The organism is Pseudomonas sp. GW822-FHT06D10 (assembly GCF_058799535.1).
Genome location: NZ_JBXALN010000002.1, coordinates 626,647 through 682,204, shown reverse-complemented (window position 1 = coordinate 682,204; position 55,558 = coordinate 626,647). Strand labels below are relative to the sequence as shown.

Below are 55,558 nucleotides of genomic sequence, written 5' to 3'. Positions count from 1 at the left end.
CCCGCGCATTTCCCGGGCAGTAAAGTAGGCATCGAACAACTGATTGCTCGCAGTCAGGGTCATAAACAGTCCTTGGCAAACCTGCGCCCGAGCCGGGCGCAGGTACACGGGTCAAAGGTCGTGGTGCAGGTAGGCGGCCTGTTTCGGCAGGCGCAGGCTGAACAGGAAGGCAATCGCCATCATCGCGGTGACATACCAGTAAAAGGTGTTTTCCATGCCCATGTTCTTGAAGTTCAGGGCTACCCATTCCGCCGAGCCACCGAAGATCGCATTGGCCACCGCATAAGCCAAGCCCACCCCGAGTGCGCGCACTTGCGGCGGGAACATCTCGGCCTTCACCAGGCCGCTGATGGAGGTGTAGAAACTGACGATGGCCAGGGCCAGGGTGATCAGCACAAAGGCCAGGAACGGGCTGGTGACGGTCTTCAAGGTCAGCAGGATCGGCACTGTGAATAGCGTACCCAGGGCACCGAACCAGAGCATCGAGTTACGCCGGCCGATCTTGTCCGCCAGCATGCCGAACAGCGGCTGCATGCACATGTAGAGAAACAGCGCGCCGGTCATGATGTAGCTGGCGGTCTTGGCGTGCATGCCCGCGGTGTTCACCAGGTACTTCTGCATGTAGGTGGTGAAGGTGTAGAAAATCAGCGAGCCGCCGGCGGTGTAGCCGAGCACGGTGATAAACGCCGCCGAGTGGTTCTTGAACAGCGCAGCGATGCTGCCGGCGTCCTTGTCCTCACGGATTTCCTTGCTGGTGGTTTCCTTCAGCGAACGGCGCAGCAGCAGCGAGATCACCGCGGCGATGGCACCGATCACGAAGGGAATGCGCCAGCCCCAGGCCTTGAGCTCGGCCTCATCGAGAAACTGCTGGAGAATCACCACCACCAGCACCGCCAGCAGTTGCCCGCCGATCAGGGTCACGTACTGGAAGGAGGCAAAGAAGCCGCGCTGGCCCTTGAGCGCCACCTCACTCATGTAGGTGGCGGTGGTGCCGTACTCGCCGCCCACCGACAGGCCCTGGAACAGGCGCGCCACCAGCAGCAGGAACGGCGCCCAGGCACCGATGCTGGCGTAGGTCGGCAAGAAGGCGATCACCAGGGAGCCGGCGCACATCATCAGCACCGAGATCATCATCGAGTTCTTGCGCCCATGACGGTCGGCGACCCGGCCGAACAGCCAGCCGCCGATGGGCCGCATCAGAAAGCCGGCGGCGAACACCCCGGCGGTGTTGAGCAACTGCACCGTCGGATCGTCGGAGGGAAAGAAGGCCGGGGCGAAATAGATGGCGCAAAAGGCATAGACATAGAAGTCGAACCATTCCACCAGGTTGCCGGAGGAGGCGCCGACAATGGCAAAGATCCTTTTGCTGCGTTCCTCTCCGGTGTAGTGACTTGTCGTTGTTGTCATGGTTTTTTCACTCATGGGGGACAGTGTGAGTCTAGACACACTTGGCAACATTCCCGTTCCCTGCGGATAGCGCCCTGCCCTCTCCCGGGCAGAGGTCAATCGACCCTATCAACCTGTAGCGACTGTAGCCGCTGCCAAGCCACGGCGAGGCTGCGAAAAGGCCCGGTGGGCCTTGCTTGACGGTCTCAAGCCGAACCCCTGCCGGTCTCAAGCCCGCCGCGCCTGCTACGCAACCCGCGGCAGTGGCCACACAAGGCCGGGTCAGTAGTCGAAGAACACGGTTTCGGCGTCAGTACCCTGGAGAATCACGTTCCACTGGTAGTGACCGTCAGCATCGGCCTTGGCCAGCAAGGTGCCTCGGCGCTCCTCGGGCACGCAGGCCAGCAGCGGATCGCTGACGTTGGCCGGCTCCCCCTCGAAGTAGATGCGGGTCAGCAGGTGCTTGACCAGGCCACGGGCGAACACCAGTACCACCAGATGCGGGGCCTGGGTCGTGCCTTTCAGGCCCGGCACCGTGCCCGGCTTGATGGTGGTGAAGCGAAAGCGCCCTTCGGCGTCCACCGGCACCCGGCCAAACCCCTGGAAGTTCGGGTCCAGGGGTTTGTCCTGATCGTCTTCGGGGTGGCGGTACTTGCCGGCGGCGTTGGCTTGCCAGACTTCCAGCATCGCGTCGTTGACGAAGTTGCCGTTGCCGTCCACCACCTGGCCGGTGACCGCCACCCGCTCGCCCAGGGTGCCTTCCTCGGTCAGGTCTTCGCGGTTCAGCCAGGTCAGGCCGATGTGGTAGTAGGGGCCGACGGTGTGGGATGTAGTCGCGGTCAGGGTCACGTTATTTCTCCATCGGCGTGGCGTCGCGGCCGCGCAGGACAATGTCCCAACGGTAACCGAGGGCGTAGGAAGGAATGGTTTTCTCCAGGTCGAAGCTGGCGATCAGGCGTTCCTTGGCGCGGGTGTCCGGCACGCAGTTGTAGATCGGGTCATAAGCCAGCAGCGGGTCGCCAGGGAAATACATCTGGGTCACCAGGCGGGTAAGAATGCTCGGCCCGAACAGCGAAAAATGGATATGCGCCGGGCGCCAGGCATTGTGGTGGTTGCCCCAGGGGTAGGCCCCAGGCTTGATGGTCTGGAACTGGTACCAGCCGTCGGCGTCGGTAACGGTGCGCCCAGTGCCGGTGAAGTTCGGGTCCAGGGGCGCATCGTGCAGGTCGCGGTCGTGGTTGTAGCGACCGGCCGCGTTGGCCTGCCAGATCTCCACCAGGATGCCCGGCACCGGCAGGCCGTTCTCGTCCAGAACCCGGCCGTGGATGATGATGCGCTCGCCCTGGGGCTGCCCTTCGTGCTGGGCCGTCAGGTCGTTGTCCCGCTCCTGGATCGATTCGGCGCCGATGCTCGGGCCGGTGATCTCCGACAGCGAGTGGGGAATGAACACCAGCGGCTTGGACGGCGAGCGGGTGTTGGTCGACTGGTAGGCCGGGTGCAGGTAATCAGGCTGAGTGCCCGCTTGCGGGCGCCGGTAACCGGGCTTGTCACTCATGGTGGTTCCTCGTTCTCTTCTTATATAAGGCAGGCAGTCAAACTCGCTCGATAGCCAGCGCCAGCCCTTGGCCGACGCCGACGCACATGGTCGCCAGGCCTTTTTTACCGCCGCTCTTTTCCAGCTGATGCAAAGCCGTCAGCACCAACCGCGCGCCGCTCATGCCCAGGGGGTGGCCCAGGGCAATCGCGCCGCCGTTGGGATTGACCTGGGGCGCATCGTCCGCCAGGCCCAGCTCGCGCAGCACCGCCAGGCCCTGGCTGGCGAAGGCTTCGTTGAGTTCGATCACGTCGAAGTCGCTGACCGCCACGCCCAGGCGCTCGATCAGCTTGCGCACTGCCGGCACCGGGCCGATGCCCATGACCCGCGGCGCAACCCCGGCGCTGGCCATGCCCAGTACTCGCGCACGTGGGGTCAGGCCGTGTTTCTTGACGGCTTCGGCCGAGGCCAGGATCAGCGCCGCCGCACCGTCGTTGACCCCGGAGGCATTGCCGGCGGTGACGGTCTTGTCCGGGCCGTTGACCGGCTTGAGCTTGGCCAAGGCTTCCAGGGTGGTGTCGGCACGGGGATGCTCGTCCTGCTCCACCACTGTCTCGCCCTTCTTGTGGGCGATGCGCACCGCAACGATTTCCTCAGCGAAGAAACCGGCGGCCTGGGCCGCCGCGGCACGCTGCTGGCTGCGCAGGGCGAAGGCGTCCTGGTCAGCGCGGGACACTTTGTAGTCATCCGCCACGTTGTCGGCGGTCTGCGGCATGGCATCCACACCGTACTGGGCCTTCATCAGCGGGTTGATGAAACGCCAGCCGATGGTGGTGTCTTCCAGCTTCATGTTGCGCGAAAAGGCGGTATCGGCCTTGCCCATGACAAAGGGCGCGCGGGACATGGACTCGACGCCACCGGCAATCGCCAGCTCCATCTCGCCGCTGGCAATGGCGCGGAAGGCCGTGCCGATGGCGTCCATGCCCGAGGCGCAGAGACGGTTGAGGGTGACGCCGGGCACGCTGTCCGGCAGGCCGGCCAGCAGCAGAGCCATGCGCGCCACGTTGCGGTTGTCCTCGCCGGCCTGGTTGGCGCAGCCGAGGAACACCTCGTCCACGGAGCTCCAGTCCACGCTGGGGTTGCGCTCCATCAAGGCCTTGATCGGCAGCGCCGCCAGGTCGTCAGCGCGCACTGTCGAGAGGCCGCCACCAAAACGGCCGATGGGGGTGCGAATGGCATCGCAGATGAATACGTCGCGCATCAGGCTTCTCCAGGGGCTTGGCCATGGGCCGCGGCGGTGCGCGCTTCCAGGTCACGCAGGGCGGTCAGTTCAACCTCGGTGGGTGCTGCGGTCTCAGCCACCTGGTCGGCGAAGCGGATCGCCCAGCCAGTGGCGGCCACCACCTGCTCGCGGGTCACGCCCGGGTGCAGCGAAGTGACGATGAATTCGTGGGTACCGGCTTCCGGCTCCATGATGCACAGGTCGGTGATGATCCCCACCGGCCCCGCCCCTGGCAGGCCCAGGCGCTTGCGCGAATCGCCGCCTTCGCCGTGGCCGACCGAAGTCACGAAGTCGAGTTTGTCGACGAAGGAGCGCGAGGATTGCTTGAGGATGATCAGCACGCTCTTGGCCGAACCGGCGATCTCCGGAGCACCGCCGGCGCCCGGCAGGCGCACCTTGGGCCGGTGGTAGTCGCCGACCACGGTGGTGTTGATATTGCCGAAACGGTCGACCTGGGCCGCGCCGAGGAAACCCACGTCGATGCGCCCGCCCTGCAGCCAGTAGCGGAAGATCTCGCCGGTAGGCACCACGGTGTCGGCGGTTTCCGCCAGTTCGCCGTCACCGATAGAGAGTGGCAGGACGCTGGGCTTGGCGCCGATCGGGCCGGACTCGTAGATCAGCACCACGTCCGGTGATGAGGTCAGGCGTGCCAGGTTGGCGGCCTTGGACGGCAGGCCGATGCCGACGAAGCACACCGAGCCGTTCTGCAAGCGACGGGCCGCGGCCACGGTCATCATTTCATTGGTGGAGTAGGTCATTACTGGGCCTCCGAAGCTGCGGCCAGCTTGGCCTGGAATTCGCTGAAATCGGCACTGCCGTGGATGTATTCGTTGATCCAGGCGGTGAACGCGTCACGGTCGCGGGCGATCGGGTCCCAGGCCTGGTAGAAGCGGTTGTCGCGCTCGGAGTAGCCGTGGGCGTAGGACGGATGGGCGCCACCAGGCACATGGCAGACCGCGCTCAGCGCCCAGGTCGGCAGTACGCAGGCGTTCATCGGTGCGTTCAGGTCGTCGACGATTTCCTCGACGGTGACGATGCAGCGCTTGGCGGCCAGGGCGGCCTCTTTCTGTACCCCGAGAATGCCCCACAGCAGCACGTTGCCCTTGCGGTCGGCCTTCTGCGCGTGGATTACCGTGACGTCCGGGCGCACCGAAGGCACCGCCGCCAGCACTTCACCGGTAAACGGGCAGGTCACGGTCTTAATCAGGGGGTTGACCTTGGGCAGGTCGGAACCGGCGTAGGCCCGCAGGACGGCAAAGGGCAGGCCCGAGGCGCCGGCGACATAGGCGTTGGCCAGGTCGGCGTGGCTGTGTTCCTCAATCTCCAGGGGCTGTGGCCATTGCTTTTCCACGGCGTCGCGCAGGCGGTGCAGGGAGCCCACGCCCGGGTTGCCACCCCAGGAGAAAATCAGCTTGCGAGCGCAACCGGCACCGATCAACTGGTCGTAGATCAGGTCAGGGGTCATGCGCACCAGGGTCAGGTCTTTCTTGCCCTGGCGGATGATTTCATGACCTGCGGCCGTAGGAATCAGGTGGGTGAAGCCTTCGAGCGCGACGGTGTCGCCGTCGTTGACGAATTGCTTCACCGCGTCGTGCAGCGAAAGGATTTCAGCCATGGATGGGGTCTCCCGATTGTTATTCAGCGACTGGAGAAAAAGGCGCTCTGGGCGCGCCGCAGTGACTGAAGATTAAGCCGGGGCCAAACCCCAAACAATCCGATAATCGACTGAGCGTTCGATTATCGAACAGATTGTTGCAGGGCTATCGATTGCTTTTCCTCAACCCCGCAACAGCCCTGCCGGCCTTCGGGGGCCGCTGCTGCGGGCGAGGATAACGTTCGAAGAACCCTCTGCGCCCTTCAGGAGCAGCGGGCCCTTCGAGCCCGGCCGCAGCCTGCGGCAGCGGCTACAGGGTAGTCCGCGGTCAGGTCGCGTCTGCGTGACTGACCATGCCCTTGATCACCACCGCGGTGGTGGCCAGGGCCGCCGGAATCACCAGGGCAGTCAGCACTTGTTCGAAGTTCCAGCCCAGGCCCAGCAGGGTCGCCCCCATCCACGCACCGAGAATGGCGCCGAAACGGCCGATGCCAAGCATCCAGGAGACCCCGGTGGCACGCCCCTGGGTCGGGTAGAAGCGCGCGGCCAACGACGGCATTGCCGATTGCGCACCGTTGACGCACATGCCGGCGATCAGCACCAGGGTGGCCAACAGGGTGATGTTGCCCAGGCTCTGCCCGACGGCGTAGGCAAAGACCCCAGCCAGCAGGTAGAAACAGCCGATCACCTTGTGCGGGTTGAAACGGTCCATGGCCCAGCCCACGGCCACCGCGCTGAGGACGCCGCCAAACTGGAACAGGGCGCCGATAAAGGCCGCCTGTTCCATGCTCGCCCCGCTGTCGCGCATCAGGGTCGGCAGCCAGCTGGTGAGCAGGTAGACAATCACCAGCCCCATGAAATAGGTCAGCCACAGCAACAGGGTGCCGACGCTATAGGTGCCGGAGAAGATCACCGCGAACACGTTGCGCGCCTTCACGGTCTTCTGTTCCGGCACGCTGAAGCTGCCAGCCTCGCCGACTATGGCCGGGGCAATCGGCGCCAGGGTCTTGCGCACCTTGTCGGTGCCGCGATTGCGCACCACCAGGTAACGCGCGGACTCCGGCAGCCAGAGCACCAGCACCAGGGCCAGGATCAGCGGCAGGACCCCGCCGATCAGCAGCAGGCTGTGCCAGCCGAAGGCCGGGATCAGCTTGGCGGAAATGAAACCGCCGCCGGCCATGCCCAGGTTGAAACCGCAGAACATGCTGGTCACCAGCAACGACTTGTGGCGTTCGGGGGTGTATTCCGAAAGCAGCGTGGTGGCGTTGGGCATGCCCGCCCCCAGGCCCAGGCCGGTAAGGAAACGCAGGACCAGCAACTGGTCGACGTTGGTGCTGTAGGCCGAAGCCAGGCTGAAGGCACCAAACAGCAGCACCGCCCCCACCAGCACCACCTTGCGGCCGAAACGGTCGGCCAGGGGGCCGGAGCCCAGGGCGCCGAAGACCATGCCGATCAATGCAGCGCTCATGACCGGGCCGAGGCTGGCGCGGTCGATGCCCCAGTCCTGGGACAGCGCCGGGGCGATGAAGCCCATGGCCGCGGTGTCCAGGCCATCGAGGAAAACAATCAGGAAACACAGGATCACCACGCGCCACTGGTAACGGGACAGCGGCTGGGCATTGATGAAGGACTGCACATCAAGGCAGTTCCCTACAGCGGATTGGGGTTGGTTCATTGTTGTTATTTCCACGCTAAAACGCAGGCGAGCACAGGCCGCCAGGGCTGATCAGGTCACTAAAGGGGTGGCAGTATCAGGCGATGCGAGCGGGACGGCAGGAACGGTCGCGGCAACGACGCAGGGAAAGCGTGCTCATGAGTGTTGGCCTCTTCTTTATTATTGGGCGGGCCACCAGCGGCGGGCACACATGCCTGTTTGCCGCCGATGACGCTGCCGCGACATTAATGAGCCAGGGGAAACAGCGTCAATTCGCCAAAGGCGTATCTGTGCGTTTATCGAACAGCTTAAGCAAACAGTTGGGCGCTTAAGTCGCGGCTGGCGCTCAGCAAACCGGGGAGAAAGCGCTGCTCCAGCTCGGCACGGCTGACCCGCCCGGCGTGGGTACTGACGTTCAGCGCCGCCAGCACCTGGCCGGAGGCGTCGTACACCGGTACCGCAATGGAGCGCAGGCCCTGCTCCAGTTCCTGATCAACGATGCACCAGCCCTGCTGGCGCACTTGCTGCAGGCACTCCAGCAAGGCTTCCGGGGTGTGCAGGGTGCGGCTGGTCTTGGCTTGCAGGTCCGCATGGTCGAGGTATTCATGCAGTGACGAATCGTCCAGGGCCGCGAGAAGGATGCGCCCCATGGAGGTGCAATAGGCTGGCAAGCGGCCGCCGACAGACAGGTCGACCGAGATCAGCCGCTGGGTCGTGGCGGAACGGGCGATGTAGAGAATGTCGTCGCCTTCCAGGGTGGCCATGTTGCACGCCTCGTGCAGTTGCTCGCTCATGCGGTCCAGGTAGGGCTGGGCGGAGACCGCCAGAGGCGTCGACGAAAGATAGGCGTGGCCCAGGGTCAGCACCTTGGGCAGCAATGAATAGGTACGCCCGTCGGTGGTGGCGTAACCCAGCTTGATCAGGGTGTGCAGGCAACGGCGCACCGCAGCCCGGGGGATTTCCGTGCGATGGCTGATCTGGGCGATGGTCAAGTGCCGCTTGCGCTCCTGGAACGCCTGCACCACCGCCAGGCCCCGGGCCAGAGAGGTCATGAAATCCGGGTCACCGGTCAACGCCTGAATCCTCTTTGCCGCAGACGCCACGATCGGCGGGGCCACTGAGGTAAAGGAATTACGCATCTGATCGTTCATTTCAGGCTCTCTGCGACGAAATTCTTCGGTATTACAAGCCGTATTGGCGAAGAAGCACAAGCTGGGGCCGGCAACATTGGGCGATTATCGAACCATCGACCGATAATCGCAATCCGCCAAGCCTGGCATCCGCGGCAGTGAGCCCCTGGGTTTATTGCCAAAAACCATAGTAATAATCACCCGTGGAATACCCGGTTATCCCGAGTCTTTTGCAACCGACCACTTGCATCAAGATGCAGACTCCCCATATAGACTTGTACCAGCGGAGTAAGAATCAGGCTTTCCTTGTGTAGGAAATGGTTAGAACTTTTGTGTCACAAAACGCTCACAATAAAGTTGGTCATTTTAAACTTGCCGCCCATAGAGTTATTCTTCGCCGAAGCTATACTGCCGGAGTGAGGAATGTGGAGTCAGTTGCCCCATGCTCCTCTCTCGGGTGACTTGAGACGGTAATCGGTCACCTGCCGCAAGCGCTTGACCCCGAACCAGATTTGGCCAGCCCGCTTGCAACCAACAACACTGTTGCTACGACAGTTGTTTTCATCCGGTGACGTGGCCGCATGCAATTAACGGCACGCTTGAGAGACTCGAAGTCAAGGCCAGACTGGCACTGACTTCAGCTCTGCGTAGATGCCCGCAAGCAATGCGTCGCACCGGACTGGACCTTCACTCAATTAGGTAACACTGTGACGAAAGATGAACTGCGCGCGGAACTTGAGCGCCAGGAGCAACGTTACAAGGAAGTTTACGGCGGCGAGATCACCCGTTATGCCGCCCAGCCGGAACCTGAACGCAAACCTTGGCGCAAACGCGCCAGTATTCTCGATCAGGCCTTCACCCAAGAACTGCAAAAGATGGAAAAAGAGCTCAAGGCCGAACAGCCGTAATGCTGGCAGCCTGACTCATTCAGGGCTTGCTCTACTTGCCCGCCCGATCATCCCGGCGGCCAGGCAGACCATTGATGCTCGTTACCCCGGGCCCATGGCCATCTCGCCCATCCACAGCGAGAGAGGCTACCGGGCAAGCCCTTTGGTTGAAATTTCATACACGCGTTTTAACCCTCTGATTTCCGCGCCCAGGCCATCGGATTGACCGCTCGTGCCCAATAAACTCAATGGCTTGCCGTGTTTGAGGGGTATGTGCGAAAACTCTGCTCCCGGTCAGTTTTTTCGTTGAAGAATGTTACCGGCGAGCACCTTGTGCATTGATTAGCGGGGTTTTCTGGCATAATCGCGCCCCCTTATGACCGGGTCAGAAAACCTTCATGATCGATTTATTCAGCGGACTGGATGCTTGGGTGCTTGTGAGCCTCTTGCTCGCCCTGGCTTTTGTCCTCGCCTACGAGTTCATCAACGGCTTTCATGACACCGCAAATGCGGTTGCCACTGTTATCTACACCAAGGCCATGCCGCCGCACCTGGCCGTGTTCTTCTCCGGTGTGTTCAATTTCCTCGGTGTGCTGCTGGGCGGGGTTGGCGTGGCCTATGCCATCGTCCACCTGCTGCCGGTCGAGCTGCTGATCAACGTCAACACCGGCCACGGCCTGGCCATGGTCTTCTCGTTGCTCGCCGCGGCCATTACCTGGAACCTGGGCACCTGGTACTTCGGCATTCCGGCCTCCAGTTCCCATACCCTGATCGGCTCCATCCTCGGTGTCGGCCTGGCCAATGCCCTGCTCAGCGACATTCCCCTGGGGGATGGCGTGAACTGGCAGAAGGCAATCGACATCGGCGCTTCCCTGGTGTTCTCGCCGATGGCGGGCTTCATTATTGCAGCGCTGGTACTGATCGGCCTGAAATGGTGGCGGCCGATCTCGAAGATGCACAAGACTCCGGAACAGCGCCGCAAGGTCGATGACAAGAAGCACCCGCCGTTCTGGAACCGCCTGGTACTGGTGATCTCGGCCATGGCCGTGAGCTTCGTGCACGGCTCCAACGACGGCCAGAAAGGCATCGGCCTGATCATGCTGGTACTGATCGGTATCGTGCCTGCCCAGTTCGTGATGGACCTCAACAGCACCACCTACCAGATCGAGCGCACCCGCGACGCCACCCTGCACCTGAGCCAGTTCTACGAGCGCAATCACGAGTCCCTGGGTGAGTTCCTGGCCTTGGGCAAAAGCGTGAAAGACGACCTGCCGGGCAAGTTCCGCTGCAATCCGCAGCAAACCGAACCGACCATCGCCGCGCTCCTGAGCAGCCTCAAGGGCGTTTCCGACTACCATTCGTTGTCGCCGGAAAGCCGCATCGAAGTGCGTCGCTACCTGCTTTGCCTGGATGACACCGCGAAAAAGGTCGGCAAGCTGCCAGGCATCTCGGCCCGTGAAAAGGCCGACCTGGACAAGCTGCGCAAAGACCTGACCGCCACCACCGAATACGCACCGTTCTGGGTCATCCTGGCTGTCGCCCTGGCTCTGGGCCTGGGCACCATGATCGGCTGGAAGCGCGTAGTGCAGACCATTGGCGAGAAGATCGGCAAGCAGGGCATGACCTACGCCCAGGGCATGTCGGCACAGATCACCGCCGCCGGCCTGATCGGCCTGGCGAACATCTTCAGCCTGCCGGTTTCCACCACCCACGTACTTTCCTCCGGCGTGGCCGGGACCATGGTCGCCAACAAGAGCGGCCTGCAGAGCGGAACGGTACGGACCATCCTCCTGGCCTGGGTCCTGACCCTGCCGGCGACCGTGGCCCTGTCCGCCGGCCTGTTCTGGGCAGCCTCCAAGATCCTGGGTACCTGATACCCCAGCCGGCAACAAAAAAGGTGCGTCCCCAGGGACGCACCTTTTTTTATGCCTTGAGCTTTCTTGCAGGCAAAAAAAAGGGCAACCGAAGTTGCCCAAAATGCCTTGCGTGCTCGTTGCCCTGGAAAGACTTAAGGCTTCTTGCGCTTATTCGCGTCTTTCCAGATAAAGAATCCAAACCCTGCGAAAAACAGAACCATGAGGCCGACAGTCAGCACTCCGGCGATCACCACATTGTCGAAAAACATGACTGGCCTCCTGCTCTTGCCCTGTTGCGATGGGGCTAAGTTAACCAAACGGGAGGCGGGGGAAATTGACCGGGGTCAATGTCGCCCATGACTGGGCGCGAGGAAGGGGGAATAAGTGACTTGCATCAACAGAAAGCGCCCAGATCAGCGCTTTTTCGGTTTGTTTTTCGGTTTTTTCTTGGCCTTGCCCAAGGGCATGGCGTGTTCGAATGCCTGGCGTACTTCGTTCAGGCGCTTTTCATTGAGATCATGCACACGCTTGGCACGCTCGGCGTTCAGGTCGATCAGCTTGTCGTCTTGATTCATGGCTTGGCTTGCATCACTCATGGTCTATATCGGCCGCACGCCTTGAAGCAGCGGGCGGCCCTGGCGAATGTGCCAATAATGCGACGTGGCGCCGCACCTGACCAGTGATCAGACCAAGGCGACTGCAATAAAGTCGCTGCCGGGAAGACTTTTTATCCGCACAATGGCCGCCCCTCCCCACAGGAAACCGCATGTGGAAATGCCCAAGCACCTGCCCCCGCTGCTGGCCCTGCGCGCCTTCGAGGCCGTGGCCCGGCACCTGAGTTTCAGCAAGGCGGCCCGGGAACTGTGCGTCAGCCAGAGCGCGGTCAGCCATCAAGTGCACAAACTCGAACAGCACCTGGGCCAGCCGCTGTTTGTACGACGCACCCGGGCCATTGACCTGACCACCGCCGGCGCCAGCTATTACCAACAGATCCAGCCGGCCCTGGAGCAGATCGCCGAAGCCACCCGGACGCTGTTGGCAGCAGAGCCATCGCAGGTTCTGCGCATCGGCCTGCTGGCCTCCTTCGCCACCTTGTGGCTGGCGCCGCGCCTGGCGGACTTCAGCCGCCGCCACCCTAAGATCCAGCTGGAGCTGCAACCGGCCATCAACCTGGCAGATGTGGCCGGTGCCGAGGTCGACCTGGCCATTCGCTATGGCAAGGGCCACTGGCCCAACGTCCAGGCCACACGCTTTCTCGCCGAGCAACTGTCACCGGTGTGCAGCCCCGAGTTCAAGGCCGGAGCCCTGGCCAACGGCACCTTGCTGATGGCCCGCTCCCACCGGCCCTTTGAATGGGACGACTGGAGCAGGCAGAACACCGTCGACCTCAGCCCTCACCCCAGCGTCATGCTCCACGACTACAACATCGTGGTGGAAGCGGCGGTGGCCGGCCAGGGCATCGCCATGGGCCGCCGCCAGTTGATCCGGCGCCACCTTGCCCAGGGCAGCCTGGTGGATGCCTTCGACCTCCCGGCTCTGCACAACGATCAGATCGGCTACTGGCTGGTGACCGCCGAAGGTCCGGCGAATCCGGCTGTGCAGTGCTTCGCCCAATGGCTGCTGGAGCAAGGGAGCGACCCATGAAAAATTCAGATACGTCGGATTAGATCTATCCGTTTGTCGCCCCCAGCCTGAACACCGATGCTGCAAGCCTTCCATTCGAGGACTTGCCATGCGCGACTCTCTGCAGCAACGAGTGCAACAACTGGGTCTTGAACTGCCGATCCCCGGCCAGCCGATCGCCAACTACGTCAACCATGCCCAGAGCCAGAACCTGCTGTTCATCTCCGGGCAAACACCGCAAGCAGAGCAGCATCCCCATCTGCTGGGCCGGCTCGGTGACAACCTCAGCATCGAGCAGGGTGCCCAGGCCGCGGAACTGGCGGCCCTGGCCCTGCTGGCGCAACTCTCGGCGGCCCTGGGGGACGACTTGTCGCGGCTGCAACGCATCAGCCGGCTGGGGGTGTTCATTGCCGCCAGCGCCGACTTCAAGGGCCATGGCCAGGTCGCCAATGGCGCCTCCAACCTGCTGGTCAATGCCCTGGGCGAGAAAGGCCGGCATGCCCGCACTTCGGTGGGCGTCGCCAGCCTGCCTGCCGGCGTCGCCGTGGAGGTCGACGGGATTTTCGAGCTCAAGCCGTGATGCCCCTGAACCCGGACCACATCGCCCGGCTACGGGCGGCCACACCGGGTTGCACCCGGGTCTGTCACTTCAACCATGCCGGGGGGTCCCTGCCCAGCCAGGGCACCCTGGACGCCATGTCCGGGCAACTGCAGCGGGAGGCCCACAGCGGGCCGATGGAAGCGGCCGGCGCCGGCGCCCAGTTGCAGGAGCAGGCGCGACAGACCGCCGCCCGAGTGCTCAACACCTGCCCGCAAGCCATCGCCTTTACCAGCAGTGGTTCGGCGGCCTGGGGCATGGCCTTCAACGCCCTGCCCGCCTGGCAGCCGGGCGACCGGATCCTGGTGGGGCGCCAGGAATGGGCCGGCAACCTGGCCTGCATGGCCCCGGCCGTGGCCGCCGGCACGCGGCTGGAAGTCATTCCCTGTGACAGCCACGGTGCGGTTTCAGTCCCGGCGCTGGAGTCCATGCTCGACTCCCGGGTGCGCCTCATCGCCTTGACCTGGCTACCGGCCAATGGCGGGCTGATCAACCCGGCCGCAGCCATCGGCCAACTGGCGCGCCAATGGCGCATCCCCTACTTCATCGATGCCGGCCAGGCTCTGGGCCAGGTGCCCTGCGACGTGCAGGCGCTCAACTGCGATGTGCTCAAGGGCGCGGGGCGCAAGTACCTGCGCGGCCCGCGAGGCACGGCCCTGCTCTATATAAGGCCCGGCTTCCTCGAGCAGTTGAATCCGCTGCCGCGGGACGTGCTGTCGGCGCCCTGGGACGGCCAGGGCTTCGCTCTGCGCAACGATGCCCGGCGCTTTGAAACCAGTGAAGTGTCGATGGTGCTGCTGGCTGGCCTGGCCAATGCCCTGCAGGAGTTCGAAAGCATCGGCGTGGCCGCCATTGCGCAAAGGATCAATGCCTTGAGCGAGCCGCTGCGCCAGAAGCTGCAGCGCTTGCCCGGCCTGCAACTCCAGGACCTGGGCAGCCCGGGGCAGCAATCGGGCCTGATCGCCTTCACTCTCGAAGGTTGGGACGGGCTGGCACTCAAGGAGGAACTGGCGCGGCGCGGCATCAATATCGGCGCCAATGGCGTCAACTACACACCACTGGACATGCAGGCCCGAGGCCTGGGCAACATTGCCCGGATCGCCTTGAGTTACTTCAATACACAAGAGGAAATCGAGCGCCTGTTGCAGGCCCTCGGGGAACTGGCGGGGAACAAGCGCTCCTAGACCTCGACATCCACCCACAGGCCCTGGCGCGGAGCATCTTCGATCAACGGCACAACCGGCACGGTGTTGTCGGCGTTCAGTTCATCGCCGGGCACTGCCAGGTGCTCTTCGGGGTCGTCCTCGGCCTCACGCTCACGACGCTGCTTCTGTTGCTGGCGCCGCTGTTCCTCGCGCAGCAGCAGGGCGGACTCCTCGGGGTCGCGCTTTTGCAGGTCGATGGTGCTTTCGTTGGAGCTTTCCTGCACCGGTACCACAGGCGGGATGTCCGGTCGCTGGCGGATCGGATCCTGCTGGGCGGTGATCGGCACGGCACTCAAGGGGAGCATCGGTGGCAGCATATTATTGGTCTCCTGTCGGCAGGCTGTCGGCTGCGGCATGGGCGACTTGAGCCATCGGTCGCAAAACTGTGACCCAGTCGTCAGCCGATAGTGCCCCGCCACCCGACGAATGCACGCCGTACGCTACCTTTTAATCCAGGGGATTGATCAGAGTTCTTTGGACTGGAAGCGTCGTTCCGTTAAGATAGTCGGCTTTTTCAAAGCGGGAGTCAGGCAGCATGGCGCAGCAGTATCAACCGGGGCAACGCTGGATTAGTGACAGCGAAGCCGAGCTGGGTTTAGGCACCGTTCTGGCACAGGACGGTCGCTTGCTGACCGTGCTCTATCCGGCCACTGGCGACACCCGCCAGTATGCGCTACGGAATGCGCCCCTCACTCGCGTGAGGTTCTCTCCGGGTGACAGCATCACCCACTTCGAAGGCTGGAAAATGACCGTACAGGAAGTCGATGATGTCGACGGCCTGCTGGTCTACCACGGCCTCAACGGGCAGAACGAAGCCGTCACCCTGCCGGAAACCCAACTCTCGAACTTCATCCAGTTCCGTCTAGCCAGCGACCGTCTGTTCGCCGGGCAGATCGACCCGCTGGCCTGGTTCTCCCTGCGCTACCACACCCTGGAACACACCAGCCGCCAGCTGCAGTCCTCGCTCTGGGGCCTGGGTGGCGTGCGCGCCCAACCCATCGCCCACCAGTTGCACATTGCCCGTGAAGTCGCCGACCGCATCGCGCCGCGGGTCCTGCTGGCGGACGAAGTGGGCCTGGGCAAGACCATCGAGGCCGGCCTGGTGATCCATCGCCAACTGCTTTCGGGTCGCGCCAGCCGAGTGCTGATCCTGGTACCGGAAAACCTCCAGCACCAGTGGCTGGTAGAGATGCGCCGGCGCTTCAACCTGCAAGTGGCACTGTTCGATGAAGAACGCTTTATCGAAAGCGATGCCAGCAACCCGTTCGAAGACACCCAGCTGGCCCTGGTGGCCCTGGAGTGGCTGGTGGACGACGAGAAGGCCCAGGACGCGCTGTTCGCCGCCGGCTGGGACCTGATGGTGGTGGACGAAGCCCACCACCTGGTGTGGCACGAAGACCAGGTCAGCCCGGAATACGCCCTGGTGGAACAGCTGGCAGAGACCATTCCTGGTGTGCTGCTGTTGACCGCAACCCCGGAACAACTGGGCCAGGACAGCCACTTCGCCCGCCTGCGCCTGCTGGACCCGAACCGTTTCCACGACCTCGCGGCCTTCCGCGCCGAGAGCGAGAACTACCGCCCGGTGGCCGAAGCCGTGCAGGAACTGATGGATAAAGGCCGCCTGTCTCCCGAGGCGCACAAGACCATCCACGGTTTCCTCGGCAACGAAGGCGAAGCCCTGCTGGCCGCGGTCAACGACGGCGACAGCGAAGCCAGCGCACGCCTGGTGCGTGAACTGCTGGACCGCCACGGCACCGGCCGCGTGCTGTTTCGCAACACCCGCGCCGCGGTGCAGGGTTTCCCCGAGCGCAAGCTGCACGCCTACCCGCTGCCATGCCCGGACGAATACCTGGAACTGCCCCTGGGCGAACACGCCGAGCTGTACCCGGAAGTCAGCTTCCAGGCCCAGCCCGACGTCAGCGATGACGAACAGCGCTGGTGGAAGTTCGACCCGCGGGTCGAGTGGCTGATCGACCAGCTGAAAATGCTCAAGCGCACCAAGGTGCTGGTGATCTGCGCCCACGCGGAAACCGCCATGGACCTGGAGGACGCCCTGCGCGTGCGCTCCGGCATCCCGGCCACGGTATTCCACGAGGGCATGAACATCCTCGAACGTGACCGTGCCGCCGCCTACTTCGCCGATGAAGAGTTCGGCGCCCAGGTGCTGATCTGCTCGGAAATCGGCAGTGAAGGCCGCAACTTCCAGTTCGCCCACCACCTGGTGCTGTTCGACCTGCCGTCGCACCCGGACCTGCTGGAGCAGCGGATCGGCCGTCTCGACCGGATCGGCCAGAAGCACGTGATCGAACTGCACGTGCCGTACCTGGAAACCAGCCCGCAAGAGCGCCTGTTCCAGTGGTACCACGAAGCCCTGAACGCCTTCCTCAACACCTGCCCTACCGGCAACGCCCTGCAGCACCAGTTCGGCCCACGCCTGCTGCCGCTGCTGGAAAATGCCGATGACGGCGAGTGGCAGGCACTGATCGATGCCGCCCGCGGCGAACGCGAGCGCCTGGAAGCCGAGCTGCACACCGGTCGCGACCGCCTGCTGGAGTTGAACTCCGGTGGTGCCGGCGAAGGCGACGCCCTGGTGGAAGCGATCCTCGAACAGGACGATCAGTTCGCCCTGCCGATCTACATGGAAACCCTGTTCGACGCTTTCGGCATCGACAGCGAGGACCATTCGGAAAACGCCCTGATCCTCAAGCCCAGCGAGAAGATGCTCGACGCCAGCTTCCCCCTGGGCGACGACGAAGGCGTGACCATCACCTACGACCGCAACCAGGCGCTGTCTCGCGAGGACATGCAGTTCATCACCTGGGAACACCCCATGGTGCAGGGCGGCATGGACCTGGTGCTGTCCGGCTCCATGGGCAACACCGCCGTGGCGCTGATCAAGAACAAGGCGCTCAAACCCGGCACCGTGCTGCTGGAGCTGCTGTACGTCAGTGAAGTGGTCGCCCCGCGCTCACTGCAACTGGGCCGCTACCTGCCGCCGGCTGCCCTGCGCTGCCTGCTGGACGCCAATGGCAACGACCTGTCGGCGCGGGTCGCCTTCGAGACCCTGAACGACCAGCTGGAAAGCGTGCCCAAGGCCAGCGCCAACAAGTTCATCCAGGCCCAGCGCGATCAATTGGCGCCGAAGATCAACGCCGGCGAAGCCAAGGTCGCACCGCGTCACGCCGAACGCGTGGCCGAGGCGCAACGCCGCCTGGCAGCCGACACCGACGAAGAACTGGCGCGCCTGACCGCGTTGCAGGCGGTCAACCCGACTGTCCGTGACAGCGAGCTGGTGGCCCTGCGTCAACAGCGCGAACAGGGCCTGGCCATGCTGGAAAAAGCCGCCCTGCGCCTGGAAGCGATCCGGGTGCTGGTGGCGGGCTGATAGTCCGGTTGTCAGCACTGAACAAAAGGCCCGCACTGTGCGGGCCTTTTTTTTGCCTGTCGCCTGCCAATGCAGCAACGCGCCCTAGCGGCTCACTGCACCATCGTTGATCGCCGGCAGGCTCGCTTCTGCTGGCGCATCAGCGGCATCCCCACAGGCCAGACCCTCTTTCATCCGCTGGGCGTCACGGACAAAACAGCGCGCTGCCTGGAACAGAAACAGCAGGGTCAGGAACAGGGCCACGGGAATCAGGTACATCGCGTCGTGCAGACCGATGGCCTTGAACTCCTCGGTCATCAGCTCTGCGCCTGCGGCATACATTGCCGAATGGGCGAAGTGGTCGGAGAGCGCCCCCACCACCACCGGCCCCAGGCCGCCCCCCAACAGGTACAGGCCGGCGAAGAACAGGGCCATGGCGGTGGCGCGCAAGCGCGGTTCGACCACATCCTGCAGGGCGGTATAGACGCAGGTATAGAAGTTGTAGGCAAACAGCCAGCCGACACTGAATACCGCGACGAACACCCCGACCTCCACCCGCCCGGCATGCAGTGCCCATCCGGTGGCGAGGGTCGATATGATCAGGCTGCAGGCCGCGAACAACAAACGACCATTGGCTACCCGCTGATGAATCTTGTCGGCGATCCAGCCGCCCAGGGTCAGGCCTACCAGGCCGGTCACCCCGACGATCAGCCCGGTGGCCATGGCGGCTTCCTGCAAGGGCATGAGGAAGTAGCGCTGCAGCATCGGCACCAGGAACGAGTTGCAGGCATAGGTGGCGAAGTTGAAAGTCAGCCCGGCCAGAGTCAGCCAGAGAAAGGTCGGTATCGCCAGCACCCGGCGAATGGGCCGGTCAATCCGCACCTGGGCCACTTTCACCGTTTCCGCCGCGCCGCGCTTGGGTTCCTTGATGAAGAACATGAACACCGCCAGCACCAACCCTGGCACCGCCGCAATGAAGAACGGCGCCCGCCAGCTGTCGAAGGCCTTGACCATGGCACCGATGGTGAAGAACGCCAGCACCAGCCCCAGAGGCAGGCCGAGCATGAAGATGCCCATGGCCCGGGCCCGGCGGTGAGCGGGGAACAGGTCGCCGATCAGCGAGTTGGCGGCCGGGGCGTAGCTGGCCTCGCCAATCCCCACGCCCATGCGCACCAGCAAAAAGCTCCAGAAGCTGCCGACCATGCCGTTGACCGCGGTGAGCCCGCTCCACACCGCCAACCCCCAGCCCATCAGCTTGCTGCGCGAGCCGGTGTCGGCCAGGCGCCCCAGGGGCAAGCCGGCAATGGCATAGACGATGGTGAAGGCGGTGCCGATGATCCCCAGCTGGAAGTCGCTCAGGTGCCATTCCATGCGGATCGGCTCGATGATGATGGCGGGGATGGTGCGATCGAAGAAGTTGAACAGGTTTGCCAAAAACAACAGGAACAGAATGCGCCAGGCATTTGCCGCTTGAGTCGAATTATCCATGGATCGATCTCTTTTATTGTTATTGGGCCAGACGCGAGCGGGCCTGGAAGCTGCAATCTAGTCAGCCGCACCCACGCTGTCTGTAATCATTCGCCAGCCTGATACCAAGGCATCGCAGGCAGGCGCGGGGATGGCACTTGCGGCTCCCCGGAACAAGCCGCCCGAACTTCGCCACAGCCCCCGCTACCCGGGCCTTTCCCAGTCTTTTCAAGGGCTTGGCCAAGGCCGAAAAAATACCTTGCGCCCCCCCTTCCCAAGGCCGATGCGAAGCCTAGAATAGCCGCCTTCCCAGCCCCCCTTATCAACCCCTCCCCCATCGAATACGCCAATGTCCGAAGCCAGTCCGTGTCTGAATTGCGGTGCCTGCTGTTCATACTTTCGTGTGTCTTTTTTCTGGGGCGAATGCGCCTCATCCGGCGGGACTGTCCCCGACGAGCTGGTGCAAAGCATCAGCCCCAGCCGGGTGGCAATGCTCGGAACCGACTGCAAATCCCCGCGCTGCATCGCCCTTGAAGGCGAGGTCGGCCAGGGTGTGAGCTGTTCGATCTATGACCAGCGCTCCAGCCCGTGCCGCGAGTTCGAGGCTTCCTGGACCGACGGCCAGCCCAACAGCGACTGCGACGCCGCCCGCGCCGCCTTCGGCCTGGCCCCCCTGGAACCGGCGGACACCGAGCCCTGGTACGAGGAAAGCGCTTAGCACCTTTGGCGATAGGGCTCATAAGCAAATCATTAGCAGCAGCGTGCCACCTCCCATTGCAGCCAGCGGGTGCCTTCTATACTCCAAGCACTCGTTGGCGCGCGGCTCCGCCGACCTCAGATGACTCAGAGATGGGCAGGCTATGGACTGGCTGGGCGTGCATTTCATTACCGAGCTTCCACAGGCCGGGCAAGTGGTCCTGCATTGCACCCACAACCCGGTTCTGGTGCTTCTGGCCTACCTGGTAGCCTGTGCCGCCAGCTTCGCCACCCTGGACATGGCCGAACGTGTCAGTCATGCCGAGCGACCGGCCAGCCAGCGCCTGTGGCGCTGGGTCGGAGCCTGCTGCCTGGCCGGGGGGATCTGGGCCATGCACTTCATCGCCATGCTGGCGTTCGAGGCGCCGCTGCAGATCCACTACGACCTGCCCCTGACCCTGCTGTCGCTCCTGATCGCGCTGGTCGCCGCCTGGCTGGCGATGAACACCCTGAGCCACGCGCACATGCCGCTGTGGCGCTATGGCGTTGCTTCGATCTGGATCGGCCTGGGCATCGCCGCCATGCACTACGTCGGCATGGCGGCCATGCGCAGCAGCGCCAGCCTGTACTACGACCCCTTACTGATGGCGCTGTCGGTTTTGGTGGCGATCGCCTGCAGCCTGGCGGCGCTGCTGCTGTCCCGTCACCTGCGCGAAGGCAGCGGCATGTTCCACCAGTTGCTCAAGTACGCCAGCAGCCTGGTGCTGGGCGCTGCCATCGTGCTCATGCACTTCACCGGCATCTGGGCCATGACCCTGGTGCTGCCCGCCGGCAGCCTGCCCGCCCCCGCCACATCCGACGGGCATCTGCAACTGGGCCTGACCCTGAGCGCGATCGTGCTCTTGATCATCGGCAGCGGCATCAGCGCGGCCCTGGCCGACAAGAAGCTGCAACACAAGGAGCGGGACCTGCGGCGGGTCAATGCCCTGCTTTCGCAACTGGACCAGGCCCGGGTTTCCCTGCAGCAGGTGGCCCACTACGACGCCCTGACCAACCTGATCAACCGCCGCGGCTTCAACCAGCTGTTCGCCGAAAAGCTCATCGAGAAAACCACCTTTGGCGGCATGCTGGCGGTGATGTTCCTCGACATCGACCACTTCAAGCGCATCAATGACAGCCTCGGCCACGATGCCGGGGACGAGTTGCTGAAAGTCATCGCCGGGCACATCAAGAGTTCCACCCGCAGCCATGAAGACGTGGTGGCACGCCTGGGCGGCGACGAGTTCTGCATCCTCATCAATCTGTACGAGCGCGAAGAAGCCCGGCAGATGGCCCAGCGCATCATGCAGAAAATGAAGGAGCCGATCGAACTGGGAGGGCGGCGCATGGTGATGACCACCAGCATCGGCATCAGCGTCTTCCCCGATGACGGCAAGACCTGCGAGGAGTTGCTCAAGAACGCCGACCTGGCCCTGTATCAATCCAAGGATTGCGGGCGCAACAGCCTGCATTTCTTCAACTCCCACCTCAAGACCCGGGCCACCCTGGAACTGCAACTGGAAGAGGAATTGCGCAACGCCCTGCGCGACGACCAGGGCCTGCTGCTGTATTACCAACCTATCTACGACCTCAAGAGCGGCAGGGTCACCAAGCTCGAAGCCCTGATCCGCTGGCAGCACCCGCAACATGGGCTGCTGACCCCGGATCGCTTCATCTCCATTGCCGAAGCCAACGGCATGATCGCCGAGCTGGACAACTGGGTGCTGCGCAAGGCCTGCGCGGACCTGGCCTACCTGTCGCGCCATGGCTGTGGCGAACTGAAGATCGCGGTCAACTGCTCGGCCCTGAACCTGACCCGCGAAGAGCTCGCCGGGGAGATCGAAAGCGCCCTGCGCCAGGCTCAGGTGGCGCCGCAGCGGCTGGAGCTGGAAGTCACGGAAAACGCCCTGATGGGCAATATTGCCAGCACCCTGGCGCTGCTCAAGCAGATCCGCGGGCTGGGGGTGTCGCTGTCGATCGACGACTTCGGCACCGGCTACTCATCCCTGGCCTATCTCAAGCGCTTGCCCCTGAACACCCTGAAGATCGATCGATCGTTCATCCAGGACATCCCCAAGTCGACCCAGGACATGGAGATCGTCCAGGCGATCATCATCATGGCCCACACCCTGCACCTGCAGGTGGTCACCGAAGGGGTCGAAACCCCGGAACAGCAAGCGTTTCTCCAGCACCATGGCTGCGACTACCTGCAGGGCTACCTGCTCAGCCATCCGGTGCCGCTGCGGGAGTTGCGCGGGGTGCTGGAGGAGCTCGACCAGCGCCACGCCGCGCCGATCAATCCGCGGGCGCCGGGTCCCGATAAAGGCGAACCAGGGTCGCTGGATCTTTTTCCAGATAGCCCTGCCCACCATGCAGACGCATCAACTGCGCAGCTAATCCGCTGATCGGCGTCGCCGAGCCCTGTTCGCGGGAAAACTTCACCGCTCCATCCAGGTCCTTGAGCAGGGTGCGCACATGCCACTTCACCGGCTCGAACCGGCTTTCAGCCATTTGCGGGGCCAGGATCTGCAAAGGTTTCGAGTCGGCAAAGCCACCGGCCAGGGCCTCGGCGATCAGCCGCGCATCCACCCCCGAGCGCTCGGCCAGGGCCACCACCTCGGCGATCACCAGGGCGTTGCAGGCGACGATCATCTGGTTGCAGGCCTTGGTCACCTGCCCGGCGCCCACCGCCCCCATGTGCGTGACCCGCTGCCCCAGGGTCAGCAGCACTGGCCGCACCCGCTCGACGTCCGTCGCCGCACCGCCAACCATGATGGCCAGGCTGCCGGCCTCGGCGCCCGGGGTACCGCCGGACACCGGCGCATCGACCCAGGCCACGCCGCGGCTTGCGGCCAGTTCGGCGGCCATTTCCCGGGTAGCCGTGGGTTCCAGGCTGGAGAGGTCCAACAGTAGCTGGCCGGCCCGGGCCCCCTGGGCGATACCCTCGGGGCCAAACACCACCTCGCGCACCACCTCGGTATTGGCCAGGCACATCAGCATCAGGTCGGCATGGGCACACAGCTGCGCCGGCGTGGCAACTTGTCGCGCCCCGGTAGCCACCAGGGGCGCGCATTTTTCCGGGTTGCGGTTCCACACCGTCAGCGGATAGCCCGCCGCCAACAGCCGGCGGCACATCGGCAAGCCCATCAGGCCGATTCCGGCAAAGCCGAGTGAAGGTAACGCTGACATCATATTGCCCTCATTTGATTAAAGATCACCGAATACTGGCCGATTCATCATGATTCAGGAAAGGATTCCCCCGAGCGTCGCTCAGAAAAAACCCTGACGCCTTGGGCAAAATTCGCGCTCCACGCAGCGACGAGGTCCCATTCCGTGATGGTTCGACGACACCTCGTCCACGAGCCAACCTGACCAGGCATATGGCGCACAATGACTTCTAAAAACAAACCTGCCAACGCAGTCTCCGAGATGACGCTGACCTCCCCCACAACTAGCCCCTCAGACCCGAAGCCATTGTCCAGTTCACGCCCCCTGTCGACTCAGCAGTACCTGTATTTCACCGAAACCAATACCGACCGCATCCTCGACAACCTCGACGGTCTGCGCGACACGGTGTTCCCGCGGCCACCGCACCTGGAAGGCGAGCCGGACAACCGTCGCGACCAGGAATTTCCTTCGGTCTGCCTGATCGGCCTGGGCCGCTGCGGCTCCAACATCGCCCTGGATGTGGCCGAGTTGGTGTACAACGCCCGCAAGTTCTACCTCAACGAATTCAATAACGAAGACAAGGCCTACGAAGGCGGCTATAGCCCCGGCCAGTGGATCCGCCAGAACCTGCGCCTGGGCCAGAACAAGGCCAGCAAGCCGGTGTTCCTGGTGGAGCCGCTGGTGATGCTCGGCGACCTGGACAAGGACATTGCCGGGCGCATCCGTTTCTCGCGCAAGGGCGAGAAAAGCGGCTTCATCCGCGACTACAGCAAGATGAAGATCATGGACCTCTCGGAAGTCCACGCCGGTGGCGCCGGTAACGCGCCGATCCTCGGCCAGTACCTGGCCAAGATCATCCTCAACAAGGACACCCAGCGCTTCTCCAGCCCCGACTGGAAGATGATCCACTCGTACCTGATCGACTCCTGCGGGATCAAGGCCAACCAGTCGCGCCTGTACTTCTCGATCTTCAGTGCCGGCGGCGGCACCGGCTCGGGCATGGCCTCGGAATTCGGCCTGGCCCAGCAGTACTCGTACATGAACAAGACCTTCGACACCAAGCCGATGGACGAGCACGACAGCAAGAGCGGGCACTCCTTCGTCTTCGAGCCGATCTTCACCAGTGGCATCTGCGTGCTACCGAACATTTCGGACCATCGCAGCGAAATGTCCGAGGCTCTGCACATCAACGCCGGCCGCCTGCTGTGCAAATACCTTTCGGAAGAGTGGGACTTCTCCTACAACTTCGACAATGAAGACAGCAGCGAAGCCAGCGTGATGGGACGGATCCGCCCCTGGAACGCGATGATGCTGATCTCCAACGACATCATGCGCTACGCCGAAGAAAGCGATGACGGCAACATCCAGAACATCGACGTCAACGCCATGGAGAAGCACGCCAACCAGTACATCTCCCAGCAGATCTTCAACATCCTCACCGCCCAGGCGGTGACCACCGACTACGACCAGAACTACTTCCGGCGGGCCGGCATCGACATCGGCGAAACCATCCGCCTGGATGCCAACGACCTGTTCATGAGCCTGGCGGGCCCGGTGGCGATCGCCTACGCCGAATCCGTGGTGCCGGAGCAGCCGGTGCCCACGGGCGACAAGTTCAAGGTGTTCGAGAAAGAGCCGCAGCGCCTGAACATCGACGACCTGTTCTTCCGCTCCATCGACCTGCCGCACTTCAACAAGGTGACCCAGGCCATCGAGGGCATCAGCCTGCTGCCGATCGAGTCCAAGCGCTACCGCGCGGCCCTGGAGCAATACAAGGCTTCGGGTTATGACGCCGCGGCGCTGCATGACCTGCACTTCTTCAAGAACTGCTCGTCGGTGGTGTCGATCGTGTCCCTGCCCAAGGACTACAAGCTGTCCTACATGGACCTGAACCGGCTCAAGACCCACCTCAACAGCCTGTTTCCCAACACCACCCTCAAGCGCTACGCGCTGGTGATCGGCGCTTCGGCCAACCTGTCGCTGACCACCCTGATCGCCAAGAGCCCGTGCCTGTCGGATGACTTCCTGACCCTGATCGTGGCCTTTATCAAGCGTTGCTTTGCGCGTAATCCATACCGTTTCGACGACACCCTGGACAACTCGGTGCTGGATTTCATCGTCAGTGACCAGTTCGATGAAGACCGCATCGACGATCTGCTCAACGAATTCGAGAACCCGGCGAAGATCCTCGACACCAACTGGTATGCGATCAAGCCGATGTACGAGAAGAAATACCGCGAGCTGATCAACGACAAGGACAAGTTCGTCTCGATCAACGACATCCGCCTGTCCCGCGATTGCGTGAAGAAGGCCATCAAGTACCTGCGGGAAATCTACCGCCACCGTATCGGCAAGACCCGGGTCATCTCGCTCAACAGTCACACGGGCAAGACCGCGTATTAAGAAGGGCTTCGCCGGCCAGCCGGCTTCTGCACGGCAGGGGAAAACCTGCTGTCCTGTGGGAGCCGGCTGGCTGGCGAATGGTCAACTTGCTCACATCGCGAAACAATTAAGCAGCTCGTCGGCTGGGCTTGAAACTGTTCCCCTTCCGTGAACGTCACCCTGAGGGAAAAGCCCGTGGGGCCTTTCTCTACGGCAAGGTGCCATCACTGGATTCACGGTTACTCGGCTACACACTTTTGTCCGACAAAAACCCGCCCCTTATCGGTGCACGCGCTTAGCGCGATGCCCTTTCCTGGATCAGGATCCAGGGTGAAACCACCACCGCCCACAGCGTCGGATCACGTTCCAGCAGATCGGATGCCCGCGTCGCAGACAGTTTCTCGACCTTTCCTTCGGCCAGCCAGGCCGCCACTTTTTCTGCCTGGTTCTCGGCCACGGCCTGGGCCGCCTCGATCAGATCCAGGTCAGCCTCGACCCACAATAGGGCACCCTTGGCGAAGAACGGCTCCAGTTCCTTCCAGCTGATAGATGCGGTCTCACCAAGCAGCTTGGCATAGAGGGTGCTAGGTTCTTGAGTCATGGGACTGTCCAGAAATGAAATCGGCGCAATCATAACGTCGGGGCTCTGGCAGAAAAACCCAGAAGCAAGCGTGACACCGATCGAGAAGCTCAGAAGCGCCAGGGACTGACGCCGAACCGGGCGCAAGCCACGCCGCAAATCTGTCTTTTTCTTTCAATTAAGCGACACCCCGCGTTTTTGCCCCCAGCAGCCAGCTTTTCAAGCGAACAACCGGCGCTCTACACTGTACCGGTACAGTTGCCAGGGGCATTTTCCGACGGGTATTCACGAAATATCTGATTCGGTTCTGCGACCAAGGCCGCCGGAACTATAAAAATTACAACAGTAAGAGTGGAGCACTATGAATAAGGCTACTAAGCAGATTTCCAAACTGTTTGCCGCTATGGTCCTGGCCGGGGTTGCCAGCCATTCGTTCGCAGCTGACACCATCAAGATCGGTATCGCCGGCCCCAAGACCGGTCCTGTAGCCCAATACGGCGACATGCAGTTCAGTGGCGCGAAAATGGCCATCGAACAGATCAACGCCAAAGGCGGCGTCAACGGCAAGAAGCTCGAAGCCGTTGAATACGACGATGCCTGTGATCCCAAGCAAGCCGTGGCAGTCGCCAACAAAGTGGTCAACGATGGCGTCAAGTACGTGGTCGGCCACCTGTGCTCCAGCTCCACTCAACCTGCTTCCGACATCTACGAAGACGAAGGCGTGATCATGATCACCCCGGCTGCCACCAGCCCGGACATCACCGCCCGTGGTTACAAGATGGTGTTCCGCACCATTGGCCTGGACAGCGCCCAGGGCCCTGCCGCCGGTAACTACATCGCCGACCACGTGAAACCCAAAGTGGTTGCCGTGCTCCACGACAAGCAGCAGTACGGTGAAGGCATCGCCACCGCCGTGAAGCAGACCCTGGAGAAGAAAGGCACCAAGGTCGCCGTATTCGAAGGCATCAACGCCGGCGACAAGGACTTCTCTTCGCTGATCGCCAAGCTCAAGCAGGCCAACGTCGACTTCGTCTACTACGGCGGCTACCACCCTGAGCTGGGCCTGATCCTGCGCCAATCCCAGGAAAAAGGCCTGAAGGCCAAGTTCATGGGCCCGGAAGGCGTGGGTAACGACTCCATTTCGCAGATCGCCAAGGATGCTTCCGAAGGCCTGCTGGTCACCCTGCCTAAATCCTTCGACCAGGACCCGGCCAACGTGGCCCTGGCTGACGCGTTCAAGGCCAAGAAAGAAGACCCGAGCGGTCCTTTCGTATTCCCTTCCTACTCCGCAGTTGAAGTCATCGCCGGCGCCATCACCAACGCCAAGAGCGAAGACGCGGCCAAGGTGGCTGAAGCCATCCACGCCGGCACCTTCAAGACCCCTACCGGCGACCTGAGCTTCGACGCCAAGGGCGACTTGAAAGACTTCAAGTTCGTGGTCTACGAGTGGCACTTCGGCAAACCTAAAACCGAAGTTTCCCCTCAGTAAGGCGCGGCCTGACTGACTGCCAATAAAGCCCACGGCGTGCCGTGGGCTTTGTTTTACGAATGTATGGGCCTGTGTTCCGTGATCCGGAATCCCGCCCACCTGAAAATCTCAAAACCGTCATCAGCGGTTCGCTGGCAAAACCCAGCCCGAAGTGGGTGCAGATCCACGGGGCCTGGGCGGGAAAATGACTCCACCAGTGAAATGCGTATCAGGTTTTTAGGAGCGTTGTAATGCCTGACATCTATCACTTTTTCCAACAGCTGGTTAACGGTCTCACCGTTGGCAGCACGTATGCCCTGATCGCCATCGGCTATACGATGGTTTACGGCATCATTGGAATGATCAACTTCGCCCACGGCGAGGTGTACATGATCGGTTCCTACGTGGCGTTCATCGCCATCGCCGGGCTGGCCATGATGGGACTCGACAGCGTCCCGCTCTTGATGACCGCAGCCTTCATCGCGAGCATCGTCGTCACCAGTGCCTACGGCTACAGCATCGAACGGATCGCCTACCGCCCCTTGCGGGGTAGTAACCGCCTGATCCCGCTGATCTCCGCCATCGGCATGTCGATCTTCCTGCAGAACACCGTTCTGCTGGCGCAGGACTCCAAGGACAAATCCATTCCCAACCTGATCCCGGGCAACTTCTCCATCGGGCCAGGCGGCGCACATGAAGTGCTGATTTCCTACATGCAGATCGTGGTATTCGTGGTGACCCTCATCGCCATGCTCGGCCTGACGCTGTTCATCTCCCGTTCTCGCCTGGGTCGCGCCTGCCGCGCCTGTGCCGAGGACATCAAGATGGCCAACCTCCTGGGGATCAATACCAACAACATCATCGCCCTGACCTTCGTGATCGGCGCCGCGCTGGCGGCCATCGCCGCCGTGCTGCTGAGCATGCAATACGGTGTGATCAACCCCAACGCCGGTTTCCTGGTGGGCCTGAAGGCCTTCACCGCAGCGGTCTTGGGCGGCATCGGCAGTATCCCGGGCGCGATGCTCGGCGGGCTGGTGCTGGGGGTGGCCGAAGCCTTTGGTGCCGACGTGTTCGGCGACCAGTACAAGGACGTCGTGGCGTTCGGCCTGTTGGTTCTGGTGCTGTTGTTCCGTCCGACCGGCATTCTGGGCCGTCCGGAGGTTGAGAAAGTATGACTAGGAATCTTAAATCGGCGCTGTTCAGCGCCTTGTTGGTCTGGGCTGTCGCCTACCCGGTGCTGGGCCTGAAACTGACCATCGTCGGCATCAACCTGGAAGTCCACAACACCAGCCCGACCATTCTTGCCACCATCGCGGTGTGCTCGGTGCTGATGTTCCTGCGGGTACTGTTCCATAGCCAGATCAGCGCCGCCTGGAAGTCCTCTCCCAGCATGCCGTTGATCCCGGCCAAGGCCAGCAACTTCCTGACCCTGCCCAGCACCCAGCGCTGGATCATCCTGGCGTTGATCCTTGGCGCCCTGGTCTGGCCGTTCTTCGGCTCCCGCGGGGCGGTGGACATTGCCACGCTGATCCTGATCTACGTGATGCTGGGCCTGGGCCTGAACATCGTGGTCGGCCTGGCCGGCCTGCTGGACCTGGGTTACGTGGGTTTCTACGCCGTCGGCGCCTACAGCTATGCGCTGCTGTCGCACTACTTCGGCCTGAGCTTCTGGATCTGCCTGCCGATCGCCGGCCTGATGGCGGCCACTTTCGGCTTCCTACTGGGCTTCCCGGTGCTGCGCCTGCGGGGTGACTACCTGGCAATCGTGACCCTGGGCTTTGGCGAGATCATCCGTCTGCTGCTGCGCAACATGACCGATCTCACCGGCGGCCCCAACGGCATCAGCAACATCGAGAAGCCGACCTTCTTCGGCCTGACCTTCGAGCGCAAGGCAGCAGAAGGCATGCAGACCTTCCACGAGTTCTTCGGCCTGCAGTACAACTCGATCAACAAGGTGATCTTCCTCTACCTGGTGGCCCTGCTGCTGGCACTGGCGGCGCTGTTCGTCATCAATCGCCTGCTGCGCATGCCCATCGGCCGTGCCTGGGAAGCCTTGCGTGAAGACGAGATCGCCTGCCGTGCCCTGGGCCTGAACCCCACGGTGATCAAGCTCTCGGCCTTTACCCTGGGCGCCGCGTTCGCCGGTTTCGCCGGCAGCTTCTTCGCCGCGCGCCAAGGCCTGGTGACCCCGGAATCCTTCACCTTCATCGAGTCGGCGATCATCCTCGCCATCGTCGTGCTGGGTGGCATGGGCTCGCAGCTGGGTGTGATCCTGGCGGCGATCGTGATGATCCTCTTGCCTGAAATGATGCGTGAATTCAGCGAATACCGGATGTTGATGTTCGGCGCCATGATGGTGCTGATGATGATCTGGCGTCCTCAAGGTCTGCTGCCCATGCAACGTCCTCACATGGAGCTGCGCAAATGAGCCGTGAGATCCTCAAAGTAACCGGCCTGTCGATGCGCTTCGGCGGCCTGCTGGCGGTCAACGGCGTGGCCCTGACCGTCAAGGAAAAACAAGTGGTGGCATTGATCGGCCCGAACGGTGCCGGCAAGACCACGGTGTTCAACTGCCTGACCGGTTTCTACCAGCCCAGCGCCGGCAGCATCCTCCTGGACGGCGAGCCGATCGAAGGCCTGCCGGGCCACAAGATCGCCCGCAAGGGCGTGGTGCGTACCTTCCAGAACGTGCGGCTGTTCAAGGACATGACCGCGGTCGAGAACCTGTTGATCGCCCAGCACCGGCACCTGAACACCAACTTCCTCTCCGGGCTGTTCAAGACCCCGGCGTTTCGCAAGAGCGAGCGCGAGGCCATGGAGTACGCCGGCTACTGGCTGGACAAGGTCAACTTGCGGGAGTTCGCCAACCGCCCCGCCGGCACCCTGGCCTATGGTCAGCAACGGCGCCTGGAAATCGCCCGCTGCATGATGACCCGCCCGCGGATCCTCATGCTCGACGAGCCAGCCGCCGGCCTCAACCCCAAGGAGACCGAGGACCTCAAAGCGCTGATCAGCGTGCTGCGCGAAGAGCACAACGTCACCGTGCTGCTGATCGAACACGACATGAAACTGGTCATGAGCATTTCCGACCATATCGTGGTGATCAACCAGGGCACGCCCCTGGCCGACGGCACGCCGGAACAGATCCGCGACAATCCCGAAGTGATCAAAGCCTACCTGGGGGAAGCGTAAATGCTGCAGTTCGAAAACGTTTCCACCTTCTACGGCAAGATCCAGGCGTTGCACAGCGTCAACGTCGAGATCCGCCAGGGCGAGATCGTCACCCTGATCGGTGCCAACGGTGCCGGCAAGTCCACCCTGCTGATGACCCTCTGCGGCTCGCCCCAGGCCCACAGCGGCAGCATCCGTTACCTGGGTGAAGAACTGGTGGGGCAAAGCTCGGCGCAGATCATGCGCAAGAGCATTGCCGTGGTGCCGGAAGGCCGCCGGGTATTCGCCCGCCTGACCGTGGAAGAGAACCTCGCCATGGGCGGCTTCTTCACCGACAAGGGCGACTACCAGGAGCAGATGGACAAGGTCCTGGAGCTGTTCCCGCGGCTCAAGGAGCGCTTCACCCAGCGCGGCGGCACCATGTCCGGCGGCGAACAGCAGATGCTCGCCATCGGCCGTGCGCTGATGAGCAAGCCCAAGCTGCTGCTCCTGGACGAACCGTCCCTGGGTCTGGCGCCGATCATCATCCAGCAGATCTTCGACATCATCGAACAGCTGCGCCGCGACGGCGTGACGGTGTTCCTGGTGGAGCAGAACGCCAACCAGGCGCTGAAGATCGCCGACCGCGCCTATGTGCTGGAAAACGGCCGGGTGGTGATGCAAGGCACCGGTGAATCGCTGCTGACCGATCCGAAGGTGCGTGAAGCCTACCTGGGCGGCTAAACACCTGCGTCACTGAAAACGGCCCTTCGGGGCCGTTTTTTTTATTCCGGGATAAAAAACTGCCCCGGGCTGTAACGAATCCCTATGAGCCTTCTCTAGAGGGGTAAGCAAGCACAGATGCTTCCTTACCCCACCCGCACTGGAGAAACATCATGAGCAACACTCGTACCCTGTCCGCCACTGCCCTGGTCCTGGCCCTGGGCTCTGCCCTCAGCGTCGCCGCCCTGCCCACCACCGCCCATGCTGCGGACGACATGGAAAAGTGCTTCGGCGTGGCCATGAAGGGCAAGAACGATTGCGCCGCGGGCGCCGGCACCACCTGCGCCGGGACCTCCAAGGTCAACGACCAGGCCAACGCCTGGAAGCTGGTACCCAAGGGTAGCTGCGAGAAAACCGCCAGCAGTACCTCGCCTACCGGTTTCGGCCAGCTCGAAGCCTTCAAAGCCAAGTCCTGATCCTGCGCCAGCCTGAGTGTCGACGATGAACACCACTCCGCTGCACCATCCTGGCCACGACATTCAGGCGCGCGCCTCCAGCCTGCCGCCCCGCGCCGGGCTGGGGCTCAAGACCGAGCATTTCAAACACGTGCTGGAACAGCGGCCCGACATCGGTTTCTTCGAGGTGCATGCGGAGAACTACATGGTGGCGGGCGGCCCTTTCCACCATTACCTGGGCCTGATCCGCGAACGCTACCCGCTGTCGCTGCACGGTGTCGGCCTGTCCATCGGTGGCGAAGGCCCCCTGGACCTGGCTCACCTGGAGCGGCTGGCCGGCTTGATCGAACGCTATCAGCCCCAGTCCTTTTCCGAACACCTGGCCTGGTCCAGCCACGGCCCGGTGTTCCTCAACGACCTGCTGCCCCTGGCCTACGACGGGCCCACCTTGCGCCGGGTCTGCGAGCACATCGACCAGGTGCAGAACCATCTGGGACGAACCATGCTGCTGGAAAATCCGGCCACCTACCTGCAATTCCAACGCTCGACCCTGGATGAGACCGACTTCATCCGCGAAGTGGTCCAGCGCAGCGGCTGCGGCCTGCTGCTGGACGTCAACAACCTCTATGTGTCGTGCATCAATCACCAGCGCGATCCCCTGGCCTACCTGCAAGCACTGCCGCTGCAGGCGGTGGGCGAGATTCATCTGGCCGGGTTCGCCGAAGACCGGGACAGCCTCGGTGACCGTCTGTTGATCGACGATCACGGTGCCCCGGTCGACGCTGCGGTCTGGGCCCTGTACCAGGAGGTGCTGGGGCTCATCGGCCCGATGGCCACCCTGATCGAGCGCGACAACCACCTGCCGGCCTTTGCCACCCTGATGGCCGAGGCCTGCCAGGCAGAAGCGCTGTTGCTCGGCGCCCAGGTGCAGCCATGAGCGGCCAGGGGGAATTCGCCAGGGCCCTGCTGAGCGCCGAACCGGGCTGCCCACAGGGGCTGTCCAGCAGCAACGGCGCCGATCCGGCCAGCCGCTTCGCGGTCTATCGCAACAATGTGCAGGCCTCGTTGAGCAACGCCCTGGCCGAGTCATACCCGGTCGTCATGCAATTGGTTGGTCGCGAGTTTTTCAACGCCATGGCCGCGCTCTACATCCGGGACTTCGCCCCCGCCAGCCCTCTGCTCAACGACTATGGCCGGGACCTGGGCGACTTTATCCAGGGCTTCGGGCCGGCCGCCGGCCTGCCCTACCTGGCCGACATGGCCCGCCTTGAACGGCTGCGGGTCGAGGCCTACCACGCCGCCGACGCCCGCCCCATGGAGCCGTCACGGCTACTGGCGGCGATGAACCAGCCCGACCGCCTCGGCCAGGCGCAACTGCTCCTGCATCCGTCACTGCGCACCCTGCACTCCGGCTACGCCGTAGTGAGCCTGTGGGCGGCGCACCAGAGCGACCAGCCCTGGCCGGCTTTCGACCTGCAGCAGGGGCAGAACGCCCTGGTGCTACGCAACGCCCTGGAGGTCGAGGTGATCGCCGTGGATACCGGCGCCATGACCTTCATTGAAGCCCTACGCAACCACTGGCCGCTGGAAATCGCCGCGGCCCATGCCCTGGACGCCCAGGCCGACTTCGACCTGGGCCAGTGCCTGGGGCTGCTGCTCGGCCACGGCGCTCTTATCGACCTGCAACCCCAGAAGAAGGCCTGACCATGAACACCCAGACAGAAACACCCATTGCCGGACTGGTGAATCGGATCATTCAAGGGTTTGAGCGCATTCCCTACAGCCTGATCGCCTTTATCGCGCGTTTTTCCATTGCCGCGGTGTTCTGGAAATCCGGACAGACCAAGGTCGAGGGGCTGGCCATCGACCTGGTCGATGGCACCTTCCAACTGGGCTGGCCGCGCCTGGCGGATTCGACCATTCCCCTGTTCAAGAGCGAGTACCACGTGCCCCTGTTGACGCCGGAAGTGGCGGCGCACCTGGCGGCCTTTGCCGAGCATTTTTTCCCGATGCTGATCCTGCTGGGCCTGGCCACGCGCTTTTCCGCCCTGGCGTTGCTGGGGATGACCCTGACCATCCAGCTCTTCGTCTACCCGGACGCCTACCCGACCCACGGCACCTGGGCGGCGATCTTCCTGCTGTTGATGGCCCGCGGCCCGGGCGTGTTGTCCCTGGACCACCTGCTGGCCCGGCATTTTCGCCACCGTCCTCTGTAGCCGCTGCCTCAGGCTGCGAAAAGGGCCGCAGGCCCATCAAGTTCACAAACGACGGTAAAGCCGGAGGAAGCTACAAACGATCCAGCGCCTCACCGCTGCGACGAAACCAGTCCATCAGGTAATCGGCCAGCACCTGGGTACGCTTGGGCAGGCCGCCCTGATAGGAGTGCACCAGGTACATCGGCATGCTGCGGGTCTGGTAGTCCCGCAACAGCCAGCGCAGGCGGCCGTCCGCCAGTTCGCTGTGCAGCACATAGGACGGCAGCCGGGCGATCCCCGCGCCTACCAGGGCAGCCTTCTTCAGGAGGTTGTAGTGGTTGCTGGCGAAGGGGCCGCTGACCCGCACCCGCAACAGTTCATGGCGCTGGTGGTACAACCACTCTTCCCGACCGCTGTAATGGCTATTGAGCAGGCAGCGATGCCCGGCCAGCTCCTGAGGCGTGCGCGGCTCGCCGTATTGCTCCAGGTAGGCCGGGCTGGCGCAGGTCATTTCATGCCAGGCCAACAGCGGCCGGGCCACCAGGCGCTGGTCGTTGGCCACCTCCGAGCGCACGGCCAGATCGAAACCCTCCCGGGTCAGGTCGCGGTAGCTGTTGTTCAGGTCCAGCTCGATCTGCACCTGGGGATAGTGCCGGGAGAACTCCAGCAGCAGGCCGTCGAAAAAGGTTTCCCCCAGGGAGACCGGGACGGTGAGGCGCACCGGCCCGGCCATATCGTCCTTGAGCCGCGCCAGGGCCTGGTGGGCCCGCTCGACCTGAGCCACCAGGGCCTGGGCCTGGGGTAGCAACGCCGCGCCGGCGGCCGTGAGGTCCAGGCGCCGGGTGGTGCGTTGCAGCAGTACCACGGCGTAGCGGGCTTCCAGGGCGCTGATGCGTTTGGAGAGCTGGCCCTTGCTGCACCCCAACCGCTGGGCCGCCAGGGTAAAGCTGCCGGCTTCCACCAGCACCGCAAATGCCGCCAGGTCATCCATCTCGCTCATGGATTGTTTCCATTTGAAAACCAAAGGTTGCCTATTAGCGCGTTAATCCATGAAAAAAACCACTCTAGACTGCAACCTCACCCCCCTTTTCGAGGAACAGCCCATGAAGATTCTCTTGATCGGTGCCAATGGCACCATTGGTTCGGCGGTCGCGCGGGAGCTGGAACAACGTCACGAAGTGGTGCGCATCGGCCGTACCAGCGGTGATTTCCAGGTGGATATCAGCGACAGCCAGTCGATCCGCGCGCTGTTCGAAAAGACCGGGCGCTTCGATGCGCTGGTGTGCGCCGCCGGTAACGTGACCTTCGCGCCGCTGGGGGAAATGACTGCCGAGCACTTCAGCCTGGGCCTCGAGGACAAGCTGATGGGCCAGGTCAACCTGCTGCTGATCGGCCGCGAGTACGCCAACGACGGCGCCTCCTTCACCTTCACCACTGGCGTACTGAGCCATGACCCGATCCGCAGCGGCGCCTCGGCCGCCCTGGTCAACGGCGCCATCGACAGCTTCGTGAGGGCCGCTGCCATCGAGCTGCCCCGGGGCCTGCGGGTCAACTCCATCAGCCCCAACGTGCTGCTGGAAGCCATGGGCAGCTACGCGCCCTACTTCCGTGGCTTCAAGCCGGTGCCGGCGGCCGACGTGGCCCTGGCCTACGCCAAGAGCGTGGAAGGCCTGCAGACCGGCCAGACCTACCGCGTCGGCTAAGCCCGTTTGTGCAAAAGCCGGCTTGTGCAGGAGCTGGCTCGCCCACGCAGGCGTCCTCCCAACCCACACAAGGCTCCTGGGCCTCTTCGCCGGCAAGCCGGCGCCTACAGTGGATGGCGCTGCTGCGTTCAATCCGGGGTTGTGGTGGCCGGGCGGGCTGCGTAACGTGTCGGACTTCCGCCTGGAGGCCCAATGATGCGCACCGCCCGTTCCCTGCTTTGTTTCGCCCTGTTGCCGCTGTTTGCCGGCTGCCAGATGCTGCCGATGTTCAACCAACAGCCCCAGGCGCCGTCCATGGCCGGGTTGACCCGGATGCAGGGTGAACTCAGTGCCGCCGATGGCAAGCTGCTGTTCAAACCCTGCACCGAAGACCGCCGTTATGTGGTCAACGATGGCGGCAACACCAGTGTGCTGCAGGAAGCGGCAACCCTGGCCGAGAAGCAGGGCAAGCTGTTTGCCGACCTGCGGGGCAAGTTCTCCGCCAGTGCCAGCAGCGACGGCCAGCTGGACCTGCGCCAGCTGTACCGCGTGGAGCGCTCCGCCAGCGCCTGCAGCGATCCGAACTTCCAACGCCTGATCCTGCGGGCCGGTAGCAAGAACCCGGCGTGGAACGTCGATGTCAGCGCCAAGGGCATGATGATCGAACGCGCCGGCCAGCCGACCCTGGCCCTGCCCTATCTGGAAGAACAGCTGGGGGATGGCCGCTTCAACCTCACCAGTGAAGCCAATCACCAGCGCGTGGAGCTGTGGGTGGCCCCGCAACGCTGCGTCGACCCCGTCACCGGCAGCGTTCAGCACCTGAGCGCAGAGCTTCGGGTGGACGGCCAGGTGCAGCGCGGCTGCGGCTATTTCGGCGGCTCGCGCAACGACTGATTCGACGAGCAGCGGTTTTAGCCTCACGGCCAAGGTGGTTTGCGGCTTATAATCGCCGGTTTGTGCAAAGCAAGCCGGCGCACTGTTGCGCACCGCCTACCCCGGATCCTGTCATGTTACGAATCACCGAACTCAAGTTGCCGATCGACCATCCCGATGAAGACCTGCGCGCCGCCATCGTGCAGCGCCTGGGGATCGCCAGCGATGAGCTGCTCGATTTCACCTTGTTCAAGCGCAGCTACGATGCGCGCAAGAAGTCTTCCGAGCTGTGCTTCATCTACACCATCGACCTCAGCGTGCGCGACGAAGCGCCGCTGCTGCTCAAGTTCGCCGACGACCGTAACGTCAACCCGGCGCCGGATGTCAGCTACAAGGTGGTGGGCCAGGCTCCGGCCGACCTCAGCCAGCGGCCGATCGTGGTGGGCTTCGGCCCCTGCGGGATCTTCGCCGGCCTCTTGCTGGCGCAGATGGGCTTCAAGCCGATCGTCCTCGAACGTGGCAAGGAAGTGCGCCAGCGCACCAAGGACACCTGGGGCCTGTGGCGCAAGAGCGTGCTCAACCCCGAGTCCAACGTGCAATTTGGCGAAGGCGGCGCCGGCACCTTCTCCGACGGCAAGCTCTACAGCCAGATCAAGGACCCGCAACACCACGGCCGCAAGGTGCTCCACGAGTTCGTCAAGGCCGGTGCGCCGGACGAGATCCTCTACGTCAGCAAGCCGCACATCGGCACCTTCCGCCTCACCGGCGTGGTGGAAAACATGCGCCAGCAGATCATCGCCCTGGGCGGTGAAGTGCGCTTCGAGCAGCGGGTTACCGACGTGCTGATCGAAGACGGTCAACTGCAAGGTGTGGAACTGGCCAGCGGCGAACAACTGCATTCGCGGCACGTGATCCTGGCCCTGGGCCACAGCGCCCGCGACACCTTCCGCATGCTCCACAGCCGCGGCGTGTACATGGAAGCCAAGCCGTTCTCGGTGGGCTTTCGTATCGAGCACCCGCAATCGCTGATCGACAGCGCGCGCCTGGGCAAGTACGCCGGCCACCCGAAACTCGGCGCCGCCGACTACAAGCTGGTCCACCACGCCAAGAACGGCCGTTCGGTCTACAGCTTCTGCATGTGCCCGGGCGGTACCGTGGTGGCGGCGACCTCCGAGCCGAACCGGGTGGTGACCAATGGCATGAGCCAGTACTCGCGCAACGAGCGCAACGCCAACTCCGGCATCGTCGTGGGCATCACCCCGGAGGAGGATTACCCGGGCGGCCCGCTGGCAGGCATCGAGTTGCAGGAGCGCCTGGAGTCCCACGCCTTTGTCCTGGGTGGCAGTAACTACCAGGCCCCGGCGCAGCTGGTGGGCGACTTTATCGCCGGCAAGCCCACCACCGCCTTGGGCAGCGTCGAGCCGTCCTACAAGCCCGGCGTGACCCTGGGTGACCTGGCCCTGGCCTTGCCGGACTTTGCCATCGAGGCCATTCGTGAAGCCCTGCCGGCCTTCGAACGGCAGATCAAGGGTTACTCGCTACATGACGCGGTGCTGACCGGTATCGAGACCCGCACCTCATCGCCGCTGCGCATTACCCGCGACGCCTCGATGCAGAGCTTGAATGTGAAGGGGCTGTACCCGGCCGGTGAAGGCGCCGGTTATGCCGGTGGGATTCTCTCCGCCGGGGTCGACGGGATTCGCATTGCCGAAGCCGTGGCCCGCGATATTCTCGGCATCCAGGCCTGAGGGACGGGCCCTTTCGCCGGCAAGCCGGCTCCTACCGCCTACCGTAGGAGCTGGCTCGCCGGCGAAGGCGTCGTCCAGAACAACGCAAGGCTCAAGGGCCTCTTCGCCGGCAAGCCGGCGCCTACGACAAGTTCAGATACCGGCGCGCAATACGCTGGCAGGTAGCGCCTCACCACGCTCGGCACTGGCGGCTACCGCCTCGATCAACACCGTCAGTTCATAACCCTGCTCTGCCAGCCACTGCTCATCGTAGTAGGTGGTCGCATAGCGCTCGCCCCCATCACACAGAATCGCCACGATCGACCCCGACTCGCCGGCCGCAACCATCTGCTGCGCGGCCATCAGCGCGCCGATCAGGTTGGTGCCGCTGGAGCCGCCAACCCGACGACCCAGGCGCTGGGCCAGATAATGCATGGCCGCCAGGGACAGGGCATCCGGCACCTTGACCATGGCGTCGATCACCTTGGGCAGGAACGAAGCCTCGACCCGTGGCCGGCCGATGCCCTCGATCCGCGAACCGCAGTCCAGGCGCAGGCTGGCGTCGCCACTCTGGTAATAGTCGAAGAACACCGAGCGCTCGGCGTCGGCACACAGCACCCGAGTGCAGTGCTGGCGATAGCGCACGTAGCGCCCCAGGGTCGCGGTGGTACCGCCCGTGCCCGGGCTGGAAATCAGCCAGCTGGGCTCCGGATAACGCTCGAAACGCAACTGCTGGAATATCGACTCGGCGATGTTGTTGTTGGCCCGCCAGTCGGTGGCGCGCTCGGCATAGGTGAACTGGTCCATGAAATGGCCGCCGCTCTCCCGGGCCAGGCGCTCGGACTCGGCGTAGATCTGCGTCGGGTCCTGCACCAGGTGGCTCTTGCCGCCATAGAAGGCGATCTGGGCGATTTTCTCCTGGGAAGTGGTCGCCGGCATCACGGCAATGAACGGCAGCCCCAGCAGCCGGGCGAAATAGGCTTCGGAGATCGCCGTGGAGCCACTGGAGGCCTCGATCACCGGCGCGCCGGGCTTGAGCCAGCCATTGCACAGGGCATAGAGGAACAGCGAGCGGGCCAGGCGATGCTTGAGGCTGCCGGTGGGATGGCTGGACTCATCCTTGAAATACAGCTCGATGCCCGGCAGGCCCGGCAACGGCAGCGGGATCAGGTGAGTGTCGGCGCTGCGCTGGAAGTCGGCTTCGATGATACGGATGGCCTCACGGGCCCACTGGCGATTGTCGCTCATGCTCTATTCTCGTTGGATCGCACGCCGTACCGGCGCAAGAAGATGAAATGCACCCAGCATAGGTGATCCAGGCTCGCGACGGGCAGGCGCCTTTTCCTGGAAAAAATGCCCCGTCAGCCGCTGCGGACGGACATGTTAGGAAATATCCTGCCCCCCTTACAGGTACAGCTATGAAGCAATTGGAAACACAACTGCAAGGGGGATTTTTCAACAGCCCGCTTGTCTTCTGCATATAACAAAAAAGAATATAACTTTTGTTTTAACAACTAACTGTACGGGTTAGGGTGTGCCACCTTTTTAGTTTTTAGATGGAGAGCGACCTTGCCTCTGCGTAGCACTTTCACTCGTTTCTTTGCCATGGAAGCTGCCAGCGGTCTGTTATTGATCGCCGCTGCCATCCTGGCCCTGATTATCAACAACTCCCCCCTGTCCTGGCTGTACAACGGCCTGCTGGAGACCCCGGTGGTGGCCCAGGTTGGCGCCCTGAAGATCGCCAAGCCGCTGCTGCTGTGGATCAACGATGGCCTGATGGCACTGTTCTTCCTGCTGATAGGCCTGGAGGTCAAGCGCGAAGTGCTGGAGGGGCAGTTGGCCAAGCCGTCGCAGATCGTCCTGCCCGGCGCAGCGGCCATCGGCGGCATGCTGGTGCCAGCGCTGATCTATTGGTTCCTCAACCGTGACAACCCGCCCGCCCTCAATGGCTGGGCGATTCCCACCGCCACCGACATCGCCTTCGCCCTCGGGGTGCTGGCCTTGCTGGGCAAGCGGGTGCCGACCTCGCTGAAACTGTTCCTGATGACCCTGGCGATCATCGATGACCTGGGAGCGATCGTGATCATCGCGATCTTCTACTCCGGCACGCTGTCGACCCTGTCGCTGATGCTGGCTGGCGCCTGCATCGCCGCCCTGGTGGCGATGAACCGGATGGGCGTGGTCAAGCTCGGACCCTACATGATCATCGGCCTGATCCTCTGGGTCTGCGTGCTCAAGAGCGGGGTCCACGCGACCCTGGCCGGCGTGACCCTGGCCTTCTGCATACCCTTGCGCACCCGCAACGCCGAACCCTCGCCGCTCAAGGCGCTGGAACACGCCCTGCATCCCTGGGTGTCGTTCGGCATCCTGCCGCTGTTCGCCTTCGCCAATGCCGGGCTGTCGCTGAGCGGCGTGACCCTCGAAAGCTTCACCCACCATGTTCCCATGGGGATCGCGGTCGGCCTGCTGCTGGGCAAGACCATCGGCGTCTTCGGCCTGACCTGGATGGCAGTGAAAACCGGTATCGCTGCCTTGCCGTCCGGGGCCAACTGGGGCCAGGTGCTCGGCGTGGCAATTCTGTGTGGTATCGGCTTCACCATGAGCCTGTTCGTCGGCTCCCTGGCCTTCGAGCCCGGCAGCAGCGAATACGCCGGCATGGACCGCATGGGCATCCTGACCGGTTCACTGTTTGCGGCCCTGATCGGTTACGCCGTCACCGCCGCTGCCAGCCGCAGGAACAACACCCTGGCGTCCTGATCCGCAGCGCTTGGCCAGGCTGAAAACACAAAACCCCGACCAGTTGCCTGGCCGGGGTTTTGTTTTGTAGCAGGGAAGGTCAGCGGGTAACGCGGCTGGTACCGTTGACCGTCATGATGCGCACGCGGTCGCCCACGCGGAACACTTCGTTTTCCTGAACCTGCTGCACATAGGCACGCATGCTGCCGTCGTCTTCACGAACGGTGATTTCAACGCCCTGGGTACGGGTCAGGCCTTCTTCAGTGGCCGAGCCCAGCAGGCCGCCGGCTACTGCACCGATGACTGCGGTGACGATGCTGCCACGGCCACCGCCGATGGCGCTGCCGCCAACGCCGCCGATCACAGCACCTGCAGCGCCGCCGATCGGGGTCTTGGTGCCTTCGATTTTCACCGGACGCAGGGATTCGATGGTGCCCATGCGCACGGTTTGCACACGACGCGCTTCATCACGGGAATAGGAGTCACCGGTCAGGTTGGAGGCACAGCCACCGAGCAACATTGCCATCGTGGTGAAGGATGCAACCAGCAAAACAGACTTACGCATAGGATCAACTCCAAAGGACAGATAATCATTAGACTCCGCAGCTTGACGCCTGTCACGGCATCGCCCGGATAAAATTGCTTTCATTCAGCCAAAGTACAGGCTGTGTAAACGCCAGGCTTTCTCATTACGGTAGCTCCAGCTCCCTGCATAGCGCCACCGAACAAAGGATTTTCCATGGACTACTTCATCATCATCGCGACCACCGCTGCAGGCTTGTATTTCCACTGGTGGCTGTATGTACGCATCAAGCGTTGGACCGATCGGGACCTGGCCCTCTCCCTGGCCGGAACCGATGCCCAGAAGAAGCAATTCATGCTCGAGCAACTGGCCGAGGCCCAGCGCCAGAAAGTAAAACGCCGGGACCTGCCGCAATGGCTGGAAGCCGCTGCGGCCGGCTACCCCGGCGAGTGACCTGCAATCCGATCAAGGAGCCAGACGTTCGCGGACCCACTCCTGGCCTTGCAGGCGATAGTTCAAACGGTCATGCAGTCGGCTGGGGCGCCCCTGCCAGAACTCGATGCGCTCCGGCAGCAGGCGATAACCACCCCAGTGTTCCGGGCAATCGGGCTGGCTATCGCTGAAGCGAGCCTCAGTGGCCTTGAGCAACTCTTGCAGTTCGTCACGATCGGCGATCACCCGGCTCTGCGGTGAAGCCCAGGCTCCCAGCCGGCTGCCCAGGGGACGCACCTGATAATAGGCATCGGACTCCTGTGGAGTGACCTTGACCACCCGTCCTTCAATCCGCACCTGACGCTCCAGGGTCGGCCAGAAGAACGTCATGGCGGCGAAGGGCCGTGCAGCCAGCTGCTGGCCCTTGGCGCTCTCGTAGTTGGTGAAGAAGGTGAAGCCCTGCTCATCCAGGCCCTTGAGCAACAGGATGCGGCAGTGAGGGCGACCATCGGTATCGACGGTCGCCACGGTCATGGCATTGGCTTCCACCGGCGGTTGCTCGGTTTTCACCGCATCGGCGAACCACTGGTGGAACAGCGCAAAAGGTTCAGCCGGGGCCTGCGCCTCGGACAAGCCGTCGCGAGTGTAGTCGCGGCGCATATCAGCCAGGGACTGAGTCATGCCTGCTTCCTTATCCTTGAAAATCAGTTTTTAGCCTGGGCGGTAGCCGTTGCGGTCTTCGAAGAGGCGGCGGCCTTCTTCACCGGAGCCTTCTTGGCTGCCGGCTTCTTGGCCACGGTAGCCTTCTTCGCAGGCGCCGCTTTCTTGGCAGAAGCCGCGGGTACTGGAGGCACGGCATCCTGTACGGCAACCATTTCAGTCTCGGAAGGCGTCGGCTGGTTGTACTTGCTCAGCAGGCCCAGCATGGTGCTGCGCTGGGTCAGCATGATTTCCACCCGACGGTTCAGCGAGCGACCCTGGGGGCTGTCGTTGGCGGCACGCGGCATCACCGAACCCATGCCACGCAGCATCAGGCGGTCCTGCTTCAGGCCGCTGAGGCTGAAGATCGCCGCTACGGACTGGGCACGATCACGGCTCAGCTTCTGGTTGGCCAGGGTCGGGCCGGTGGCGTCGGCATGGCCGAGAATCAGTACGGCAGTCTTCGGATCACCCTCCACCGCCTTGGCGACGCGGGTGAACGGACCCAGGGTGACCGGCAGCAACATGGCTGGACGATCCGGGTTGAACGAGGCATCTACCAACGCAGTGACCACCAGCACGTTTTCACGACGCTCGATCTGCAGCTTGCTGTCCTTCACCGCTTCGCGCAGGCGTGGCTCGTAGTCGTCCAGCCAGGCCTGGGTGATTTTCGGGTCGGGCATCGGGATGTCCGCCACATTGACCTTGCTCAAAGGCTTGGGCTGGCTCTTGGGGAACGGCCACCACCAGTGGGTTTCGGAGTCGGCTGCCGCTGCCACTGCCGGCGCTGGGGCAGGCTCGGCCTTCTTCGCTTCGGCCACTGGCTTGTCGGAAGAGTCCTTGGAGGAGAACGGCCACCACCACTTGCTGCTCTCGGCCTTGGCGGCAGGAGCGGCAGGGGCTGCGGCAACGACCGGCGCTGGAGCTGGAGCGGGCTCGGCAGCAGCGACAGGCGCCGGCTTGGCGCCAGCAGCGGCCTTGGCCGCAGGGGCCGGGTGCTTGCCAGCGGCTGTGTTCTTGGCAGCAGGGGCCGGTGCAGCGGCCTTGGCTACTACCGCAGGCTTGCTTGCAGAAGCGGCAGGTGCGGCTTCAGTGGTGGCAACCGGCTTTTCAGGCGCAGCTGCGGTTTCCTTGCTGCTGGCCTTATCGGAGCCGAATGACCACCAATGGCCGCCATCCGCTTCATTTTGTGGGGTTTGCGCGCAACCGGTAACGGTCAGGCAGATGGCCAAGGCTAGAGACTTGTTCGACGACATGGGATATCCACAAAATGAGATAAAAAATTCGGTCTAAACAACCGTTACAAACAGACGCTTGGAAATTATAAAAGCCACAGGGTTCCATCCTGCAGCTTTCCAAGCATGTTTAAGCAAAAAAGTTCTTAACAGCAACCTTTTTACAGACAATCCGACAAAACCCGCACCAGCTTCTGTGCCCGAGGGTCCATCAATACATAGGGCCCCAGGGTATTTGTCACAAAACCGAACGCCACATCATGCTCCGGGTCAGCAAAACCGATGGAGCCCCCTGCCCCCGGATGCCCGAACGCCCGCGCGCCCAGGCCAAAGGTGGCATTGGCTACCTGGGGCTGATCGAGCATGCAACCCAGGCCGAAGCGGGTCTGGGTCAGCAACGTCTTGTCCATGCCCAGGCTGTGTTCCCGAGTCAGCTCTTCGAGCATGTCGGCTTCCAGCAAACTGCCGTCCAGCAGGCCGCTGTAGAACCCGGCGAGGCTGCGGGCATTGCCGTGGCCGTTGGCCGCCGGCTGCTGCATGCGCCGCCACTCGGGTTTATTGGTGCTGGTCAGGATAGACGGTGGGTTGGTAAACGCCCGAGTACTCATCGCATCGGGTTCGCGCATGGTGACTTGCAGCAGGCGCTGGGCCGCAGCATCGCCGATATTGCCCTTGCCACGGGCGATATGCGCCACGCGGTAGAACTCCTCATCGGCCAGGCCGACATGGAAGTCCAGTCCCAAAGGCCTGGCGACCCGGGCCACGATGGACTCCCCCGGCCCGCGCCCATCGGCACGCCGGATCAACTCGCCCACCAGCCAGCCATAGGTGATGGCTGCGTAGCCGTGCCCCTCACCGGGCGTCCACCAGGGCTGCTCGGCGGCCAGGGCATCGACCATGGTCTGCCATTCGTACAGGGCTTGCGCGGGCAACAGCTCGCGCACTGCCGGCAGGCCGGCCTGATGGCAGAGCAACTGGCGCAAAGTAATGGCTGCCTTGCCCGCCGCGGCGAATTCCGGCCAGTAGTCGGCCACGGGAGCATCCAGCTTGAGCTTGCCCTCGGCCACCAACTGCAGGGCGGTGACCGCGGTAAAGGTCTTGGTGCAGGAGAACAGGTTGGCGATGGTGTCGCTGTGCCAGGCCTCGGCGCCGTCCTTGTCCGCGGTACCGGCCCACAGGTCGATGACGGTTTCCCCGCCGACCTGGATGCACAGCGCCGCGCCACGCTCCTGGGAGTCCTCGAACAGGGCGGCGAACGCCTCGCGTACCGCTTCGAATTTAAGCTCGTAATGACCTTGAATCTGCACCCCTGACTCCCCCTGCAACAATGCTCGACAACGTGGCGCGCATTGTTCCAGCCCCGAAGGCATTTGGGAACAGCCGGCGAGCTGCCGGCTATCACCGGCAAACCCTCGTTTCAGAGGGCTGCCCGAGGTTTCCCGGAAAGCCGCTCAGGCCTTGTGAATGTCAATGACCGTTGCCGGCATGGCCTCCGGCGTGCCCGCCCGGGCCCTTGCCGGCGCGGCCTTTGTCAGCACCATCGCCCCCATGCTCGCCAGCCACGGCCTGCTCCGCCTCGACCCGAGCCTGCTCCGCGGCCTTGCCCAACTGGTCAATGGCCTGCAGGTTGCTCTTGCGCACGCTGTCGACAAAGCCCTGGAACGGCACATCGGTGATGCCCACCAGGCCGAAATGGCCGTTTTCACCGTCCAGCAAGCGCCCGGTCACCGGCTGGTCCAGGTACTGGAACCAGTGCACGCCGACAATCGACGGCTCGCTGACCGCCTGCTTGAGGAAGTTGGCATAGGCCGGGCCACGGTCCTCTTCCCGGGCCAGCTCGGTCACACCGCCCCAGAACGGACCGCGATCCCGGGAACCGAAGTTGAACTCGGTCACCAGTACCGGCTTGTCGAGGCTGCGCAGGTAGGCAAAGTCCTGACCGTCCTGGGGCTTGAGGGTGTACATGTTGAAGCTCAGGACATCGCAGTACTGGGCGCAGGAAGCCACGGCCTCAGGGTTGCTCACGGCAAACCGCCCGCCCAGCAGCAGGTGATTGGGGGCGTGCCATTTCAGCGAGTCGGAGATGGTCTTGAAGTAAGTATCGGCGAAGACCTTCTGGAAATACTTGAAGTCGGCCTCGATCTCCGGGTGCTCCGGGCTCGGCAACGGCGGCACGAACCCCGGGTCTTCCATCAACTCCCAGGCCGGCAGGTCGATGCCCCAGGCTTTCGACAGCCCGGCCTGGTTGCGGTACTTGTCCCGCAGTTGCTTGAGAAACGCGCGCTTGGCCGGTACGTCGGTGGTCAGGCGCAGGGTGCCGTAGGCCAGGGCATAGCGGGATTTGGCATCGTCGCCGGGGCCGGCCCAGGCCAATTCGTTGTCGGCAAAGTAGCCGATCAGCCAGGGGTCGTCCCGATGGTCGCGGGCGGCAATGGCCACGGCACGTTCGGTGGCCATGGCAAAGCGCGGGTCGAAAGGATCCGGCATGCCGCCCCACCAGTCACTGCCGGTGCTGATGCTGGCGTAATCACCCACGATCGACAGCGGCAAGGTGTAAGGCACCCGGTCGGCCAGCCCCAGGGCCGGAGCGCTCCAGTTGCCGATGGTATTGAAGCCCCAGGCCTGCAAGCGGTCCAGGGTGTGGCCAACCCAGCGTTTCTGGTCGAAGGCCGGAGCCACGCAAGGAGTTGCCTGGGGCGCCTGCGAGGTGTCGGCCGACGCCTGCTGCGCAGCGGCGCTGTCCGCGGTGCAGGGCTTGCCGTAGGTTCGTTGCAGGTTGGCCTGATAGAAGTCATACCAGCGCCCTGAACCATAGCCACGGCCCTGGTCGGCGCCATTGCCGCCACGGTTGTCGCCTTGACCGTAATACGCCGCCAGGGGTTCGTCGTCCTTGGGCAAGGCGCCGAACATCCATTCCCGGCCCGCGACATAGGTCTGGTTGTTGTCGGGCGCCACAGTATTGACCCCCAGGGAATAGAACGGATGCCCCTGCGGGGTCACGAGGAACCAGCGGCCATCTCGTTTTTCCGTGCGAAAAAAGCCGCTGGCCTTGAAGCTCGGCCCCTTGTTCCAGCCACCGTAGCTGTCCAGCGAAGCCTTCTCGCGCTCTCCCAGCCAGCCCTGGAGCTGTTGCTGCTCCTTGGCGTCGGCCGCCTTGAGCTGATCGTCGCTGGTGATCTTTTCCGGCCAGCGGGCCCGGGTCGATTGACCGTAGGCATCCACCAGGGAACCGTAGACCGCCTTGATCACCCCCTCGCCGTCCTGCACGCCGAAACGCTCCAGCAGAATGCTCTGGGCCGCCTTGGGGTTGTCCATGGACAAGGTCACCGACACCACCTGGCTGCGATCCAGTTGCCCTTCACTGCTGGCCAGCAGGATGCGCTGGCCGTCCAGGGTCATCGGCATCGGTGGCGCGGCCTTCATGCCCTGGCTCAGCGGACTGCTGGCCACCAGTGGCACCAGCAGGGTCTGCGCCGGGCCGGCCGGCAGGTCGACGCGGCTGACCAGGGTCTTGCCATCATTGCTCTGGATGGTCACGTAGAGGGTCAGGGCCCAGTTCATCGCGCTCTGGATACGCAGGCTCATCATCCCCGACTGTGACCAGTCCCAGGCCCCGCTCTGGGGCGCCAGGCTCAGGCTCGGCCGGCTCGTGGGGTTGAAGATGATGCGCCGCAGCACTTCGCCTTCGGCCGTTTGCTCTGCGTTGGATTGCGGCAGGCTGGCATCCTGTGTCGCCACCTGCACCACAGCAGCAGGTCGGACAAAGTTGAACAGCGTCTGTTGTCCGGCAGGGGCCGCCCAGACGGGCGCGGCAAACAACAGGGCAAATACAGCGGGCAACGAACGGCGAATCATATGAACCTGGCTCTCCCTAAAGACCGATGAACGGCCGGTGCTGAAGCGGTGACATGAAATAGACAGCACGGCACGCAAATATGCGGACCGTGCTTAAGATATTTCTCGGCGAAACGGCGGCAAGGCATTGAGGATAGCCTTGCCATAGCGCTGGGTGACCAGACGGCGGTCCAGCAGAGTGATGGTGCCGCGGTCCTGTTCGGTGCGCAGCAGGCGACCGCAGGCCTGGACCAGCTTGAGGGATGCATCCGGCACCGAGATTTCCATGAACGGGTTGCCGCCACGGGCTTCGATCCACTCCGCCAGCGCCGCCTCCACCGGGTCATCCGGCACCGAGAACGGGATCTTGGCGATCACCACGTGTTCGCAGTAGGCCCCGGGCAAGTCCACCCCTTCGGCGAAACTCGCCAGGCCGAACAGCACGCTGGAATCGCCACCGTCGACCCGCGCCTTGTGCTTGTTCAGGGTTTCCTGCTTGGACAGGTTGCCCTGGATGAACACCTGCTTGCGCCAGTCCCGGTCCAGGCCGTCGAACACGTCCTGCATCTGCTTGCGCGAGGAGAACAGCACCAGGGTGCCCCGCGAGCCCTCCACCAGTTCCGGCAGGTCGCGAATGATCGCCGCGGTATGCGCCGGCGCGTCCCGCGGGTCGGCCCGCAGGTCGGGCACCCGCAGCACCCCGGCATCGGCATGGTGGAAAGGGCTCGGCACCACGGCGGTCACGGCCTTTTTCGGCAGGCCGGCGCGCATGCGGAAACGGTCGAAAGTGCCCAGGGCAGTCAGGGTCGCCGACGTAACCAGGGCACCGTAGGCCACGTTCCACAGATTGCGCCGGAGCATTTCCGCAGCGAGGATCGGGCTGGCGTTGACCTCGATGTCGAACAGCGAGCCGCTTTCGGCCAGGGTCAGCCAACGGGCCATGGGCGGATTGTCTTCCGGGTCCTCGATGGTGAACGCGGTCCACAGCTCCCAGTTGCCCGAGGCACGGGCCAGCAGGCTGCCGAACAGCGGGTACCACTCTTCGGCCTGGTTGCTGGCGATACCGATGTTGACCTCGCCATCCATGCCTTCCTTGAGCAACTCGGTCAGGCGGGTGAACAGGTCGGTGAGACGGGAAAAGCCCTTTTTCAGCTCCAGGCCCATCTCGCGCATGTGCTCGGGGATCAGCCCGCCGACAAAACGGTGGCGTGGCCGCTCGCGGCCTTCCATGTCCTCGCCGGTGCGGAAATCAGCGATCTGCTCGCAGGCGGTGAACATGAACTGCTGCTGGGTCTTGATCTCCCGCGCCAGCTCCGGCACCTGCTCGATCAGGCGCCCCAGATCACCCGGCAACGGGTGCTGGGCCAGCAGCTTGGTGAGGTTCTTGGCGGTCTGCTCCAGCCAGTCGGCAGTGGAGCGCAGGCGGGTGTAATGGGCGAAGTGGCCAATGGCCTTGTCCGGCAGGTGGTGACCTTCGTCGAACACATAGAGAGTGTCGCGCGGGTCCGGCAGCACGGCGCCGCCGCCCAGTGCCAGGTCGGCCAGGACCATGTCGTGGTTGGTGACAATCACATCGACCTTGCCCATGCCTTCCCGAGCCTTGTAGAAGGCGCACTGGCCGAAGTTCGGGCAATGGCGGTTGGTGCACTGGCTGTGGTCGGTGGTCAGGCGCGCCCAGTCGGCGTCTTCCAGGGCAGTGGGCCAGCTGTCGCGGTCGCCGTCCCATTTATTGCCGGCGAGTTTTTCGATCATGCTGGTGAACAGCTTCTGGCTGGCTTCATCCACTTCGATCTTGAAGCCTTCTTCCTCGAACAGCTGGGCCGTGGCGGTCTGGGCGTGGCCTTCCTGGAGCAGCATGTCGAGCTTGGACAGGCACATGTAGCGACCGCGGCCCTTGGCCAGGGAGAAGCTGAAGTTCAGCCCGCTGTTGCGCATCAGGTCGGGCAGGTCCTTGTAGACGATCTGCTCCTGCAGGGCGACGGTGGCGGTAGCGATCACCAGGCGCTTGCCGGCGGCCTTGGCCGTGGGAATCGCCGCCAGGCTGTAGGCCACGGTCTTGCCGGTACCGGTGCCGGCTTCCACGGCGACCACCGCCGGGTCGCCACTGCGCCGGCCTTCGTCGTCGGTGTCGATATCACCCAGGACCTTGGCCACTTCGGCGATCATCAGGCGCTGGCCGTAACGCGGCTTGAGGCTCTTGGCTTCGAGAAAACGCGAGTAGGCGCCCTGGATCGTGGTTTTGAGTTCGTTGCTGATCATGGTTTTTCGGGCGCACAAAACGCTGGATAAATTTTCAGTGGTTCGAATCGGCCGCTATCATACCCCGCTAATTCATCCCGCGCAGAACGGAGTACCCGAATGACCCCTTTCGCCCTTGCCTACACCCTGCATGTCCTGGCCGCCCTGGTCTGGGTCGGCGGCATGTTCTTCGCCTGGATGGTCCTGCGCCCGGCGGCCATGGTGGCCCTGGAGGGGCCGGCGCGGCTGAAGCTGTGGGCGCAAGTGTTTCCGCGTTTTTTCGTCTGGGTGTGGATCGCCGTGGTGCTGTTGCCGATCAGCGGTATCGGCCTGCTGCATTTGCGCTTCAGCGGCTTTGAAACCGCGCCCAAGTATGTGCAGATCATGATGGGCCTGTACCTGGTGATGACCGCCCTGTTCATCCGCATCCAGTCCCTGCAGTTGCCGGAGCTGCGCAAGGCAGTAGCGGCCGAGGATTGGCCCGCTGGCGCCGCGGCGCTGGGCAAGATCCGCCGGCTGGTGGGCAGCAACCTGATCATCGGCCTGGTGCTGGTCGCCCTGGCGGCGGCCCGGCCGACCTTCTGAAAACAGGCCGCCCGCTACAGAAGCGGGCGGCCGGGCAAGGTTCAACGCAAACGTTACGTTACAGGCGCTGCACCGTCAGCGCGCCAGGCTCGCCGGCCGGGCCGGGCTGCCCCTGGGCGCCGGGCCGTCCGCTCTTGCCACCGTCGGTGCGGTACACCAGGCAGCCCTTGGACTTGCCGCCCGCACCCGGCTTGCCACCGGCACCGGCCAGCCCGCCTGCGCCACCATCGACCCAGACCTTGATCTGCTCGCTGGGGAAGTCCCGCGGCAGTTCCACCCGGACCTGGGCGCCTGCCGCACCAGGACGGCCATCGCCGCCATTGTCACCGTCAGCCCCACGCCCCGCGCTGCCCCAGGCGCAGCCCGGTTCCTGGCCATTGGCGCCATCCAGACCGACATAACCCGGCGCACCGGCACCGCCCCGGGCATCCACGGACAGCATCTCGGCCTGTAACGACTCAATGCGCAGGTTCAGGTTGCGCCCCGGCTTGGCGGCCTTCAGGTAGGTACCCGGCGCGCCGCGGGAAGTGATCTGGCTGCCCGCTTCCAGCTCCGCACGGCGAACAGTCAAGTGCAGGCTCTGTTCGGTAGGGACGATGGCGATCCGCGCCTCATGCCCCAGCCGCAGTTCGTCCACCTTGAGTTCGGTGACATTGGCCGGGATCAGCAAGGTGCCATAGTCCGCCACTTCCAGCCGCTCCAGTTGCAGAGTGCTGGCGGTATTGGGCAGACGCATCAGGGAGTTGGTTTCGACCTTGACCACCTGGGCCATGGCCAGGGGGCTGCAGAAAAGAGCCAGCAGGCAGAGCTTACGCATGGTCGGCCTCGACAACGACAGGAGCAGGAAGAGTCTGCAGGTGGAAGATCCCCACCAGCAGGATGTACAGCCGGTCACGCCAGGGATGTGGCCGATCCTTGAGGCTGCCGTTGAACAGCAGCAGTTCCAGCAAATGGGTCAGCAGCAACAGGCTGCCCGCCAGATTCACTAGAAGATGCAGCGGGTTGATCAAAGGCCTGGCCAGGTTGATCAGCACCACCAACCAGAAAACCAAGGTCAGAAACTTCCCCAGCCCCCATAAAACCTTCATACGCTCCCCTCGTGAATTATTCTTTGCGCGCACAGTAACGACTTATCCCGGGGGTAAGCCAGAGGGGAATGAAAATTCTTCACGAAGTGGCTGTTTAGCCACCGGATCGACGAGGATCGCCCGTTACAGACAGGCTGAGCCCATCGCCGAGAAGGCACCGGGATCAAAGGCTCCTGCGCCATCAGCATGGTCCTGGCACAGGAGCAGAGGCGGCCACGTGCGGCTCGTCGCCGCACTGGCCCTGGGGTTTCAACGGTTGATCTGGATTTCCGTACGACGGTTCATCGCCCGGCCTTCGGCGGTCTTGTTATCCGCCACTGGCTTGCTTTCACCGGCGCCGGTTACCGAGACGAAGCTGCTGCGGGGAATGCCGTTGCTGATCAGGTACTCCACGACCGAGTGGGCGCGCTTGTCCGAGAGTTTCTGGTTGTAGGCATCGCTGCCGACGCTGTCGGTATGGCCGGTCACTCGCAGTTGGGCACTCGACGCCTCCTGTTTCAGTCGGGTGACGATGGTGTTGAGCTTGGTTTTGTCGGCATCGGTCAGCTTGGCCGAGTCGAAATGGAAGTGCACATCACGAATGACAATGGTTTCTTCCTTGACCACTACCACCTCTTCTACCACCGGTGGCGGTGGTGGGCAGCCGTTGGCATCGACCTGGACGCCTCTGGGTGTGTGGGGGCACTTGTCGCGGCTGTCCGGCACGCCATCGCCGTCCTCGTCGCCATCACCTTTTACCCAGCAGTACGCACCCGCCAGGCCACCGACTACCAGTGCGCCGCCGCCCGCCCACGAGGAGCTTTCGGTGGCGCCCAGCGCCGCGCCCGTGACGCCACCTACCGCGGCGCAGATCGGCCAGTCGGTTTTCTGCAAACCTGCACAACCAGTCAACACACTGGTTAACAGAACCAGGGGTACTGCCGTCCGAATGATGCTCATCTGATTTCTCCTGAGGGATCGGCTCAAGGCCGATTCACGGAGTAAAGACCGCGCATTTCATCTGCGCCAGCACCTGGCTATCACCGGTTTCGCCCTGTAAACACGGGAGGTTCGCCGATTTAGTGGTGAACCGCTCTAGGCCCGCAGATGCCGGCACGCTAGTCTTTAGCGTTCTGACCGAGGAGCTAAGATGAGCGCCGGCATTTCCAACCGTACCCCGCAGCAGGCCCTGGCGGCTTTGCTGGATCGCTACGCACCACAACAGCTGCTGCTGATCGGTGCCAGCGACTTCCCTGCCCTGGCTGCCTTCAAGGAGGCCCACCCCACGACCCAAGTGGCCCAGGCGGTACCCGGCCCTCTGCCTGCGCAACTGGCAGCGCGGCGTTTCGACCTGGCCCTGGCCGTGGATTGCCTGGAACACTTGCCCAAGCGCGACGGCCTGAACCTGCTTGGGGGCATTCGCAACCTCAATGCCAGCCGGATCGCCGTACTGGCCGATCTGCAGGCCTGCGGCTGGCAGGAAACCGACTTCTATTCCCTGGCGTTGCAGGCCAGCGAACGCTTTCAGCGCGATGAACAGGTCCTGACCCTGTTCACCTACGATCTGCTTGAATACAAGCAAGTGCCCGATTGGCTCAATTCACGATTCTGGGCAAACCCGGAAAACTTTGGAAAGTATTGGTGGTAACACAATGAGTGCCTCGATTTGTCCCTGCGGCAGCGGCAACCTGCTGGATGCCTGCTGCGGCCATTACCATGCCGGCCATCCCGCGCCCTGCGCGGAAGCCCTGATGCGTTCGCGCTACAGCGCCTATGTGCTGGGGCAGGTGGATTACCTGCTGGCCACCACCCTGCCGGCGCAACAGGCGGGCCTGGATCGCCAGTCCATCAGCGACTGGAGCGCCCAAAGCACCTGGCTGGGGTTGCAGGTCGAAAGCTCGGAAGTCTTCGGCGGCCAGCCCGAGCATGCCTTTGTCACCTTTACTGCCCGCTGGCACGACAGCCAGGGCGAGCATAGCCACCGCGAACGCTCATCCTTCGTGCAGAACCAGGGACGCTGGTATTTCATCGACCCCACGGTTCCCCTCAAATCCGGCCGCAACGACGCCTGCCCCTGTGGCAGCGGGCACAAGTTCAAGAAGTGCTGCGCCAGCTACTTCAGCCGCTGAGCCGCGACTGGCCGATACCAACCCGGGCCCAGGATGGGCACCGGCATCCAGAGGGATTCTTGCAATGATCGGTGAGCTGCGTGCGTTACGAACCTTGTGCCTGCTCGGCGCGCTGGGCCTGACGGGGTGTGCCTCCTGGTTCAGCGATGAGTCCGTCGACCCGACGGTGCATCTGGTCAAGGTCGAGGTGGTCAAGGCCAACCTGCTGGAACAACGCTTCACCCTGCACCTGCGGGTGGATAACCCCAACGACAGCGACCTGACCGTGCGTCGCCTGACCTACAAGGTCTACCTGGAGCGCTTCCTGCTCAGCGAAGGCGAGCACGAACACTGGTTCACCGTCACGCCCCACAGCAGCCGCTTTTTCAAGGTGCCGGTGCGGACCAACCTGTGGCCGCAGATCCGCGATGTGGTGAAATTGCTGCGCAAGCCCGAGCGACCTATCCCCTACCGCCTCGAAGGGAAACTGGAAATCGGATTATTCATCGGCCAGGACGTGCACCTGAAGCGCAATGGCGTGATAATTCCCGGCGATTTTATCCCGGAGTAACCCGCAATGATCCAGCAACCTCATGTCCATGGCCCTGACTGCAACCACGATCATGACCATCACGATCACGACCATGGCCATGTTCACGGCCCGCACTGCAACCACGCTCACCAGGAGCCGGTACGCAACGCACTGAAAGACGTTGGCCGCAACGACCCTTGCCCATGCGGCAGCAGCAAGAAATTCAAGAAGTGCCACGGCGCCTGACCTGAGCGCGGGCGGGGCCTGCCTGAGCACTTGCGCCTTCAGCTGCGCCCGGTCTCCTGGGCCAGCAACTGCGCCAGGTCCAGGACGGTGGCGTACTCGCCATCCAGATTGGCCAGCGACATGGCATGCACCTCCTCGGCACTACGGGCCCGACCGCTGAAGTCGGGCTTGTCGAAGGTGTAGCAGGCGTCGGCCACCACCCACACGGCAAAGCCCAGGTTGCCAGCCGTACGCGCCGTCGACTCCACAGAGTTGTTGGTGGCGACACCGACAATCACCAACCCGGCAATCCCCTCGCGCCGCAAATCCGCTTCCAGCGAATTGGCGCAAAACGCATCCGGCACCTGCTTCTGAACCCGCCATTCCCCGTCCCGGGGCTCAAAGCACGGTTGAAACTCCACCCCCGACTGCCCGGGCCAGAACACCGAATCCGGCGAACGCGACAGGTGTTGCACATGGATCACCGGCCAGCCGCGGGCGCGCCAGTGGGCCAGCAGTTCGAGCATCCGCACCTGCGCCTCGGGGTTGTTGCGCGGGCCAAGCCGAGGCTGGAGGATGCCTTGCTGCTGGTCGATGAGCATCAGTGCGGTGCTGGCCGGAAGGGG

Annotated in this window: 55 protein-coding genes (2 of these 55 running past the window's edge); 28 read left to right on the top strand and 27 right to left on the bottom strand. The window is 63.3% G+C overall.

Features of this window, described 5'->3' with window-relative positions; translation table 11 throughout:
- From AC1RL5_RS08700 to pcaR, 9 genes are all read right to left on the bottom strand, one after another.
- Positions 1-63: the start of a 3-carboxy-cis,cis-muconate cycloisomerase gene (locus tag AC1RL5_RS08700; protein WP_011059665.1), read on the bottom strand. 1,302 nt of this gene lie to the left of the window's left edge; only the first 63 of its 1,365 coding nucleotides appear in the window; the start codon lies at positions 61-63; the stop codon falls past the left edge of the window.
- A 48-nt stretch (positions 64-111) separates the two neighbouring features.
- Positions 112-1,422 carry an MFS family transporter gene (locus AC1RL5_RS08695; protein WP_255313395.1) on the bottom strand — a complete coding sequence of 437 codons (1,311 nt, stop codon included), beginning with the start codon at positions 1,420-1,422 and terminating at the stop codon, positions 112-114.
- A gap of 246 nt (positions 1,423-1,668) precedes the next feature.
- Entirely contained in the window at positions 1,669-2,235 is a 567-nt protein-coding gene (gene pcaG, locus AC1RL5_RS08690) for a protocatechuate 3,4-dioxygenase subunit alpha (RefSeq protein ID WP_207239854.1), read from the bottom strand.
- A gap of 1 nt (position 2,236) precedes the next feature.
- Entirely contained in the window at positions 2,237-2,941 is a 705-nt protein-coding gene (pcaH, locus tag AC1RL5_RS08685; protein WP_041116326.1) for a protocatechuate 3,4-dioxygenase subunit beta, read from the bottom strand.
- Between the two features lie 37 nt (positions 2,942-2,978).
- Positions 2,979-4,184, bottom strand: a complete 1,206-nt coding sequence (gene pcaF, locus AC1RL5_RS08680; RefSeq protein WP_170866331.1) for a 3-oxoadipyl-CoA thiolase — start codon at positions 4,182-4,184, stop codon at positions 2,979-2,981.
- Positions 4,181-4,960, bottom strand: a complete 780-nt coding sequence (locus AC1RL5_RS08675; protein WP_011059660.1) for a CoA-transferase subunit beta — start codon at positions 4,958-4,960, stop codon at positions 4,181-4,183. The genes pcaF and AC1RL5_RS08675 overlap by 4 nt, the downstream gene beginning before the upstream one ends.
- Positions 4,960-5,817, bottom strand: coding sequence for a CoA transferase subunit A (locus AC1RL5_RS08670; protein ID WP_072443197.1), 858 nt, complete (start codon positions 5,815-5,817; stop codon positions 4,960-4,962). The genes AC1RL5_RS08675 and AC1RL5_RS08670 overlap by 1 nt, the downstream gene beginning before the upstream one ends.
- Before the next feature lie 307 nt (positions 5,818-6,124).
- Positions 6,125-7,471 (bottom strand): 4-hydroxybenzoate transporter PcaK, encoded by a 1,347-nt coding sequence (gene pcaK, locus AC1RL5_RS08665; protein ID WP_011059658.1) that lies wholly within the window; start codon positions 7,469-7,471, stop codon positions 6,125-6,127.
- A 287-nt stretch (positions 7,472-7,758) separates the two neighbouring features.
- On the bottom strand, positions 7,759-8,601 hold the full coding sequence (gene pcaR, locus AC1RL5_RS08660) for a pca regulon transcriptional regulator PcaR (RefSeq protein ID WP_011059657.1): 843 nt from the start codon (positions 8,599-8,601) through the stop codon (positions 7,759-7,761).
- Positions 8,602-9,287: 686 nt separating this feature from the next.
- Between pcaR and AC1RL5_RS08655 the strand changes: the two genes are divergently transcribed.
- A complete protein-coding gene (locus AC1RL5_RS08655; protein WP_011059656.1) occupies positions 9,288-9,488 on the top strand; it encodes a hypothetical protein in 201 nt (66 codons plus the stop codon).
- Between the two features lie 377 nt (positions 9,489-9,865).
- Entirely contained in the window at positions 9,866-11,341 is a 1,476-nt protein-coding gene (locus tag AC1RL5_RS08650; protein WP_011059655.1) for an inorganic phosphate transporter, read from the top strand.
- A 134-nt stretch (positions 11,342-11,475) separates the two neighbouring features.
- Here AC1RL5_RS08650 and ccoM read toward each other — a convergent pair whose 3' ends face one another.
- Together ccoM and AC1RL5_RS08640 are read right to left on the bottom strand one after the other, a co-directional pair.
- Positions 11,476-11,592: a cytochrome c oxidase subunit CcoM gene (ccoM, locus tag AC1RL5_RS08645; RefSeq protein ID WP_015634423.1), complete on the bottom strand. Its 117-nt coding sequence runs from the start codon at positions 11,590-11,592 to the stop codon at positions 11,476-11,478.
- 144 nt (positions 11,593-11,736) lie between these two features.
- On the bottom strand, positions 11,737-11,919 hold the full coding sequence (locus AC1RL5_RS08640) for a hypothetical protein (protein ID WP_011059654.1): 183 nt from the start codon (positions 11,917-11,919) through the stop codon (positions 11,737-11,739).
- A gap of 178 nt (positions 11,920-12,097) precedes the next feature.
- On the opposite strand from AC1RL5_RS08640, the gene gcvA reads away from it, so the two are divergent.
- The 3 genes from gcvA to AC1RL5_RS08625 all read left to right on the top strand — a co-directional run bounded on the left by gcvA (position 12,098) and on the right by AC1RL5_RS08625 (position 14,728).
- Positions 12,098-12,967 (top strand): transcriptional regulator GcvA, encoded by an 870-nt coding sequence (gcvA, locus tag AC1RL5_RS08635; protein WP_492589279.1) that lies wholly within the window; start codon positions 12,098-12,100, stop codon positions 12,965-12,967.
- Positions 12,968-13,055: 88 nt separating this feature from the next.
- Positions 13,056-13,526: a RidA family protein gene (locus tag AC1RL5_RS08630; RefSeq protein WP_011059652.1), complete on the top strand. Its 471-nt coding sequence runs from the start codon at positions 13,056-13,058 to the stop codon at positions 13,524-13,526.
- Complete coding sequence (locus tag AC1RL5_RS08625; protein ID WP_492589277.1) at positions 13,526-14,728, top strand: aminotransferase class V-fold PLP-dependent enzyme; 1,203 nt, start codon at positions 13,526-13,528, stop codon at positions 14,726-14,728. Before AC1RL5_RS08630 ends, AC1RL5_RS08625 begins: the two co-directional genes overlap by 1 nt.
- Here the strand turns inward: AC1RL5_RS08625 and AC1RL5_RS08620 are convergent.
- On the bottom strand, positions 14,725-15,066 hold the full coding sequence (locus AC1RL5_RS08620) for a hypothetical protein (protein ID WP_011059650.1): 342 nt from the start codon (positions 15,064-15,066) through the stop codon (positions 14,725-14,727). The genes AC1RL5_RS08625 and AC1RL5_RS08620 overlap by 4 nt on opposite strands.
- 218 nt (positions 15,067-15,284) lie before the next feature.
- Between AC1RL5_RS08620 and rapA the strand changes: the two genes are divergently transcribed.
- Positions 15,285-18,134 (top strand): RNA polymerase-associated protein RapA, encoded by a 2,850-nt coding sequence (rapA, locus tag AC1RL5_RS08615; RefSeq protein WP_011059649.1) that lies wholly within the window; start codon positions 15,285-15,287, stop codon positions 18,132-18,134.
- Positions 18,135-18,218: 84 nt separating this feature from the next.
- Here rapA and AC1RL5_RS08610 read toward each other — a convergent pair whose 3' ends face one another.
- Positions 18,219-19,601 carry a spinster family MFS transporter gene (locus AC1RL5_RS08610; protein WP_093404295.1) on the bottom strand — a complete coding sequence of 461 codons (1,383 nt, stop codon included), beginning with the start codon at positions 19,599-19,601 and terminating at the stop codon, positions 18,219-18,221.
- A gap of 328 nt (positions 19,602-19,929) precedes the next feature.
- Between AC1RL5_RS08610 and AC1RL5_RS08605 the strand changes: the two genes are divergently transcribed.
- A complete protein-coding gene (locus AC1RL5_RS08605) occupies positions 19,930-20,298 on the top strand; it encodes a YkgJ family cysteine cluster protein (RefSeq protein ID WP_015634416.1) in 369 nt (122 codons plus the stop codon).
- A gap of 142 nt (positions 20,299-20,440) precedes the next feature.
- On the top strand, positions 20,441-22,720 hold the full coding sequence (locus AC1RL5_RS08600) for a putative bifunctional diguanylate cyclase/phosphodiesterase (RefSeq protein ID WP_210482550.1): 2,280 nt from the start codon (positions 20,441-20,443) through the stop codon (positions 22,718-22,720).
- On the opposite strand, the gene AC1RL5_RS08595 is transcribed toward AC1RL5_RS08600, so the two are convergent.
- Positions 22,611-23,507, bottom strand: a complete 897-nt coding sequence (locus tag AC1RL5_RS08595; RefSeq protein WP_492589234.1) for an NAD(P)-dependent oxidoreductase — start codon at positions 23,505-23,507, stop codon at positions 22,611-22,613. The genes AC1RL5_RS08600 and AC1RL5_RS08595 overlap by 110 nt on opposite strands.
- A gap of 198 nt (positions 23,508-23,705) precedes the next feature.
- Here AC1RL5_RS08595 and AC1RL5_RS08590 point away from each other — a divergent pair, with 198 nt between their 5' ends.
- Complete coding sequence (locus tag AC1RL5_RS08590) at positions 23,706-25,886, top strand: hypothetical protein (protein WP_011059644.1); 2,181 nt, start codon at positions 23,706-23,708, stop codon at positions 25,884-25,886.
- Between the two features lie 274 nt (positions 25,887-26,160).
- Here AC1RL5_RS08590 and AC1RL5_RS08585 read toward each other — a convergent pair whose 3' ends face one another.
- A complete protein-coding gene (locus tag AC1RL5_RS08585; RefSeq protein WP_041116319.1) occupies positions 26,161-26,466 on the bottom strand; it encodes a DUF2288 domain-containing protein in 306 nt (101 codons plus the stop codon).
- A 340-nt stretch (positions 26,467-26,806) separates the two neighbouring features.
- Here AC1RL5_RS08585 and AC1RL5_RS08580 point away from each other — a divergent pair, with 340 nt between their 5' ends.
- The 9 genes from AC1RL5_RS08580 (at position 26,807) to AC1RL5_RS08540 (ending at position 34,457) form a co-directional block, all read left to right on the top strand.
- A complete protein-coding gene (locus AC1RL5_RS08580) occupies positions 26,807-27,934 on the top strand; it encodes a branched-chain amino acid ABC transporter substrate-binding protein (RefSeq protein WP_011059642.1) in 1,128 nt (375 codons plus the stop codon).
- 230 nt (positions 27,935-28,164) lie between these two features.
- Complete coding sequence (livH, locus tag AC1RL5_RS08575) at positions 28,165-29,088, top strand: high-affinity branched-chain amino acid ABC transporter permease LivH (protein ID WP_011059641.1); 924 nt, start codon at positions 28,165-28,167, stop codon at positions 29,086-29,088.
- Positions 29,085-30,341: a high-affinity branched-chain amino acid ABC transporter permease LivM gene (locus AC1RL5_RS08570; protein ID WP_011059640.1), complete on the top strand. Its 1,257-nt coding sequence runs from the start codon at positions 29,085-29,087 to the stop codon at positions 30,339-30,341. The genes livH and AC1RL5_RS08570 overlap by 4 nt, the downstream gene beginning before the upstream one ends.
- Entirely contained in the window at positions 30,338-31,105 is a 768-nt protein-coding gene (gene livG, locus AC1RL5_RS08565) for a high-affinity branched-chain amino acid ABC transporter ATP-binding protein LivG (RefSeq protein ID WP_011059639.1), read from the top strand. The genes AC1RL5_RS08570 and livG overlap by 4 nt, the downstream gene beginning before the upstream one ends.
- Entirely contained in the window at positions 31,106-31,807 is a 702-nt protein-coding gene (locus tag AC1RL5_RS08560) for an ABC transporter ATP-binding protein (protein WP_015634412.1), read from the top strand.
- Between the two features lie 152 nt (positions 31,808-31,959).
- Positions 31,960-32,262 carry a BufA1 family periplasmic bufferin-type metallophore gene (locus tag AC1RL5_RS08555; RefSeq protein WP_011059637.1) on the top strand — a complete coding sequence of 101 codons (303 nt, stop codon included), beginning with the start codon at positions 31,960-31,962 and terminating at the stop codon, positions 32,260-32,262.
- Positions 32,263-32,287: 25 nt separating this feature from the next.
- Complete coding sequence (gene bufB / locus AC1RL5_RS08550) at positions 32,288-33,178, top strand: MNIO family bufferin maturase (RefSeq protein WP_103407775.1); 891 nt, start codon at positions 32,288-32,290, stop codon at positions 33,176-33,178.
- Complete coding sequence (locus tag AC1RL5_RS08545) at positions 33,175-33,945, top strand: HvfC/BufC N-terminal domain-containing protein (RefSeq protein ID WP_072451115.1); 771 nt, start codon at positions 33,175-33,177, stop codon at positions 33,943-33,945. Before bufB ends, AC1RL5_RS08545 begins: the two co-directional genes overlap by 4 nt.
- A gap of 2 nt (positions 33,946-33,947) precedes the next feature.
- Positions 33,948-34,457 carry a DoxX family protein gene (locus AC1RL5_RS08540; protein WP_011059634.1) on the top strand — a complete coding sequence of 170 codons (510 nt, stop codon included), beginning with the start codon at positions 33,948-33,950 and terminating at the stop codon, positions 34,455-34,457.
- Between the two features lie 70 nt (positions 34,458-34,527).
- Here AC1RL5_RS08540 and AC1RL5_RS08535 read toward each other — a convergent pair whose 3' ends face one another.
- Positions 34,528-35,436: a LysR family transcriptional regulator gene (locus tag AC1RL5_RS08535; protein WP_072451117.1), complete on the bottom strand. Its 909-nt coding sequence runs from the start codon at positions 35,434-35,436 to the stop codon at positions 34,528-34,530.
- 103 nt (positions 35,437-35,539) lie between these two features.
- Between AC1RL5_RS08535 and AC1RL5_RS08530 the strand changes: the two genes are divergently transcribed.
- The 3 genes from AC1RL5_RS08530 to AC1RL5_RS08520 all read left to right on the top strand — a co-directional run bounded on the left by AC1RL5_RS08530 (position 35,540) and on the right by AC1RL5_RS08520 (position 38,739).
- On the top strand, positions 35,540-36,139 hold the full coding sequence (locus tag AC1RL5_RS08530; RefSeq protein WP_011059632.1) for a short chain dehydrogenase: 600 nt from the start codon (positions 35,540-35,542) through the stop codon (positions 36,137-36,139).
- Positions 36,140-36,334: 195 nt separating this feature from the next.
- Positions 36,335-37,012, top strand: a complete 678-nt coding sequence (locus AC1RL5_RS08525) for a COG3650 family protein (protein WP_041120567.1) — start codon at positions 36,335-36,337, stop codon at positions 37,010-37,012.
- A 113-nt stretch (positions 37,013-37,125) separates the two neighbouring features.
- Positions 37,126-38,739 carry an NAD(P)/FAD-dependent oxidoreductase gene (locus AC1RL5_RS08520; RefSeq protein WP_492589233.1) on the top strand — a complete coding sequence of 538 codons (1,614 nt, stop codon included), beginning with the start codon at positions 37,126-37,128 and terminating at the stop codon, positions 38,737-38,739.
- Positions 38,740-38,871: 132 nt separating this feature from the next.
- On the opposite strand, the gene AC1RL5_RS08515 is transcribed toward AC1RL5_RS08520, so the two are convergent.
- Positions 38,872-39,966, bottom strand: a complete 1,095-nt coding sequence (locus AC1RL5_RS08515; RefSeq protein ID WP_072451118.1) for a PLP-dependent cysteine synthase family protein — start codon at positions 39,964-39,966, stop codon at positions 38,872-38,874.
- Positions 39,967-40,287: 321 nt separating this feature from the next.
- Between AC1RL5_RS08515 and nhaA the strand changes: the two genes are divergently transcribed.
- The gene (nhaA, locus tag AC1RL5_RS08510; protein ID WP_011059628.1) at positions 40,288-41,475 is read left to right on the top strand and encodes a Na+/H+ antiporter NhaA; all 1,188 of its coding nucleotides are present in this window, start codon (positions 40,288-40,290) and stop codon (positions 41,473-41,475) included.
- A 79-nt stretch (positions 41,476-41,554) separates the two neighbouring features.
- Here the strand turns inward: nhaA and AC1RL5_RS08505 are convergent, their stop codons facing one another.
- A complete protein-coding gene (locus tag AC1RL5_RS08505; RefSeq protein WP_011059627.1) occupies positions 41,555-42,019 on the bottom strand; it encodes an outer membrane lipoprotein in 465 nt (154 codons plus the stop codon).
- A 174-nt stretch (positions 42,020-42,193) separates the two neighbouring features.
- Here AC1RL5_RS08505 and AC1RL5_RS08500 point away from each other — a divergent pair, with 174 nt between their 5' ends.
- Positions 42,194-42,430 (top strand): hypothetical protein, encoded by a 237-nt coding sequence (locus AC1RL5_RS08500; protein ID WP_072451119.1) that lies wholly within the window; start codon positions 42,194-42,196, stop codon positions 42,428-42,430.
- 12 nt (positions 42,431-42,442) lie between these two features.
- Here the strand turns inward: AC1RL5_RS08500 and pdxH are convergent, their stop codons facing one another.
- The 5 genes from pdxH to dinG all read right to left on the bottom strand — a co-directional run bounded on the left by pdxH (position 42,443) and on the right by dinG (position 50,436).
- Entirely contained in the window at positions 42,443-43,090 is a 648-nt protein-coding gene (gene pdxH, locus AC1RL5_RS08495; RefSeq protein ID WP_011059625.1) for a pyridoxamine 5'-phosphate oxidase, read from the bottom strand.
- Positions 43,091-43,113: 23 nt separating this feature from the next.
- Complete coding sequence (locus AC1RL5_RS08490) at positions 43,114-44,364, bottom strand: OmpA family protein (protein ID WP_015634402.1); 1,251 nt, start codon at positions 44,362-44,364, stop codon at positions 43,114-43,116.
- Between the two features lie 140 nt (positions 44,365-44,504).
- Positions 44,505-45,650 (bottom strand): EstA family serine hydrolase, encoded by a 1,146-nt coding sequence (locus tag AC1RL5_RS08485; RefSeq protein ID WP_019094465.1) that lies wholly within the window; start codon positions 45,648-45,650, stop codon positions 44,505-44,507.
- A 160-nt stretch (positions 45,651-45,810) separates the two neighbouring features.
- Positions 45,811-48,198, bottom strand: coding sequence for a beta-galactosidase (locus tag AC1RL5_RS08480; RefSeq protein ID WP_103407774.1), 2,388 nt, complete (start codon positions 48,196-48,198; stop codon positions 45,811-45,813).
- A gap of 93 nt (positions 48,199-48,291) precedes the next feature.
- Entirely contained in the window at positions 48,292-50,436 is a 2,145-nt protein-coding gene (gene dinG, locus AC1RL5_RS08475; RefSeq protein WP_015634399.1) for an ATP-dependent DNA helicase DinG, read from the bottom strand.
- Positions 50,437-50,535: 99 nt separating this feature from the next.
- Between dinG and AC1RL5_RS08470 the strand changes: the two genes are divergently transcribed.
- The gene (locus tag AC1RL5_RS08470) at positions 50,536-51,000 is read left to right on the top strand and encodes a CopD family protein (RefSeq protein ID WP_011059620.1); all 465 of its coding nucleotides are present in this window, start codon (positions 50,536-50,538) and stop codon (positions 50,998-51,000) included.
- 58 nt (positions 51,001-51,058) lie between these two features.
- Here the strand turns inward: AC1RL5_RS08470 and AC1RL5_RS08465 are convergent, their stop codons facing one another.
- The 3 genes from AC1RL5_RS08465 to AC1RL5_RS08455 form a co-directional block, all read right to left on the bottom strand.
- Complete coding sequence (locus tag AC1RL5_RS08465) at positions 51,059-51,817, bottom strand: hypothetical protein (protein WP_072451121.1); 759 nt, start codon at positions 51,815-51,817, stop codon at positions 51,059-51,061.
- Positions 51,810-52,088, bottom strand: a complete 279-nt coding sequence (locus tag AC1RL5_RS08460) for a DUF1145 domain-containing protein (protein WP_011059618.1) — start codon at positions 52,086-52,088, stop codon at positions 51,810-51,812. The genes AC1RL5_RS08465 and AC1RL5_RS08460 overlap by 8 nt, the downstream gene beginning before the upstream one ends.
- A gap of 249 nt (positions 52,089-52,337) precedes the next feature.
- On the bottom strand, positions 52,338-53,027 hold the full coding sequence (locus tag AC1RL5_RS08455; protein WP_011059617.1) for a PA1041 family peptidoglycan-binding anchor lipoprotein: 690 nt from the start codon (positions 53,025-53,027) through the stop codon (positions 52,338-52,340).
- A gap of 190 nt (positions 53,028-53,217) precedes the next feature.
- Here AC1RL5_RS08455 and AC1RL5_RS08450 point away from each other — a divergent pair, with 190 nt between their 5' ends.
- The 4 genes from AC1RL5_RS08450 (at position 53,218) to AC1RL5_RS08435 (ending at position 54,953) form a co-directional block, all read left to right on the top strand.
- Positions 53,218-53,715, top strand: a complete 498-nt coding sequence (locus AC1RL5_RS08450; RefSeq protein WP_072451122.1) for a DUF6231 family protein — start codon at positions 53,218-53,220, stop codon at positions 53,713-53,715.
- Between the two features lie 4 nt (positions 53,716-53,719).
- Positions 53,720-54,196, top strand: a complete 477-nt coding sequence (locus AC1RL5_RS08445; protein WP_011059615.1) for a YchJ family protein — start codon at positions 53,720-53,722, stop codon at positions 54,194-54,196.
- 64 nt (positions 54,197-54,260) lie between these two features.
- On the top strand, positions 54,261-54,746 hold the full coding sequence (locus AC1RL5_RS08440) for an LEA/WHy family protein (protein WP_072451123.1): 486 nt from the start codon (positions 54,261-54,263) through the stop codon (positions 54,744-54,746).
- A gap of 6 nt (positions 54,747-54,752) precedes the next feature.
- The gene (locus AC1RL5_RS08435) at positions 54,753-54,953 is read left to right on the top strand and encodes an SEC-C metal-binding domain-containing protein (protein ID WP_492589232.1); all 201 of its coding nucleotides are present in this window, start codon (positions 54,753-54,755) and stop codon (positions 54,951-54,953) included.
- A gap of 38 nt (positions 54,954-54,991) precedes the next feature.
- Here the strand turns inward: AC1RL5_RS08435 and AC1RL5_RS08430 are convergent, their stop codons facing one another.
- Positions 54,992-55,558, bottom strand: the 3' portion of a protein-coding gene (locus tag AC1RL5_RS08430; RefSeq protein ID WP_072451124.1) for a cysteine hydrolase family protein. It continues 3 nt past the right edge of the window; the window shows 567 of its 570 coding nt (coding positions 4-570); the start codon falls outside the window, past its right edge; it ends in the stop codon at positions 54,992-54,994.

Excerpts from the sequence above, each read along its gene's own strand:
- AC1RL5_RS08695 (WP_255313395.1), bottom strand. The coding sequence starts at position 1,422 with ATGAGTGAAAAAACCATGACAACAACGACAAGTCACTACACCGGAGAG.
- pcaH (WP_041116326.1), bottom strand. The coding sequence starts at position 2,941 with ATGAGTGACAAGCCCGGTTACCGGCGCCCGCAAGCGGGCACTCAGCCT.
- AC1RL5_RS08675 (WP_011059660.1), bottom strand. The coding sequence starts at position 4,960 with ATGACCTACTCCACCAATGAAATGATGACCGTGGCCGCGGCCCGTCGC.
- AC1RL5_RS08670 (WP_072443197.1), bottom strand. The coding sequence starts at position 5,817 with ATGGCTGAAATCCTTTCGCTGCACGACGCGGTGAAGCAATTCGTCAAC.
- pcaK (WP_011059658.1), bottom strand. The coding sequence starts at position 7,471 with ATGAACCAACCCCAATCCGCTGTAGGGAACTGCCTTGATGTGCAGTCC.
- pcaR (WP_011059657.1), bottom strand. The coding sequence starts at position 8,601 with ATGAACGATCAGATGCGTAATTCCTTTACCTCAGTGGCCCCGCCGATC.
- AC1RL5_RS08650 (WP_011059655.1), top strand. The coding sequence starts at position 9,866 with ATGATCGATTTATTCAGCGGACTGGATGCTTGGGTGCTTGTGAGCCTC.
- ccoM (WP_015634423.1), bottom strand. The coding sequence starts at position 11,592 with ATGTTTTTCGACAATGTGGTGATCGCCGGAGTGCTGACTGTCGGCCTC.
- AC1RL5_RS08640 (WP_011059654.1), bottom strand. The coding sequence starts at position 11,919 with ATGAGTGATGCAAGCCAAGCCATGAATCAAGACGACAAGCTGATCGAC.
- gcvA (WP_492589279.1), top strand. The coding sequence starts at position 12,098 with ATGCCCAAGCACCTGCCCCCGCTGCTGGCCCTGCGCGCCTTCGAGGCC.
- AC1RL5_RS08630 (WP_011059652.1), top strand. The coding sequence starts at position 13,056 with ATGCGCGACTCTCTGCAGCAACGAGTGCAACAACTGGGTCTTGAACTG.
- AC1RL5_RS08625 (WP_492589277.1), top strand. The coding sequence starts at position 13,526 with ATGCCCCTGAACCCGGACCACATCGCCCGGCTACGGGCGGCCACACCG.
- AC1RL5_RS08620 (WP_011059650.1), bottom strand. The coding sequence starts at position 15,066 with ATGCTGCCACCGATGCTCCCCTTGAGTGCCGTGCCGATCACCGCCCAG.
- rapA (WP_011059649.1), top strand. The coding sequence starts at position 15,285 with ATGGCGCAGCAGTATCAACCGGGGCAACGCTGGATTAGTGACAGCGAA.
- AC1RL5_RS08610 (WP_093404295.1), bottom strand. The coding sequence starts at position 19,601 with ATGGATAATTCGACTCAAGCGGCAAATGCCTGGCGCATTCTGTTCCTG.
- AC1RL5_RS08605 (WP_015634416.1), top strand. The coding sequence starts at position 19,930 with ATGTCCGAAGCCAGTCCGTGTCTGAATTGCGGTGCCTGCTGTTCATAC.
- AC1RL5_RS08600 (WP_210482550.1), top strand. The coding sequence starts at position 20,441 with ATGGACTGGCTGGGCGTGCATTTCATTACCGAGCTTCCACAGGCCGGG.
- AC1RL5_RS08595 (WP_492589234.1), bottom strand. The coding sequence starts at position 23,507 with ATGATGTCAGCGTTACCTTCACTCGGCTTTGCCGGAATCGGCCTGATG.
- AC1RL5_RS08590 (WP_011059644.1), top strand. The coding sequence starts at position 23,706 with ATGACTTCTAAAAACAAACCTGCCAACGCAGTCTCCGAGATGACGCTG.
- AC1RL5_RS08585 (WP_041116319.1), bottom strand. The coding sequence starts at position 26,466 with ATGACTCAAGAACCTAGCACCCTCTATGCCAAGCTGCTTGGTGAGACC.
- AC1RL5_RS08580 (WP_011059642.1), top strand. The coding sequence starts at position 26,807 with ATGAATAAGGCTACTAAGCAGATTTCCAAACTGTTTGCCGCTATGGTC.
- livH (WP_011059641.1), top strand. The coding sequence starts at position 28,165 with ATGCCTGACATCTATCACTTTTTCCAACAGCTGGTTAACGGTCTCACC.
- AC1RL5_RS08570 (WP_011059640.1), top strand. The coding sequence starts at position 29,085 with ATGACTAGGAATCTTAAATCGGCGCTGTTCAGCGCCTTGTTGGTCTGG.
- livG (WP_011059639.1), top strand. The coding sequence starts at position 30,338 with ATGAGCCGTGAGATCCTCAAAGTAACCGGCCTGTCGATGCGCTTCGGC.
- AC1RL5_RS08560 (WP_015634412.1), top strand. The coding sequence starts at position 31,106 with ATGCTGCAGTTCGAAAACGTTTCCACCTTCTACGGCAAGATCCAGGCG.
- AC1RL5_RS08555 (WP_011059637.1), top strand. The coding sequence starts at position 31,960 with ATGAGCAACACTCGTACCCTGTCCGCCACTGCCCTGGTCCTGGCCCTG.
- bufB (WP_103407775.1), top strand. The coding sequence starts at position 32,288 with ATGAACACCACTCCGCTGCACCATCCTGGCCACGACATTCAGGCGCGC.
- AC1RL5_RS08545 (WP_072451115.1), top strand. The coding sequence starts at position 33,175 with ATGAGCGGCCAGGGGGAATTCGCCAGGGCCCTGCTGAGCGCCGAACCG.
- AC1RL5_RS08540 (WP_011059634.1), top strand. The coding sequence starts at position 33,948 with ATGAACACCCAGACAGAAACACCCATTGCCGGACTGGTGAATCGGATC.
- AC1RL5_RS08535 (WP_072451117.1), bottom strand. The coding sequence starts at position 35,436 with ATGAGCGAGATGGATGACCTGGCGGCATTTGCGGTGCTGGTGGAAGCC.
- AC1RL5_RS08530 (WP_011059632.1), top strand. The coding sequence starts at position 35,540 with ATGAAGATTCTCTTGATCGGTGCCAATGGCACCATTGGTTCGGCGGTC.
- AC1RL5_RS08525 (WP_041120567.1), top strand. The coding sequence starts at position 36,335 with ATGCGCACCGCCCGTTCCCTGCTTTGTTTCGCCCTGTTGCCGCTGTTT.
- AC1RL5_RS08520 (WP_492589233.1), top strand. The coding sequence starts at position 37,126 with ATGTTACGAATCACCGAACTCAAGTTGCCGATCGACCATCCCGATGAA.
- AC1RL5_RS08515 (WP_072451118.1), bottom strand. The coding sequence starts at position 39,966 with ATGAGCGACAATCGCCAGTGGGCCCGTGAGGCCATCCGTATCATCGAA.
- AC1RL5_RS08505 (WP_011059627.1), bottom strand. The coding sequence starts at position 42,019 with ATGCGTAAGTCTGTTTTGCTGGTTGCATCCTTCACCACGATGGCAATG.
- AC1RL5_RS08500 (WP_072451119.1), top strand. The coding sequence starts at position 42,194 with ATGGACTACTTCATCATCATCGCGACCACCGCTGCAGGCTTGTATTTC.
- pdxH (WP_011059625.1), bottom strand. The coding sequence starts at position 43,090 with ATGACTCAGTCCCTGGCTGATATGCGCCGCGACTACACTCGCGACGGC.
- AC1RL5_RS08490 (WP_015634402.1), bottom strand. The coding sequence starts at position 44,364 with ATGTCGTCGAACAAGTCTCTAGCCTTGGCCATCTGCCTGACCGTTACC.
- AC1RL5_RS08480 (WP_103407774.1), bottom strand. The coding sequence starts at position 48,198 with ATGATTCGCCGTTCGTTGCCCGCTGTATTTGCCCTGTTGTTTGCCGCG.
- dinG (WP_015634399.1), bottom strand. The coding sequence starts at position 50,436 with ATGATCAGCAACGAACTCAAAACCACGATCCAGGGCGCCTACTCGCGT.
- AC1RL5_RS08470 (WP_011059620.1), top strand. The coding sequence starts at position 50,536 with ATGACCCCTTTCGCCCTTGCCTACACCCTGCATGTCCTGGCCGCCCTG.
- AC1RL5_RS08465 (WP_072451121.1), bottom strand. The coding sequence starts at position 51,817 with ATGCGTAAGCTCTGCCTGCTGGCTCTTTTCTGCAGCCCCCTGGCCATG.
- AC1RL5_RS08460 (WP_011059618.1), bottom strand. The coding sequence starts at position 52,088 with ATGAAGGTTTTATGGGGGCTGGGGAAGTTTCTGACCTTGGTTTTCTGG.
- AC1RL5_RS08455 (WP_011059617.1), bottom strand. The coding sequence starts at position 53,027 with ATGAGCATCATTCGGACGGCAGTACCCCTGGTTCTGTTAACCAGTGTG.
- AC1RL5_RS08450 (WP_072451122.1), top strand. The coding sequence starts at position 53,218 with ATGAGCGCCGGCATTTCCAACCGTACCCCGCAGCAGGCCCTGGCGGCT.
- AC1RL5_RS08445 (WP_011059615.1), top strand. The coding sequence starts at position 53,720 with ATGAGTGCCTCGATTTGTCCCTGCGGCAGCGGCAACCTGCTGGATGCC.
- AC1RL5_RS08440 (WP_072451123.1), top strand. The coding sequence starts at position 54,261 with ATGATCGGTGAGCTGCGTGCGTTACGAACCTTGTGCCTGCTCGGCGCG.
- AC1RL5_RS08435 (WP_492589232.1), top strand. The coding sequence starts at position 54,753 with ATGATCCAGCAACCTCATGTCCATGGCCCTGACTGCAACCACGATCAT.